The organism is Neisseria maigaei, from assembly GCF_958267405.1.
Classification (GTDB): domain Bacteria; phylum Pseudomonadota; class Gammaproteobacteria; order Burkholderiales; family Neisseriaceae; genus Neisseria; species Neisseria bergeri.
This window is the reverse complement of record NZ_CATQFT010000040.1, coordinates 53,081-108,898: the sequence shown is the minus strand read 5'-3', so window position 1 is coordinate 108,898 and position 55,818 is coordinate 53,081. Positions and strand designations below refer to the sequence as shown.

Here is a 55,818-nt window from a genome sequence, read left to right as displayed (position 1 = left end):
GGCAGTCAAGAAACCCGCGGACAAGGCGAGGAACCGAAACGCGCACGTTATTTTGAAGTTTCGGCAACATCTGCCTATTTGAGCCGGCACAACAACGGACTTGGCGGCAATTTCCAAGACATCGGCCAATTGCCCGGCTATCTGAAAATACACGGAGAAATGCTTGAAAACCAATCACTCTTCCGGCTGTCCAACCGTGAACGCAATCCCGACAAACCGTTTTTAGACATCCATTTTGACGAAAATGGCAAAATCACGCGTATTGTCGTTTACGAAAAAAACATCTACTTCAATCCAAACTTGGGGCGAAGATAAAAAAAATGCCGTCTGAAACGTTTTCAGACGGCATTTTTCAGTGCGGCAAATCAGGCGCGTTTGCGGAATTCGCCGGTGCGGGTGTCGATTTCGATTTTGTCGCCGTTTTCGATGTAGGACATCACTTGGATTTCGGTGCCGCCGACCAGGCGCGCGGTTTTCATCACTTTGCCGGAAGTATCGCCTTTGACGGCAGGCTCGGTGTACTCGACTTCGCGCACGATGATGGTGGGCAGTTCGACAGAAATGGGGTTGCCTTCATAGAAGGTAACTTCGCATTGGTCTTCCATACCGTCAACGATGAATTTCAACGCATCGCCGATGTTGTCGGCTTCGATTTCGTATTGGTTGAATTCTTCGTCCATAAAGACGTACATAGGGTCGGCAAAATAGCTGTACGTACAGTTTTTGCGGGACAGGATGACCACGTCGAATTTGTCGTCGGCTTTGTAAATGGTTTCGGAAGCCGCGCCGGTCAACAGGTTTTTCAGTTTCATGCTGACTTTGGCGGAAGAGCGGCCGCCTTTGATGTATTCGGTTTTTTGAACGACCATAGGATCGTTGCCGACCATAAATACATTGCCGGCGCGCAGTTCTTGTGCTGTTTTCATGTATTGTCCAATCAAATCGGTTGTAAATAAACGCGCTATTTTAGCGTATTTTTTTAAGCTTTGAAATAAAGGCGGCGAGTTTTTCGGATGCGGAAGGCTGCCCGAAAAGATAACGGCTCCAATCCTCCGCGCCTTGCCGCCAGTCATTTTGATGTTGTTGCAGGATTTGCCAACATTCGAGGCGTTGCGTGGCGGATAAAGCCCCTCCGCCGTTGAGGTCGTCCGAAAGACGGCGGTGTACCGATGCAGTTTCGGGCGTGTAGAAACTGTGTGCCTTATCCCAAAAGGCGTGGAGTTTGTCGAGATGGACATGCTCGTCTTGCGGGTAGATGTGCCAAAAGAAGGGTTTTCCGGCAAGCTGGGCGCGGACGAAACTGTCTTCACCGCGGATGACGGCGCAGTCGGCGAGATACAGCAGTTGGTCGAAATCCTGTTGCGGCACGAACGGGATTTTGACGAGGCGGACGGATGCCGTCTGAAAGACACCGCCGTCATTTTGCAGGGCGTTTTGCGGAATGATGCCGCTTTGTTTGAGGCTATCAATAATTTGCGTACCCGCCAGCAACAGGGTCAACGCGCTGCCTGCCTGTTGCCACATGTCCAACCACTTTGCCCAAACTTCGCTCCGATAGCCGAAAAGCAGCCATTCGGGCGCGTTTTTTTCGGGAAGCATCAGCCGCTCTCGCAAGGCTTCGGTATCGAAACGGACGGCATCTCGGCAATCACGTTCGCGTATCAGTCCGCCGCTTTTCTCGCTGAAACCCATAAACCAAAAATATTTTTGAACGCCCTCCTGCGGCGAAGGCATCAGGTGCAGCCTTTCGTTGCTTTCCTCCGCGCTCAAATATTCCCAATTCAGCCAAAGCGGTTTGTGCCGGCGAATAACGTTCAAGACATTTTCAGGCAGGTCACAGGCAAAAGTTTCGATAACGATATCGGGAACAAGGGCAGTATCGATGTCCGCTGCATCGGGATGCCAAGTGCGGACATGAATATCCTGATGAACACAGGGAACATCGGGCAAATCAGGGCAAAGCGCACGCAAGGCGGACACATCGTCCGTCCACAAATGCACCTGCCAACCAAGTTCACGGTGCAAAACACGGGCAAGCCGCCACGAAACGCCGATGTCGCCGAAATTGTCGATGACCTTGCAAAAAATCCAACAGACAAAAGGAGGAGTATTCATAGAAATAACGGAAACGGGCTAAAACGCGCCAAAATAGTGGAACAAATACACAACCAGCAAAACAATCGGAACAAACAGAAACATAGTTTGACGTTTCAAATCAAACTCTTGTTTCAAATGATGTTTGATGGTGTCGAAAAGGATGAATTTGAACAAAAACGTCGCTTCGCAGGCAAGGATGATGCCGTTAATCAGATGCTGGGGTTTGTCTTCGGGCGGATTGGCAGCGAAAACGGCAAGCGTCGCCAAGGGTATCAGGCAGACGGCAAGCCAGCGGACAAGCAGGTTTCGGGACATTGCAAGGCTTTCAAAAAAAGCAAAACGCCATTATCGCCCCAAGCGCACGCCTTGTCTAACGGATGCGCCGACGATGCCGTCTGAAACCTTGCCGCCGGAAAACGCCGCACCGCCGAACCTTTAAATATACCCGGGACGGGCGTTCCCCGAGAAATCGGACGCTGCCGCCGATGCCTGCAGACAAGGCGGCATCGGGCGCGGGCATATTGAAAACCCGGCGCGTCGGTTTGAAATTTTATAGTGGATTAACAAAAATCAGGACAAGGCGACGAAGCCGCAGACAGTACAGATAGTACGGCAAGGCGAGGCAACGCTGTACTGGTTTAAATTTAATCCACTATATAAAGGCATACGGTAAACACGCCCCCTTGCCGTCGGCGTGCTTTCTCAAAGCAAAATATAAGGGCGGCGCGCTTTCCGCTATAATCCGTATTTTTCCAAACCTGAAACGTTATGCCGACCCCGAAAGCCTTTGCCCTGCTCGGCCCGACCGCCGGAGGCAAAACCGCGCTCGCCCTCAAAATCGCCGAAACCCTGCCGGTCGAAATCATCAGCCTCGATTCTGCACTGGTCTATACCGGTATGGACATCGGCACGGCGAAACCGTCTCATGCCGAGCGTTCCTTTGTACCGCACCACCTTATCGACATCATCCCGCCTACCGAATCATACAGCGCCGCCCGCTTTGTCGAAGACTGCACGCGCTTGGTCGGGGAAATTTCCTCACGCGGCAGGTCTGCCCTTATTGTCGGCGGCACGATGATGTATTTCCACGCCCTGACCCAAGGTTTGAATGATTTGCCCGAGGCCGATGCCTGCCTGCGTGCCGACTTGGACGAACAAAAACAGATGTACGGCTTGGATTTCCTCTACCGCACCCTGCAAAAAGTCGACCCTGAAACCGCATGCCGTCTGAAACCGAACGACAGCCAGCGTATCGGACGCGCTTTGGAAGTTTATTATTTAACCGGCAAACCGATGTGTGCACATCTCGGCAGCCCGACCTCCCATACGCTCCCTTTTGATTTGCATACCGCCGCACTGATTCCCGAAAACCGCGCCCGCCTGCATGAAAACATCGCCCTGCGTTTCCACCTGATGCTTGAACAGGGCTTTATCGGCGAAGTAGAAAACCTGCGCCGCCTCTATCCCGGTCTGTCTCCGGACTCCCCCGCCATCCGCTGCGTCGGCTACCGTCAGGCGTGGGAATATCTGGACGGAAAAACCGATTTCCCGGCATTTGTCGAGAAAGGCATTGCCGCCACGCGCCAACTTGCCAAACGCCAACTAACTTGGTTGCGCAAAACACCTTTAGACTGCGTTGCCGACCCGTTTTCAGACGGCACTTCAGGCACGCGCCTGATTGAGGCGGCAAAACGGTTTTTCGGTGCATAAACTATATGCTGACCACGCCGCCGCTCGCCCCAAAAACCCTTGCAGCCCTGCACAGTCTGGGCATACGCACGCTTGCCGACCTGCGTCAGACCGGTGCGGTTCAAACCTTCTTGTTATTGAAGGTATCAGGTTTGACCCTTACAAAAAGCACGCTGTGGCAGCTTCAGTCGCTGCTGGACGGCACGCCGCCGCAAGAAATGTCCCAAGCGCATAAAGCCCGCCTGCTTGCCGAGTTGAAAAACCATCCGCCCGTCGCCGCCTTTCCGCCGCAGGAAGAAATGGAACACTTCATGCGCGAAGCACTGCGCCAAGCAAAACAATCCGCCGCCAACGGCGAAATACCCGTCGGGGCAGTCATCGTTTCAGACGGCAAAATCATCGCATCGGCACACAACACCTGCATTGCCGACTGCAATGTCAGCCGCCATGCCGAAATCAACGCCTTGGCACAGGCAGGCAGCGAAATGCAAAACTACCGCCTTGACGGATGCGACATATATATCACCCTCGAACCCTGCGCCATGTGCGCGTCCGCACTGATACAGGCACGAATCAGGCGCGTGATTTACGGTGCGGCAGAACCCAAAACCGGCGCGGCAGGCAGCGTCGTCAACCTGTTTGCCGACAAACGCCTCAATACACACACCGCCATACGGGGCAGAATCCTGCAAGAAGAATGCCGCGCCGTATTAAGCCGTTTTTTCCAAAACAAAAGAAAAGGTTAAACCTATGACCGTACTGACCGTCATCCTCGCCCTCGCCCTGATAGCCGTCGGTACGGCAGGCATCGTTTACCCCGCCCTGCCCGGCTTGGTATTGATGTTTGCCGGAACCTGGCTGCTCGCCTACTCCGGCGGCTATCAAATCTACGGCGCTGGCGTTTTGTGGACGGTCGGACTCATCAGCCTGACCGGCATACTGACGGACTATGTGGCAAGCATATGGGGGACAAAATATACCGGAGCGGGCAAGCTCGCCGTTCGCGGCGCATTGGTCGGCAGCATCATCGGCATATTTTTCTCCCTTCCCGGACTAATACTCGGCCCCTTTATCGGCGCGGCGGCAGGCGAACTGATCGATCGGCGCAATATGCTTCAGGCAGGTAAAGCGGGCTTGGGTACACTGTTGGGACTTGTCGTCGGTACGGCCTTCAAAATCGGCTGCGCCGTATCCATCTTGTTTATCCTGTTGGTGAAATACATCGCCTACCTGTTTTAACCCCTTCAGACGGCATACCGGCAAATTGCTATAATGCCGTCTGAACCCTTTTCACAAAGCACCATCATGGCAAACCAAAGACCCATCTACGGCTTCCACGCCGTCAATGCCCGTTTGTGGCAAAACCCCAAATCGATTACCGAACTCTACATCCAAGAGGGCAAATCCGACGCACGCACGCGCGAAGTGTTGGAAAAGGCGGCAAACGAAAACATCCGCGTATATTTTGCCGATGCCGACCGCCTCAATGCCATCAGCAAAGGCGCGCGCCATCAGGGTGTGGTCGGATTTATCGATGCCTCCAAAAACCACGTCCACCTCGAAGACGTATTGGAAAACCTCAGCGAACCGCCGCTGTTGCTGATACTCGACGGCATCACCGATCCGCACAACCTCGGTGCGTGCCTGCGTACCGCCGACGCGATGGGCGTACACGCCGTCATCGCGCCGAAAGACAAAAGCGCGGGACTGAACGCCACCGTCAGCAAAGTCGCCTGCGGCGCGGCGGAAACCGTCCCCTACATCACCGTAACCAACCTCGCCCGTACCCTGCGCGAATTGAAAGAATACGGCATCTGGATTATCGGTACCGATATGGGCGGCGAGTCCGACCTTTACCATTGCAATCTGCCCGACAGCGCGGCATGGGTAATGGGCAACGAAGGCGACGGTATGCGCCGCCTCACGCGCGAACATTGCGACATGCTGGTATCCATACCCATGTTTGGCATGGTCGAAAGCATGAACGTCTCCGTGTCTGCCGGAATGGTATTAAGCGAAACCCGCCGACAACGCGTATTGAAAAACGAAAAAGCGTAAGCCTCAAAAACAATGCCGTCTGAAACAGGGATTCCGTTTCAGACGGCATTCGTTTTCAAAATCAGTGTTCCAAGTGGTCGGTATCAAACTTAACCGCCACCTCGGTTTTATCTTCCGGCAAGACCAAATTCAGCAAGACTGCCGTAATGCCGCCGGCGGAAATAGAGTTTTGGAACAAGACGGGCAGGTTTTTAAACACTTCCGGCTCAAACGCGACACCCAAGCCCAAACCGACCGACGTTGCCGCAATCACCGCCTCGCGCCTGCGGATGCCGTGGCTGACCAAAATCCGCACGCCCGCAATCGCAATCAAGCCGAACATCAAAACCATCGCGCCGCCCAACACCGGACTCGGAATCGTTGTAAACGCGCGACCGACAACGGGGAACAGACCCAACAGCACCAAAATCACGGCAATATATTTGCCCACATGACGCGAAGCCACGCCGGTCATCTGAATCACGCCGTTGTTTTGCGCAAACGTCGTCAGCGGCAGCGAACCCAAAGCCGTCGCAATCACCGATACCAAACCGTCAGCCAACACACCGCCGCGCAAGCGTTTGGTGTATTCCTCGCCTTCAATCGGCTGGTCGGACACCATTGCCGTCGCCGTCAAATCGCCGACCGCCTCAAACACGCTCAACAGGAAAATCGCGCCCGCCACAATAAATGCGTGCCAGTCAAAAGCAAAACCATATTTAAACGGTACGGGCAGCGTAACCAGCGGCAGGTTTTGCAGCGCGGAAAAATCCACCTTGCCCAAAAACAGCGCGACGATATAGCCGGCAATCAGCCCGACCGCGATGCCGCTCATCCGCAGCAGCGGATTTTTCATGCAGTTAAATATCAACACAATCAGCAGCACCAGCGAAGCCAGCCCCAAGTTTTCCATCGAGCCGAACGTGCCGTCCGCCTTCGCGCCGAAGCCGCCGCCGAAATCTGTAATGCCGACGTGTACCAAACTCAGACCAATCAGCATCACGACCACGCCGCTGACCGTCGGCGTAATCACTTTTTTCAAATACGGCAGAAGCCACGCCGAGAAACACACCAAAAACGCCCCGACAAACGATACGCCCAAGAGCGTCGAAATCATCGCATCCTTAGTCAAACCGCCCTCTTTCATCCCTGCGCCAAGCGCAATCATGACGGTAACGAACGAGAAATTCACCGACTGGATGGACAGCATCCCCGAGCCGACCGACCCGAAGCGGTTGACCTGCAAATAAGTGCCGACACCCGACGCAACCATCGCCATCGACACGAGATACGCCGTCATCTCCACCGGCAGTTCCAGCGCGCCGCCCACAATCAGCGCGGGCGTAATCATCGGCACAAAAATCGCCAAAAGATGGGTAACCGCGCTCAACAGCGCATTGCCGAACGGCGGCCTATCCTCCAAACCGTACACCAAATCAGGCGCATCCGCACCTTTTCCCAACTGACCGCTCATTGTATTTCCTTATTTTAAAGGTTGAAAAATCCAAGCGCAGATTGTAGCGAATCTGCCGCACGGCTTCAATTTGCATTTCAGACGGCATCCGCCTGCCCCACACGCTTACCACATTTTATAGTGGATTAAATTTAAATCAGGACAAGGCGACGAAGCCGCAGACAGTACAAATAGTACGGCAAGGCGAGGCAACGCCGTACTGGTTTAAATTTAATCCACTATAAATCCGACGGCACCGGCATAAACCGTCGGACATAATAAAATGATTTCCAACAGGAAAAATCAATTTCCCCCATACCTTTCGGCGCAAACGCCCCACATACGCAACCCGCCGGATTTCACACCTGCGGTAAAGTAGGCTACAATCGGAAGCATTACCGCCCCCTACACCACAACTGATAAAAGGTTCTGTATGTTACAAGGTAGCCTGGTTGCCCTGATTACCCCGATGAATCAAGACGGCAGCATCCATTACGAACAACTCCGCGACTTAATCGACTGGCACATTGAAAACGGCACGGACGGCATCGTCGCCGTCGGCACGACAGGCGAATCCGCCACCCTCTCCGTCGAAGAACACACCGCCGTCATCGAAGCCGTCGTCAAACACGTTGCCAAACGCATCCCCGTCATCGCCGGCACAGGGGCGAACAACACCGTCGAAGCCATCGCCCTTTCCCAAGCCGCCGAAAAAGCCGGGGCGGATTACACCCTCTCCGTCGTCCCCTACTACAACAAACCTTCGCAAGAAGGCATGTACCGCCATTTCAAAGCCGTTGCCGAAGCCGCCGCGATTCCGATGATACTCTACAACGTGCCCGGCAGAACCGTCGTCAGCATGAACAACGAAACCATCCTGCGCCTTGCCGAAATCCCCAACATCGTCGGCGTGAAAGAAGCCAGCGGCAACATCGGCAGCAACATCGAACTCATCAACCGCGCGCCCGAAGACTTCGTCGTCCTTTCCGGCGACGACCATACCGCCCTGCCGTTCATGCTGTGCGGCGGACACGGCGTTATTACCGTAGCCGCCAACGCTGCACCCAAGCTCTTTGCCGATATGTGCCGCGCCGCGCTGCAAGGCGACATTGCCCTCGCACGCGAGCTTAACGACCGGCTGATTCCGATTTACGACACCATGTTCTGCGAACCCAGTCCTGCCGCACCGAAATGGGCGGTATCCGCCTTGGGCAGATGCGAACCACACGTCCGCCTACCGCTCGTTCCTCTGACGGAAGAAGGACAGGCAAAAGTCCGCGCCGCCCTGAAAGCCTCAGGACAACTTTAAATATAGCCATGCCGTCTGAAGCGTTCAGACGGCATAACGCAACAAACACTTTAATATCCATCACACAGGATGACACGATGACCCATATCAAACCCGTCATTGCCGCACTCGCACTCATCGGGCTTGCTGCCTGCACCGGCAGCACGACCGAGCAGCCCAAGCTCGACTACCAAAGCCGGTCGCACCGCCTGATCAAACTCGAAGTCCCGCCCGATTTGAACAATCCCGACCAAGGCAACCTCTACCGCCTGCCTGCCGGTTCGGGAGCCGTCCGCGCCAGCGATTTGGAAAAACGCCGCACACCCGCCGTCCAACAGCCTGCCGATGCCGAAGTATTGAAAAGCGTCAAAGGTGTCCGCCTCGAGCGCGACGGCAGCCAACGCTGGCTTGTCGTTGACGGCAAATCCCCCGCCGAAATCTGGCCGCTCCTAAAAGCCTTTTGGCAGGAAAACGGCTTCGACATCAAATCCGAAGAACCCGCCATCGGACAAATGGAAACCGAGTGGGCGGAAAACCGTGCCAAAATCCCCCAAGACAGCTTGCGCCGCCTATTCGACACAGTCGGTTTGGGCGGCATCTACTCCACCGGCGAGCGCGACAAATTCATCGTCCGTATCGAACAGGGCAAAAACGGCGTTTCCGACATCTTCTTCGCCCACAAAGCGATGAAAGAAGTGTATGGCGACAAAAACAAAGACACGACCATGTGGCAGCCTTCCGCTTCCGACCCCAACCTCGAAGCGGCATTCCTGACGCGCTTTATGCAATATTTGGGCGTTGACGGGCAGCAGGCGGAAAACGCATTGGCAAAAAAACCGACCCTTCCCGCCGCCAACGAAATGGCGCGTATCGAAGGCAAAAGCCTGATTGTCTTAGGCGACTACGGCAGAAACTGGCGGCGCACCGCGCTCGCCCTCGACCGCATCGGGCTGACCGTTATCGGTCAAAATGTCGAACGCCACGCCTTCCTGGTTCAAAAAGCCCCGAACGAAAGCAATGCAGTTACCGAACAAAAACCCGGCCTATTCAAACGCCTGCTGGGCAAAGGAAAAGCGGAGAAACCTGCCGAACAGCCGGAACTGATTGTCTATGCAGAACCCGTTGCCGACGGCTCTCGCATCGTCCTGCTCAACAAAGACGGCAGCGCATATGCCGGCAAAGACGCATCCGCACTGTTGGGCAAACTCCATTCCGAACTGCGTTAAACCGTTCAAAACAAAAGCAGCTTCCAAACAGAAGCTGCTTTTTTGTGCGGAACTTTTTACAATAAACAGGGCAAAATATCCTCAACCGCCTGAACCAACGCATCCGCCAAAGGCGGATCGAACGCGGAATGCCCCGCCTGAACCACCCTCAACTCCGCTTCGGGAAAGGCTTTCGACAACTCCCACGCACTCTGCATCGGCGTACACAAATCATACCGCCCCTGTACGATAATGGTCGGGATATGCCGTATTTTGCCAATATTGTTCAAAATCGCCTTATCGCCCTGCAACCAGCCGCCGTTGACAAAATAATGGTTTTCCAAACGCGCGATTGCCAGTGAGGCATAAGCATCTTCATCCACTTCCTCCGGTTCGAAACGAATCAGATAGCTTTCCCAATCCGCCCAAGCCTTCGCGGCAGACAGGCACACTTCTTCATCTTGATGAAACAGCAACCCGTGATACGCCTCAATCAGCCGGTTCCGCCGATTTTCAGCAATCGGCGCGACAAATTTTTGCCATTGTTCCGGATAAATCCGGCTCACACCGCCCGCCTCGTTCAGCCACACCGTTTCAGACAGCCTGCACAAAAATATCCCGCGCAACACCAATCCCTTTACCCGTTCCGGATGGGTTTGGGCATAAGCCAGCGACAACGTGCTGCCCCAAGAACCGCCGAACACCAGCCATTTTTCAATACCCAGCATCTCACGGACTTTTTCAATATCTGCCACCAAATCCCAAGTCGTATTGTCTTCCGCACAAGCATACGGGCGCGAACGTCCGCAACCGCGCTGGTCGATGATGACGATGCGGAACACATCGGGATTGAAAAAACCCCGACATTCAGGCGAAGCCCCCGCCCCCGGCCCCCCGTGTAAAAAAATGACCGGCACACCGTCGGGATTGCCCGATTCCTCCCAATAAATTTGATGAATTTCAGACACCTGCAAGTATCCGCTATGAAAAGGCTGTTTTATCTCATACATCATCTTCTCCCATATTGCTTCTGACAATCCGAACATTCCCACACGCAACATCACGCACGAAACACAAGCCGCCCCGAAGGGCAAATGCCGAAAAATCGCGATATAGTGGATTAACAAAAATCAGGACAAGGCGGCGAGCCGCAGACAGTACAGATAGTACGGAACCGATTCACTTGGTGCTTCAGCACCTTAGAGAATCGTTCTCTTTGAGCTAAGGCGAGACAACGCCGTACTGGTTTTTGTTAATCCGCTATATTCCGCCATCTCTAAGATTTACAGCGATACACGGGTGATTTAAGGAATGCCCGAACCATCATTCCCGCAACTTTTCGTCATTCCCGCGAAAGCGGGAATCTAGAACCTCAAACTTTCAGATAATATTTGAATATTGCTGTTGTTCTAAGGTCTGGATTCCCGCCTGCGCGGGAATGACGAATCCATCCGCACGGAAACCTGCACCGCGTCATTCCTACGAACCTACATCCCGTCATTCCCACGAAAGTGGGAATCCAGAACGTAAAATCTGAAGAAACCGTTTATCCGATAAGTTTCCGCACCGACAGACCTAGATTCCCGCCTGCGCGGGAATGACGGCAGTGCTTCCTTGGCTTAGTTTTATTTTAACCAACTACATAGCGGATTAACAAAAATTAGAACAAGGCGACGAAGCCGCAGACAGTACAAATAGTACGGAACCGATTCACTTGGTGCTTCAGCACCTTAGAGAATCGTTCTCTTTGAGCTAAGGCGAGACAACGCCGTACTGGTTTTTGTTAATCCACTATAAAAACCATCAATCGGAAAATATTGCATAAACAGGCGGAAATATATCATTTAAAAGAAAACCCATACAATGTCTGACAGAAACAAGCCTCTTTGCCATTGTTTCCTAACAGTTAAACCCCCGCACTTCAAGGCGGCGGACCGGCCTTGCTTCAAAATGGCGCAAGCCCCTGCACTCAAATCCAACGCGCAAGATTAAACCATAATGGCGGCTTTCTTATTGTTTCTTATTGAAACATCGCCCCAAACCCGATACAATCCGCCTTTGAACCATCAGTGAAAATCGTTCTTTTTTAATCAGTTAAACCGAATACGGAGCCGAAAATGAATCCAGCCCCCAAAAAAACCCTTCTCTTCTCTTCTCTTCTCTTCTCTTCTCTTCTCTTCTCTTCCGCAGCGCAGGCGGCAGGTGAAGACAATGGCCGCGGCCCGTATGTGCAGGCAGATTTGAACTACGCCTACGAACACATTACCCACGATTATCCCGGCGACAACGCCAAAGTCTTCGACGACTACCGCGATGTCAAAACCCAGTCCACACACCCCCGCCTTTCCGTCGGCTACGATTTCGGCAACTGGCGCATCGCCCTCGATTACGCCCGTTACAATACTTGGAGACATGGCAAGCATATTCACGCAGAAAATACTAAAAAAGTCAAAAACGGCACTGAAGTTAAAACAATTGCCGACCACACCGACAAAGGCACATTCAAAGCCGAATCCAACTACGGCATCTCCGCCATCTACGATTTCGATACCGGCACCCGCTTCAAACCCTATGCCGGCATACGCGCCGGCTTGGGCAAAGTAAGACACAGTATTGCTGTGGAAGATAAAGCTGAAATAATTATTGCCAATATTTCAGCGACCGGAGGGTTGAAAGATGTCCACGCGCCCGTACACCAAAGCCACAGCATCCGCCGCTTGGGCTTCGGCGCGGTGGCAGGCGTAGGCATCGACATCACGCCCAACCTGACCTTGGATACCGGATACCGCTACCACTACTGGGGACACTTGGAAAACACCCGCTTCAAAACCCACGAAGCCTCATTGGGCGTGCGCTACCGCTTCTGATTCCCGACACCGATGCCGTCTGAACCTTCAGACGGCATTTTTGATGCACTCGCCGTTTACAGGCTCGGGGCGGGCGCAGTGAAATACCCGAACCGTCATTCCCGATAACACCGTAATCTTGAAACCCGTCCGACAACACCGTAATCTTGAAACTCGTCATTCCCGCGCAGGCGGGAATCCAGACCTGTCCGCACAGAAACTTATCGGATAAAAACAGTTGCCCAAACCCCGAGATTCTAGATTCCCACTTTCGTGGGAATGACGGTTCAGTTGCGTAGGGCTGGATTGTCGAAAGGGGCGGATTCGATGGATTCAATGAAAACGGTAGAAATGTTGGATTGATGGAAATGGCGGGCTGAAGCACACCCTACGGCCCGCTGATTCCCGATACCGATGCCGTCTGAACCTTCAGACGGCATTTTTGATGCACTCGCCGTTTACAGGCGCGGGGCGGGCGCAGGGAAATATCCGAACCGTCATTCCCGACAACACCGTAATCTCAAAACCCGTCATTCCCGCGCAGGCGGGAATCTAGAACGTAGAATCTAAGAAACCGTTTTATCCGATTAAGTTTCCGTGCCGACAAGTCTGGATTCCCGCCTGCGCGGGAATGACGGCATATAAGTTTCTATGTTGGTTTGAGTACGCCGCAGGGTTGGCTGCAAGGTAAACTGTAGTGTGGGCTTCAGCCCATCGTTCCCACCAACTCCGCCAATTTCAAAGATTCCACCGTTTCCAATAATTCCGTCAATGTTACCCATCCCGCAAATCCCCCTTTCCCACCGAAAACCAAAACCGCCGAATCCCCAAAAAACATTCTTGAAACCCGTCATTCCCGCGCAGGCAGGAATCTAGACCCCCTGACGCGGCGGGAATCTATCGGAAATGACTGAAACCCCGAGATTCTAGATTCCCACTTTCGTGGGAATGACGGTTCAGTTGCGTTCCGACAACACCGCAATCTTGAAACCCGTCATTCCCGACAACACCGTAATCTCGAAATCCCTCCGACAATACCGCAATCTTGAAACTCGTCATTCCCGCGCAGGCGGGAATCCAGACCTGTCCGCACAGAAACTTATCGGATAAAAACAGTTGCTCAAACCCCGCGTTCTAGATTCCCACTTTCGTGGGAATGACGGTTCAGTTGCATAGCAACTGTATTTTTCACCCCGTCGGGCAAAAATACAGTTGCTACGGTCCCGCCCTACAATACGCCTTGCGAATCTGTCCCGCGCCCGCCCTTGTATGTCTCAAATGGGTTAAACTACGCCCTTCCCGACTTCCCGTTTCGGGCAGGGGTGCAGGTCCGATTTATCTTTCAATAAAACAAGGAAACTTTATGCAGCACGAAGAAGGCAACCGCCAACGCCCTCAAGGCGAACTGCTCCTGCGTACCGTCGCTATGCCGCGCGATACCAATCCCAACCAAGACATTTTCGGCGGCTGGATTATGTCGCAAATGGATTTGGGCGGCGGCATATTGGCGGCGGAAATCGCGCGGGGACGCATCGTTACCGTCGCCGTTCAGGAAATGAACTTCATCCGCCCGGTCAAGGTCGGCAACGTCGTCTGCTGCTACGGGCATTGCGTCCGCGTGGGCAATACTTCCCTCCAGCTTAAAGTGGAAGTCTGGGTCAAAACTTTGATGAACGATTGCGTTACCGAAGACCGCCACCTCGTAACCGAGGCGGTGTTCACTTATGTTGCCATCGATGCGGAAGGCAATCCGCGCCCGATTCCGAAAGAAGGCAACCCTAAATTGTCGGGCTTATTGCCTACTCCGTAAAAATGCCCGTAAAAATGCCGTCTGAAACTGTCTTCAGACGGCATTCTGCATCATTTGAACCAAGACCTGATGCGGGAAAACAGCGACATACTCTGTTTTTCAAAGTCTTCCCGCACTTCCGGCACGGCTTTTTTTATCACCTTCATTCCTGCAAAAGTCTGCGCCACGGGCATAATTTCAATCGTGTTCACATTCATATGCGTCGGCCGGCGGTACAGCCACAATGCGGTTTCCGCAATATCTTCGGGGCGGATAAATTCCACACCCTCATACACGCCCGCCGCCCTCTCGTCATCGCCTTTGAAGCGCACGTTGGAAAACTCCGTATTGCCGCACAAACCCGGCTCGATATTGGTAACGCGGATATTTTTATCTGCCAATTCGGCACGGAGATTCAGGCTGAACTGACGTACAAACGCTTTAGTCGCGCCATAAACATTACTGCCCGGATAGGCATAGCTGCCTGCAATCGAACCCAAATTCATCACATAGCCGCCGCCGCGCTCCACCATTTGCGGCAAAATCTTGCGCGTCAGGAACGCCAAACCCAAAACATTGGTTTGAATCATTGTTTCCCAATCTTCAAAATCCGCCTTGTCCGCCGTGTCCAAACCCAAAGCCAGCCCGGCATTGTTGATGAGGCAGTCGATATCGGAAAATTCATCGGGGATGCCGTTTAAGGCGTTTTCCACCGACTCGCGGCGCGACACGTCCATTTCCAAAGGGTAAAACAAAGCACCCAATTCATCCGCCAAAGCCTGAAGCCTGTCCGCTCGGCGCGCCGCACCGATAACGCGGTATCCCGCCCCGACAAACGCACGGCACATCGCTTCGCCGAAGCCTGCCGAAGCACCGGTAATTAAAACAGCCATCGTTTTTCCTTTCTTTCTCGTTTCCCAGACCTGTTTCAGGTATCATAACGCCCTTCAGACGGCATCGCGCCGGCTGAAAACGGCAACAACCATACCACCACGACAGGACACATTCAATATGTTTCAACACACAGGACGACACATAAAACGTCGCCCTATGTGCCGTCCTGATTCGGAAGGGGTTGCACCCTTCCCAAATAAAATCTGATTCTACCGCCCTAAAGGGCGGGGTTTCAACCGAAAAGGAAACACGATGAATATTCAAACCCGCCTTGCCGCAACCGCCCTCGCCCTATTCCTTTCCGCCTGCGGAAACGGCGGCGCGCCCGCACAGCCCAAAGGCGAAATTTCCGAAAACCGCACCGCCGCGTTCAAATCTATGATGCCCGACTTCTCGCGTATGGGCAAAATGGTTAAAGGCGAAGAACCTTACGATGTCGAAAAATTCAAACAGGCGGCGGCGGCGTTTGCCGAAAGCAGCAAAAAACCGTTCACGCTTTTTGAGTCCGATCCGCAAGGCAACGGGCGCGCCCTGCCCGCCGTTTGGTCGGATGGTGCAAAATTTGAAGCCGAAAAAACAAAATTCGCCGCCGCCGTCGAAAAACTCAACGCCGCCGCCCAAACCGGCAAACTGGATGAAATCAAAGCCGCCTACGGCGAAACCGGTGCAAGCTGCAAATCCTGCCACGACAGTTTCCGCGCGCCCGAATAACATCCGAAACAAAACAATGCCGTCTGAAGCCTTCAGACGGCATTTTCTCTGCCATTTCAGCACACGCAAAGCAATCGGAAATTATCGTCAATTCAAAAAATACGCCATATCCTGATTTTTGCCTTACTTACTCCGCCATCTTCTATTTTGATTTGCTATGCGATTAATCTTTATCGTCAAATGTCAAAATCGGGATGCCGGATTGGGTAAACAGGGCATAAACGGGCTTGAGCCAATAATCTTCCGGAAGGGAAGCCGGTTTCAATGCGTAAACGTGCACATTGGGAAAATCCTTCATCGTCAACGCCGCGCCGCTGAAAAAGGTATAAATTTCATACCTCGTATGCGGGTTTTTCTTAATTTCGCGCAAAATATAGTCTTCGATGACATAGGGCGAATTTAATGTGGTTACGCCGGAAAGCCCGTAGGTTTGGCGGGGATGCGGCGCGACATATTGTATGTTGAAATCTTTTGCCGCCTTTTCCGAAATTTCCTTCATCTCCTTGTCGGGCGAACCCAAAAGTATCCGCACCGTGCCGCCCGTTTCATCCCCCGCCTTCAGTTCGGACGCATCGAACAGCGGCAGGTAAGTCATCTTGCGGCGGTCGTCGTCCATAATGTTTTTCAAGCCCCTGAATATCGTGTAATGCTCGTCGGAAGCATTGCGGGTTTTGGCAATGCTCCAATCCCCGATCATCATCCGGGCAAAATTACGCTTGATCGTCCCGTTTACAGAAAACTCATCGCCCAAATAGCTGCTGCTTTGAATTAAATTGCCTGTCCCGTCGTCAAAGGTTTTGATTTCCGCATCCGGGTAAGTGCTCAAAAAGGCGGCAATGCTGACTTTTTCCAAACTCGCCAAATAAATCCGCTTGACCTTCGGCAGCAGCATCGACTTCACCTTCAGCTCCGCCATCGTAGGAATGAAATCAAACGATTTGTTCAAACCGTAGGGCAGGTAGAAAAAATACGCCCGCTCCGCCTTATCCTTTATCTGATTGAAATAATAATCGTATTTTTCATTCCTGTTCTCAGACATCAGCACCACATAAAACCGCTCCCCCGGATGCTGCGCCATAATCCTTTCTGCCACCTTCATCTGCAATATGGTATAGCAGAAAATCAGATTGACCGGTTCCCCCTCTTCATTGAAGAGTTTGTCCTTCAGCAGGGAAACCGCATTCCTTTCCCCCTGATTTACCCGGTCAAATGTATAAAATATCCCGAAACAAAAAACAATCAGGCACAACACGGTCAAACAGACCTTTTTCAGCCCCATATCCCTAAAACTCCATTCCGACAAATTGAACATACGCCCCGAGTGTCCCGGGTGGAAAAATGCGGAATTTTAGCAGATATTCAGAAAGTTACCGAATATTAAAATCAATTTCACCGAAAATGTGCCGCCGCACATCAGGCACAACGCCGCCGGTACCGCCGCCAAAAGCGGGAAAGTCATTTCCCCCTTTTTTTCCCGCCGCCGCGTGCAAACACGCCAAGATCGAACAAAGCGCGAACAAAGCCGCCAAAATATGCCATAATAGCCGCGCACATTCCCCGCGCAATGTGTTTCAAAAGAAAAAACCAACCTACAAGAGAATAATCCTATGACTCAAAAATCCACCATTGTGTATACCCATACCGACGAAGCCCCCGCGCTGGCGACCCAATCCCTGCTGCCGATTGTGCAGGCGTTTTCCCGCCATGCCGGCATCGAAGTCAAAACTGCCGACATTTCCCTGTCCGGCCGCATTTTGGCGGCATTCCCCGAATATCTGACCGAAGCACAGCGCGTACCCGACGCGCTTGCCGAGTTGGGCGAACTGGTGAAACAGCCCGACGCCAACGTAATCAAACTGCCGAACATCAGCGCATCCGTACCGCAACTGACCGCCGCGATTAAAGAATTGCAAGCAAAAGGCTTTGCCGTCCCCGATTATCCCGCCGACCCGCAAACCAATGAAGAAAAAGCCGTGCGCGAACGTTACGACCGTATCAAAGGCAGCGCGGTAAACCCCGTTTTGCGCGAAGGCAACTCCGACCGCCGCGCGCCTAAAGCGGTGAAAAACTTTGCGAAAAAAAATCCGCACAGTATGGGCGCGTGGGCGAAAGACTCCAAAACCCACGTCGCCACGATGCAAAGCGGCGACTTTTTCCATAACGAACAATCCGTTACCGTACCTGAAGCGACTTCCGTATCCATCGTGTTCACCGACAAACAAGGCAATAAAAAAGAGCTGCGCGCGCCCGTCTCCCTGAAAGCCGGCGAAATCATCGACGCGACCGTGATGAGCAAAAAAGCCCTGCTCGCCTTCCTTGCCGAACAAGTGAAAGACGCAAAGGCAAAAGGCGTATTGTTCTCGCTGCATATGAAAGCCACCATGATGAAAGTGTCCGACCCGATTATCTTCGGACACGCCGTCAAAGTGTTCTTCGCACCCGTCTTTGAAAAATTCGGCGGCAAACTGACTGCCGCCGGTGTCAACGTCAACAACGGCTTCGGCAACCTGCTTGCCAATCTGGACAAACTGGATGCGGACACCCGCGCTGCCGTCGAAGCCGAAATCGCCGCCGTTTACGCCGCCAACCCCGATTTGGCGATGGTCGATTCCGACAAAGGCATCACCAACCTGCACGTCCCCAGCGATGTCATCGTCGATGCTTCTATGCCTGCGATGATCCGCAATTCCGGCCGTATGTGGGACAAAGACGGCAAAGCGCAAGACACCAAAGCCGTGATTCCCGACAGCAGCTATGCCGGCGTTTACCAAGCAACCATCGACTTCTGCCGCGAACACGGCGCATTCGATCCGACAACAATGGGTACTGTGCCCAACGTCGGACTGATGGCGCAAGCGGCGGAAGAATACGGCTCACACAACAAAACCTTTGAAATCGAAGCCGACGGTCAGGTTCAAGTCATTGATGCGGCAGGCAATGTCCTGATGCAACACGACGTTGAAGCAGGCGACATCTGGCGTATGTGCCAAACCAAAGATGCGCCCGTCAAAGACTGGGTACAACTTGCCATCAACCGCGCCCGCCTGAGCAACACGCCAGCCGTATTCTGGCTCGACGAAAACCGTCCGCACGACAAGAGCCTGCTTGCCAAAGTTAAAGCCTACCTTGCCGAACTGGATACCAACGGCCTCGACATCCGCGTCCTCGCGCCCGAAGAAGCCGCCAAGTTCAGCTTAGGTCGTCTGAAAAACGGCGAAGACACCATCTCCGTAACCGGCAACGTCTTGCGCGACTACCTGACCGACTTATTCCCGATTCTGGAACTCGGTACCAGCGCGAAAATGCTGTCTATCGTTCCATTAATGAATGGCGGCGGTATGTTTGAAACCGGCGCAGGCGGTTCTGCACCGAAACACGTCCAACAGTTCCTCGAAGAAAACCACTTGCGTTGGGACTCTTTGGGCGAATTCCTCGCGCTCGCTGTATCGTTTGAACATCTGGCGCAAAAAACCGGCAACGCCAAAGCCCAAGTCCTCGCCGACACGCTGGATGCCGCTACCGAGAAACTGCTGTTGAACGACAAATCGCCTAAACGCAAAGCAGGCGAACTCGACAACCGCGGCAGCCATTTCTACCTCACCCTCTACTGGGCGCAAGAATTGGCAGCGCAAAACAAAGATGCCGAACTGAAAGCCGCATTTGCGCCATTGGCAGCCGCTTTGACTGCCGACGAAGCCAAAATCGTTGAAGAACTCTCTGCCGTACAAGGCAAAGCGGTCGACATCGGCGGCTACTACGCAGCCAATCCTGAAAAAGCTGCACAAGCAATGCGTCCAAGCGCAACCTTTAATCAGGCACTAAACACCTTATAACCATAAAGGCAAAAATGCCGTCTGAACATTTATCGTTCAGACGGCATTAGTTATCTCTATCTGCCTGATTATGATTAAACGCCGCACCCATTGAATATAAATCATATAATCTTTAGTTTTTACCCTACGGAAAGACAATAATATGAAAACTGTTCCAACCATCCTGATTAGCATCCTTTTGGCAACCGCCCTTCCCGCATCCGCACACGGTATGCATAAGAGCAAACCCCTGACTATGGACGAGCTGCCGCCGATTTGCCAACAATATTTCAAACGCGCCGAAACCTGTTACAACAAAGCCGGAAACAAAGCAGATTTCGCACGCAACAACACCAAATTCCTATTCCAAGCCCTGCCTGCCGCCGATTTGGGACAGCGTAAGCAAATGTGCCAAATCGCCATGGATTCGTTTGCAGAAAAAACCCGCAATCTGAATTGCGAATAAAGCCGCATCAGCAATAGCGATGCCGTCTGAAACAATGATTTCAGACGGCATCTTCACCTCAAAACGTACCGGCTTATAAAGCCCGTCTCTCAGCCTCGCATCCCTAATCTATTAGCAGCAAGCGGAGGGAGGCTGTAGCCATTATAGTCATTCCTCAATGCTCTAAAAATCACCATGTACATTACCATTAAAAAAATCGAACAAAAAAGAATCAGCATGAATGCGTCTGATCTGATTTAACGAACTTTGATAGTATAACATGATGATTTTTTATGGTAATTGACGAGGCTTAAACAAAAAACCGCCATAACTTCCGGCGGTTAATGTTTTCTGGCGGAAACGGTGGGATTCGAACCCACGGAGGATTTGCACCCTCAGCGGATTTCGAGTCCGCTGCATTCAGCCTCTCTGCCACGTTTCCGATAATGCAGTAAAACCAAATAAAAACACAATATTTGCTACTATTGGATTCTTATTTGGTTCTACTCTCAAGAAATGGCGGAAGCGGTGAGATTCGAACTCACGGAGGGCTATCAACCCTCGACGGTTTTCAAGACCGTTGCATTAAACCGCTCTGCCACGCTTCCGTCTTCTTGAAGAGTAGGAATAATAATGAAGTTTATACATTTTGCCAAGCACTTTTTTTGGAAAATACTTAATTTATTGTTTTCACTTTATTTGTTCCGAACGCATAAAAACCCATTCGCTTTCATTGGAAGCCGCGTCATTGAATGCGTAGCCTTCGTAATTAAAATTTTTCAGCATTTCAGGATCGGTAATATTGTGTTCTGCCGCATAGCGCACCATTAATCCGCGTGCGCGCTTGGCATAGAAACTGATAATTTTATATTTGCCGTTTTTTTCGTCTTTAAATATCGGGGTAATCAGCCGCGCCCGAAGTTTTTTCGTGTTGACGGACTTGAAATATTCCTGTGAGGCAAGGTTGACAAGCGTATTGCTGCCTGCTTGGGCAAGCGTATCATTTAAAAGGTTGGTAATGATGTCGCCCCAAAACTCATACAAATTCTTGCCGCGCAAATTGGCGAAGGGCGTTCCCATTTCCAGGCGGTAGGGCTGCATTAGGTCTAATGGGCGCAGAAGACCGTACAAACCAGAAAGCAGACGGACATGGTTTTGCAGATATTGTATTTGATCGGTATTCAATGTGTTTGCATCCATACCTTCGTAAACATCGCCGTTGAACATAAAGACCGCCTGTTTGGCGTTTTCCGGCGTAAACGGCGTGTGCCATTCTGCATTGCGCTGCGCGTTTAAGAGGGCAATTTTGTCGGAAACGTGCATCAGTTCGGCAATCTGTTGCGGCGCAAGCTCGCGCAGCTGCCGCATTAGAATTTCGGACTCTGCCAGCAGGTCGGGTTGGGTAAACTCGCTGACAGGGGCAGGGTCTTTTTCGTTAAGGTTTTTCGCAGGAGAAAGGACAAAAAACATAATCTGCTCGGTATTGTGTCAAACACGGGGATTTTAAGTTTAAACGTGTTTGCGGGCAAGCCGATTAAAAGTGAAGTATAGTGGATTAAATTTAAACCAGTACGGCGTTGCCTCGCCTTGCCGTACTATCTGTACTGTCTTCGGCTTCGTCGCCTTGTCCTGATTTAAATTTAATCCACTATAAATACCGTTATAGCAAATTCAACCGTAAAATATTGAAAAATGCCGTCTGAACAAAAGTTCAGACGGCATTTTTTATTCTTTACCGATATAGGGAAACTATGTCTTCCGCAGCTTTGACACAAGTTACGACATCGGCAACCAAAGCAATACGCACATAACCTTCCCCGGGATTGCCCTGTTCGGTATCCCGTGCCAAAAAGCGTCCGGGCAATACTTGGATAGCGGCTTTTTTCCATAAATTGCGTGCAAATGCCAAATCGTCGCCATCGGGGACTTTCAACCAGATGTAAAACGAGGCATCCGGTAATTTAACGTCAAATACCTGTTGCAAAATGGGAATAACGCGCTCAAATTTTTCCTGATACATACGGCGGTTGTCGATAACGTGCTGTTCGTCATCCCAAGCGGCAATGCTTGCGCGCTGCACGGGAATGCTCATTGCGCTGCCGTGATAGGTTCTGTAAAGCAGAAAGTTTTTAAGCAGTTCGGCATCACCGGCGACAAAACCGGAACGCAGGCCAGGAACATTGGACCGCTTGGACAAACTGGTAAACATAAGCAGTTTTTGCCTGCTTCGACCCAACTGTGCAGCGGCTTGCAGGCAGCCCAAAGGTTTGTTGCCGTCGAAATAGATTTCGGAATAGCATTCATCCGAGGCAATAATGAAACCATATTTATCCTGTAAATCAAAAACTTCTTTCCAGCCATCCAAATCCAGCACGCTGCCGCTGGGGTTGTTGGGCGAGCAGACGAACACCAGTTTGGTACGTTTCCAAACCTCTTCGGAAATACTGCGCCAATCGGGGTTGAAAGACGGTGCGGGGCAATTGGCAAAATGGATTTCACCGCCGCCCAAAAGTGTCGCACCTTCGTAAATCTGATAAAAGGGATTCGGGCTGACAATTGCGGGTTTGATGCCGTCTGAAACAGGGTTCAACACGGTTTGGACAAAAGAAAACAACGCCTCCCTACTGCCTAAAACCGGCAGAATTTCATTATCCGGATTGACCGTCAAGCCGTCATAACGGCGTTTTAACCAGTTCGCACACGCCTGACGTAATTCAGGCAAACCGGCCGTCAACGGATATTTTTCCAACTCGTGCAATGAGGCGGTCAGCGCATCCGTAATGACTTTCGGTGTCGGGTGTTTCGGTTCGCCGATATGAAGGGGGACGGCTTCCATGCCTTCAGGCGCGGAAATGCCCTGCATCGCTTCACGCAGTCGGGCAAAGGGATAGGGTTTGAGTTGGTTGAGTAAGGTATTCATGATTTTCTCCGGTTACCGGCATATTGGGAAGATATGCCGTCTGAACCTGACGGTACCCATCAGACGGCATTTTGTATTCAATGCAAACCCGTACTGCCGAAACCGCCTTCTCCCCGGCTGCTTCCGACAAATTCTTCGACACGTTTGAAACGCGCCTGCACGATTGGTACGACAACCATCTGCGCGATACGCTCAAACGGCTTAACGGCAAACGGTTCGCTGCTTCTGTTCCATAACGACACCTTCAACTCCCCCTGATAATCGGAGTCGATCAAGCCGACCAAATTGCCCAAAACAATGCCGTGTTTATGCCCCAAGCCGGAACGGGGCAGCAAAACGGCGGCATATGCAGGATTGGCCAAATAAATTGCCAAACCTGTCGGCACAAGAAACGTTTCACCCGGCTGCAAAACGACTTCCTCATCCAAACAGGCGCGCAAATCCAAACCTGCAGAACCCTCCGTTGCATAGGCAGGGATAAAATCCGCCATCCTCTCGTCCAACACTTTCATTTCTACTTCAATATTCATCGTCTTGCTCCTGCATACGGCCAGTTTCAAAGATGGGAGATTATACACAAGCCGTGTTTACGCTGAAACACGGCAAATCGGTTTTGTTTTGAAATCCGTTGCCAATGTATAATACCCGCCTTTCCGGTTATGAAGACGAACATTATGCACACACCTTCCCCGCATAACGAATTTATACGCGGCATCAAAGAAAGTTCGCCTATGCTGATTGGGCTGCTGCCTTGGGCATTAATACTCGGTATGCAGGGCGGGCAAAAAGGTATGACTTGGCTGGAAATGCTGCTGATGACCGGTATGAATTTTGCCGGAGGCTCCGAATTTGCAACGGTCAACCTGTGGGCGGAACCTCTGCCGATACTGCTTATCGCCACCATAACCTTTATGATTAATTCGCGGCATATCCTGATGGGGGCGGCGCTTGCCCCGCACCTGAAAGGAATACCGCTGAAAAAAGCCGTGCCCGCACTGTTTTTTATGTGTGATGAAAGCTGGGCGATGGCATTCTCCGAAATCCAAAAACGGAAAGCAGCCGGTTTGCCCGCATTCAATATGCCTTTTTATATGGGCGTATGCTTTATCCTCTACATTACTTGGATAGGGTTTGCCACTTTCGGCGCGGCAGTAGGACCTATGTTCGGCAATGTGTCCGCTTGGGGATTCGGTATGGCGTTTCCTGCCGTATTTCTGGTTTTATTGAGAGGGATGTGGAAAGGTTTTGCCTCATCAAGACCTTGGTTTGTCAGCCTGATTGTTGCATCCGCCGTTTACCTGACCGTTGACAGCGCGTGGTATGTTCCTGCCGGCGCACTGTCCGGTCTGTTATCGGCTTATCTCTGGGGAGAACAAAAATGAAAAGTTTATTGTCGCTCCAATCATTCCTGTTGTTTGCCTCTATGCTTGCCGTAACCTACTCTACACGTCTGATAGGATTTTTCGCACTGCGTAACCGAACCCTAAGCCGCCGCGCCCAAACCATTATGGAAGCCGCACCGGGCTGCGTCCTGATTTCCGTCATTGCCCCCTATTTTGTATCAGACAAACCGCACGAACTTATTGCCATCGCATTAACCGCCTTTGCGGCCTGCCGCTTTTCTATGCTCCTTACCGTATTGATAGGAGTCGGCTCGTCAGGCATCTTGGGATGGCTGATGGCATAATTCATTTCAAAATACCCATAAAAATGCCGTCTGAAAATTGATTTTCAGACGGCATCGGCAAAACAGCCCTATTTTTTACGGTTAGAGAAAGCCTCACAACCGGCATCCGCAGACAAGGTTTCCAAATAAGCCCGGGCAGAAGCGGCATCGCGGCATTTGTATCCGTCGCCCACGCTGTTCACCCATACCGACAAGGTATAACCCGTCCCTGCCTTCGGAACACCGACCAACCTGTATGCCCTTGATTTTGCCGCATCGACAAACTCCCCCGAAACACTATATTTTTCGGCAATTTTCGGATTCATCTTATAGGCCGGTGCAAACTTTTTCAGTTCCGTATCAAGTTTCTGATTACTTTCCCCGGGATTTTTCAAAATAATCTGTTTGAAAGCATTGTTGATACTGACCATTTCCGTATAAAGCTGGGACTGATAGCCTTTTTCAATATAACTTTGATAAGAAGGTATGGCAATGACGCTGATGATGCCGAGTATCGCGACAACTATCATCACCTCAACTAATGTAAACCCTTTTTGTTCCATTTTATTGCTCATCATTATTGCTTACATAAGATTGAAGGACGACCACGGTATTGGCATTCTTACCCCAAGCCTTGGCAGTAACCCTATAAATATTCTGACCGTTCTTCACACCCAAATATTCGATAATATAACGCGGCATTTTGCTGACGCTTCCCGTACCTTTCCCATATACCATCCCTTTATTGTCAATGCACAGGTTGGTAGAATTTGCAGGGCAAAAACGCTTCACCGCCTCAACGGTGGGCTTGCCTTGCACCACGATATTGTCAAAAGCCTCTTCATTATCATTATTTGTCCGCACATTCACTGCGGTACACAGGCCGTTTTCACAATTTTCGCTAAATGTAACCTTACTGTCCGTAGTATATTCCAAATCTAAAACCTGAAATTCGCCGTCCCGCAAAGCCGCCTCGGCTAAAGACAAAGCCAATTTCCTGTCTGACTCGTTGGCACTGATCCGCTGCTCGGTATTGTAAGACTGCGCGGCAGTTACAACCAAAAAGGCCACTACTATCATAACCATCAGCACGATAAACAGTGCGAACCCCCTCTGTCCCTCAGAAGTCGGGATTCCCGTCAAAGCGTTCTGTTTGCGCATATATTTCCCCCGCGTATTGTCGCATCGATACGGTAAGCATAAATATTATTGTCTGAAGAAGCGGCAATCTTGGCATCGGTACCGCTATTCAATAAAACCTCCACCCCTGCGGGCGTAACAGCACCTTTGGAGCTGTCAAATTTATCCGTATATTTGAATTTTTCCTCTTTGCCGACATCTTCATCTTCAGGGCAGTCGGAAACATAGATATACCGCACATTCATATGGGTAATCTTTTTCACGAGCAACTGGGGATTACCCCACCCGCCGTTATCATTCAATTGGAAGCGGAACAAACCCTCCTCATCAGAAATCTTGCCGACCGCATAGGCATTGACCTCATGCCTTTGGCGCGCAATATTGCCATTTTGCCTGTTATCCGTATCCGGAATCTTCAATTCTTTTTTTACATTTTCTAATGTAGAGATTTGCTTGCCCGGTTTTGATATTGCGGCACAACTGCTGACGACGGTAGTCGCGGCGTTTGCATTAGCATCGTCGATACCGTATTGGAAAATCAATGCCTTACCGGATTGGGTAAAACCCGGATATCCGATATTTGCAGATTCCGCCACGGGGATAAGTTTATCTATACCGTTCCTTTTTAAGGAAAAAGGAGAATTTTGTTGCGTCGTATCGGAAATAACATCAGTTGCAGGATGCTCGGACATATTGAAACAACCGAAGCCGCCCGCCATTCTCGCATCGCGGACAATCAATGTTGCCGCATTCCGCAAATCCTGTTGCGCGGCAAGACGATCGTTTGCCGCATCATTTAATTTCCGGGACGTAAAGTAACTCGATCCGACCGCCATCAGGACAATCATACTGAGCAGACCTGCAACCAGAAATTCAACAATGGTAAAACCCTTCATACCATCATAACTGCCTTTTGGTACGTTTAGCATTTTACGTTTCATTCCCGACCTCCGACCCTTGCCTGATAGGTATATACGATATTGTCGCCGTTCGCTTCAAGATTCGTACGGGCAATATCCGAATCCCCTGCCGAATCATTTACCCACAATACTTTAATTAAAGTATCTCCGTTTGCCTTATTGTCGCAATTTGAAGAAAAAACACCGCTGTCGGACAATGTCGGCGCATTACCCGACGAATCTTTGCAGACGGCGTAATGGATACCAGCCGCATCCGGCAAGGCATTTTTCAATTCATAACCGAACCTATCCAACTGGGCTTTTGCCAAATCCTCCTTGGTTTTCAAATTATTAAGCGTGAAATCACCGTCGGAGGAAGAAGGGGTGTACGACCCTGTGTAAAGATTATAGTTTTTCTTATTGCTGTCCGAATCAATGGTCGGATTCATCAACATTCCTTCCATCAGGTTTTGCGTGATTTGGCTGACGATGGTTTGTGTCTCTGCCTCCCTGACGGAAGCGACTGTCCGCAACTGTACAGACAATAATGCCAAAATACCGATGGTCAGAACGAGCATAGCAACCAAGACTTCTATCAGTGCCATACCGGACTGGGGATCTTTCAGGCGGAAGCAATCATTATTCTTCATTTTTTATTTCCCAAACCGACTAAAACAGTCATTGATGTTGGCATACGGCACGCGTATCGTTTCTAGGACAAACCTCAACCCTGCCGCTGCTGTCAATCAAAACCACCGCCGAGCGGAATTTCTTTTCATCGGCGGAAACCGCCTTCGCATCTGTCAGCACGATTTGGATATAACCGCCGGAGTAAACAAATCTGGAAGTACGCGCGAGATTCTGATCGGGAGAATAGCCGAATGCCCCGTTTTGGTTGAAAGTCCAAACAACACGGTCGGCGGTCGGCTGAGACGAACCGAAAGCGATATGGTTGAAGGCATAATTAATCCGGCCGTCGTCGGCATCATTCAACACCACGCTGCGAAGGAAAATATCCGCCGCATCGCCGTCATATGCCTTATTGCCGTTTTTGTCGCCGAAAGCCAACACTCCCTGCCCCTTCTTGCCGAAGTCGCACTGGTTGTTGACCGTACCGTCTTTTTTAACTTGAACAGGACAGATATAGACAGGGATATTGAGCCGGACGGCTTCGCCCCTGGAGAAACGCAAAAGGTTGGCAACCTGCTCCGCGTGACTGGCAATGCGGCGGGATGCAATCCACCGGCTCATACTGGGGAGGGCTATCATCGCCATAATGGCTGCGATGACCATCACGATAAGCAGCTCTATTAGCGTGAAACCTTGTTGTTTTCGTGTACACATAAGCAATAGGACGTTAACTGGTAATGTATTTTCAATTATATGCCGTCTGAATGCAAAAATGCCTCAAGACCGCATTTTATTTTTTAGGGCAATCTCTAAGCATGATTTTAAACGATTTTGCCTGATTTCGCCTAATAAATTTTTATATAACCATTTAATCTTCTATCTTTGCCTCCTCGGGAACATAGGCAGCATTGTCGAATTTGGTAAACTGCCCCATCCATGTCAGGAAAACTTTTCCGACCGGACCGTTGCGGTGTTTGCCGATAATACATTCGGCAAGGCCTTTCATGGGTGAGTCTTGGTTGTAGTATTCCTCGCGGTACATGAACATAATCAGGTCGGCATCCTGCTCGATTGCGCCGGATTCGCGAAGGTCGGACATCATCGGGCGTTTGTCGGTACGCGATTCGACGGTACGGCTCAATTGCGACAGGGCGATGATGGGGACTTGCAATTCTTTCGCCAGAGCTTTGAGGGAGCGGGAAATTTCGCCAAGCTCCGAAGCACGGTTGTCCGAACGCCCCGAACCCGCCATCAGTTGCAGGTAGTCGATGACGATCAATCCCAATTTTCCGTTGAACTGACGTGCAAGACGACGGGCGCGGGCGCGCAGTTCGAGCGCAGTCAGGCCCGGGGTTTCGTCGATGTACATGGGCGCGTCGGAAAGTTTGACGACTGCCTCGTTCAAACGCCCCCAATGTTCGTCCGCCAGCCTGCCTGTTTTTAAAATACTCTGATCAAGCCGTCCGACCGAGCCGAGCATACGCATAACCAACTGCGCACCGCCCATTTCCATCGAGAAAACGGCAACGGGCAGCTTGCCTTCTACGGCAACGTGTTCGGCGATATTGATGGAAAAGGCGGTTTTACCCATAGACGGACGACCGGCGACGATAATCAGGTCTCCGGGCTGAAGGCCCGAGGTTTTTTTGTCGAGGTCGATAAACCCCGTCGGCACGCCGGTTACTTCATCGGGATTGTCGCGCGAATAAAGCATATCGATGCGCTGTACGACTTCTTTCAGCAAATCGGGCATCTCCAAAAAGCCCTGCTTGGATTTAGTCGTGCTTTCTGCAATTTGGAATACTTTGTTTTCCGCCTCATCCAAAAGCTGACCTGCATCCCTGCCTTGCGGATTGTAGGCACTGCGGGCGATTTCCGTTCCCACTTCGGCAAGTTGGCGCATAATGGAACGCTCGCGCACGATTTCGGCATAGCGCCGGATGTTGGCGGCAGACGGAGTATTTTGCGCCAGAGAAATCAGATATTCGAATCCCCCCGCCGCTTCCAGCTCTTCGTTCCGCTGCAAATCTTCCTGAACCGTGATGACATCGGCAGGACGGCTCTCATTGATCAATTTGGCAATGGATCGGAAAATCAGGCGGTGTTCATGCCGGTAAAAATCCTCTCCCGAAACCACATCGGCAATCCTGTCCCATGCCGGATTTTCCAGCATCAAACCGCCCAAAACAGACTGCTCCGCCTCCATTGAGTGCGGCGGAAGCGACAATGAGCCGATTCCTCCGTCTTCAGACGGCATGGCTGTGTAATCGTTCATGGTACATCCTATCTATTGTGCCGAAATTGCAATCTTCTATTATAGCGTAAAGCAGGTTCAATTGGTTTCCGCACCGCAAAACAGGTAGAATACACGGGCTGCCGAGCTATTTGCAGCAACACTGCCAAAACACAACATTTAAAACAATATTCAGGAGTACAAAATGGAACATAAGCTGCCGCAACTGCCTTATGAACTGGACGCATTGTCCCCGCATCTGAGCAAAGAGACTTTGGAATTCCACTACGGCAAACACCATCAAACCTACATCACCAACCTGAACAATCAAATCAAAGGCACTGAATTTGAAAACCTGCCTTTGGAAGAAATTGTGAAAAAATCTTCAGGCGGCGTGTTCAACAACGCGGCGCAAACTTGGAACCACACTTTCTACTGGCTGGGTTTCACGCCCAAAGGTCAAGGCAAACCTTCCGGCGAACTGGCCGCCGCCATCAACGCCAAATGGGGCAGCTTCGAGAAATTCCAAGAAGCATTCTCCGCTTGCGCTGCCGGTACTTTCGGCTCCGGTTGGGCATGGCTGGTGAAAACCCCTGCTGGCGAATTGGATTTGGTTTCCACTTCCAACGCGGTAACTCCGCTGACCACTGAAAACACTCCTCTGCTGACCTGCGACGTGTGGGAACACGCCTATTACATCGACTACCGCAACAGCCGTCCAAACTACCTGAAAGGTTTCTGGGAAATCGTCAACTGGGACGAAGTCGCCAAACGTTTTGCCGCCTAACCCGCAAACCGACAAAATGCCGTCTGAACACATTTCAGACGGCATTTTTTACGGGAAATCCGAATCAATGTCCGCAGGCGCAAGCGTCGCCGTGGTGTCCGCACCCCTGTGCCGCTTCGAGCCACGCGTCGTCATTGCCGTCAAACTCTTCCACTTCGTCAAACTCGCCGCGTTCCACCATGGCGCACAACTCTTCAAGGCTTTCCGCGCCTTCCACCCAAAAACAGGGAATGCCCGGCAGCGTATCGGGCGCAAGCAGTGCCGCTACGCCTTCATGCCACGCAATCCAATAGCCGTTTGCCGTTTGAACGAACTGCGCATCCCGATGAACCGACTCTCCTTCCGTTCCGACGAGCATACGCTCCGCAATACTTTCCTGAAAAGGTAAAATCTGCATAAGTGTTCCTTTATATGATGGTTTTCCGTCAAAACAAGGCATTATAGTGGATTAACAAAAACCAGTACGTCGTTGCCTCGCCTTAGCTCAAAGAGAACGATTCTCTAAGGTGCTGAAGCACCAAGTGAATCAGTTCCGTACTATTTGTACTGTCTGCGGCTTCGTCGCCTTGTCCTGATTTTTGTTAATCCACTATATTTTAAAACATCACGCCCGCTTGAGAAACTGCCAACCGCTTTATAACAAATTCGTCTTTGCACCAAACTTTCCATTCTTTCCGTTTTTCAGACGGCATCGTTAAAGTAATACCTTTATTTTCCACCCTTACCGACCATGTTACTGCTCAAAACACCCGGCATCCTTCCCGGCTTCAAACTCAGCCTCGGTCTGACCGTATTGTGTCTGTCGCTGCTTGTGGTTTTGCCGTTTGCGATGATGGCGGCGAAAGCGGCGGAAATCGGCTGGGGCGGCTTTTGGAACACGATTGCCGAGCCGAACGTGTTGGTGGCGGTGTGGCTGAGTTTGCGGATGTCGTTTTATGCGATGCTGACCAATGTCGTGTTCGGCACGCTGGTGGCGTGGGTATTGGTGCGTTATGAATTCCCGGGCAAGGGTCTGGCGAACGCGCTGGTCGATTTGCCGTTTGCGCTGCCGACGGCGGTTACGGGTATCGCGTTGGCGACCCTGTATGCGCCCAACGGTTGGATAGGCCGTTTTTTCGAGCCTTTGGGCATCAAAATCGCGTTTACGCCCGTCGGCATTTGGATTGCGCTGGTCGTCGTCAGCCTGCCCTTTATCGTCCGCGCCGTGCAGCCGGTGTTGGAGGAATTATCGGGCGAATATGAGGAAGCGGCGGCGACTTTGGGTGCAAACCGCTTCACGACGTTCCGCCGCGTGCTGCTGCCGGAAATCACGCCGGCACTCTTGACCGGCGCGGGCATGATGTTCGCGCGGGCAACGGGGGAATACGGCTCGGTGATTTTTATCGCGGGCAATATTCCGATGGTTTCCGAAATCCTGCCGCTGGTTATTATGGGCAAGCTGGAACAGTTCGACGTACAGGGCGCGTCGGCGGTGGCGTTGTTTATGCTGCTGGTTTCGTTTGTCATCCTGTTTGCGCTGAACGTGATGCAGTGGGCGTTGGGCAGGCGTTCGGGCGCGAAGGGTTGAGGTCGTCTGAAATACCTGTTACCGTCATTCCCGCGCAGGCGGGAATCCATTGGTGAATTTCGGCTGCCTTATTTATTTTCTGTTTTCCTGTTGCCCTGTGGTGGATTCCCGCCTGCGCGGGAATGACGGCAGCCGAACGTTTTTTGCTCCCCTTTTAATCTATAAAAGATAAAAGGCCGTCTGAAAACGAATCCGCCCCACAAAAAACAGTTTTTCAGACGACCTCCAAACATTTTAAAACCAACCAGAGAACACCACCGACATGAAACCCTATTCCGCCAATCCCAACCTGACTGAACCGCGTTGGCTGCGCGTATTGCTGACTGCTACCGCCTTGGGCTTTCTGTTGCTGATGTTGGTTGTGCCTTTGGTTGCCGTATTCTACGAGGCCTTAAAAGGCGGTTGGGATTTGTACCTGAAATCCTTAAGCGATTCCGAAGCGTGGTCTGCCATCAAATTGACGCTGATTACCGCGCTGATTGTCGTCCCCGTCAATGCCGTCTTGGGCGTGGCGATGGCGTGGCTGCTGACCCGTTTTGATTTTCGCGGCAAGCAGTTGCTGACCACCCTGCTCGATTTGCCGTTTTCCGTATCACCCGTGGTGGCCGGTTTGATGTTCGTCTTATTGTTCGGCGCGCACACGGCATTGGGCGGCTGGCTGGAAGCGCAAGGCATACAGATTATCTTCGCCATCCCCGGCATTATTTTGGCGACGCTGTTCGTTACCTTCCCCTTTGTCGCGCGCGAAATCATCCCGCTGATGCAGGCGCAGGGCGACAGCGAAGAACAAGCCGCGCTGATTCTCGGCGCAAGCGGCTGGCAGATGTTTTGGCGCGTTACCCTGCCCAACATCAAATGGGCGTTACTCTACGGCATCATCCTCACCAACGCCCGCGCGATGGGCGAATTCGGCGCGGTCAGCGTGGTATCGGGACACATACGCGGCGAAACCAACACCGTCCCGCTTTTGGTCGAAATCTTCTACAACGAATACAACTTCACCGGCGCATTCGCCCTCTCCGGTGTATTGGCACTTTTAGCCTTGGCCACCTTGCTGGTGCAGAACATCATCACAAAATTACAAGATAAAAAACTCGCCGCCGCCGAAAGGAAAGCAGTATGAGCATCACCATTCAAAACTTAAACAAACAATTCGGCAATTTTCACGCGCTGAAAAACATCAACCTCAACGTCCCCACCGGCAAACTCGTTTCCCTGCTCGGCCCGTCCGGCTGCGGCAAAACCACGCTTTTACGCATTATCGCCGGACTGGAAAACGCCAACGGCGGCAAGATTCTGTTTGACGGGCAAGATGTAACCGCCAAGCACGTCCGCGACCGCAAAGTCGGCTTCGTGTTCCAACACTACGCCCTCTTCCGCCATATGAACGTGTTTGACAACGTTGCCTTCGGTTTGACCGTATTGCCCAAGCCCGAACGCCCGTCCAAAGGACAAATCCGCGCCAAAGTCGAAGAATTGCTGAAACTCGTGCAGCTCTCCCACCTCGCCAAATCCTATCCGCACCAGCTCTCCGGCGGCCAACGCCAACGCATCGCCCTTGCCCGCGCGCTTGCGGTCGAACCGAAACTCCTGCTTTTGGACGAACCCTTCGGCGCGTTGGATGCCAAAGTACGCAAAGAATTACGCACCTGGCTGCGCGACATTCATCATAACCTCGGCGTAACCAGCATTTTGGTTACGCACGACCAAGAAGAAGCCCTCGAAGTTTCCGACGAAATCGTCGTGATGAACCACGGTAAAATCGAGCAAACCGGCAGTGCCGAAGCCATTTACCGCAAACCCGAAAACGCCTTCGTTACCGAATTTCTCGGCGAGACCGACGCTTTCGAAGGCAGAATCGAAAAAGGCATCTGGCACTACAACGGCTTCGCGTGGAAATTGGACGCGCACTACAAATGGCAGGAACAAACCGCCACCGGCTACATCCGCCCGCACGAATGGCAGCTTGCCGCCGAACACGAAACACCGATGATTTGTGCCGAAATCGAAAAAATCCACGCCGTCGGCGCACTGACGCACGTTTTGGTGAGACACGGCAAACAGGACGTGCACATCACGCTGGCAGGCAGCGATGCCGCGCGTTACCCAATCGCCGAAGGCAAAGAATTAAACTTAATTCCGAAACAGGTTTATGTCTTCTCTCAAAACGAGCTGATTGAATATTCGATTTAACCCTGAAAGCACAATGCCGTCTGAAAGGCTTTCAGACGGCATTGCGTGTCAAGTGTCAGGCAAGAAACAGCTTGTACGCGGCATTTTGCGTTTCCTCGTGATAGCTGTATCCCAGACTTTCCAAGAAACCGTCAAATGCGGCGGCATCGTGCGGCGGCACATCGATACCGACCAAAATCCGCCCGTAATCCGCACCGTGGTTGCGGTAATGGAAGAGCGTAATATTCCACCCTCCCTGCATATGGTTCAAAAAGCGCGCCAACGCCCCCGGACGCTCCGGAAACTCAAAACTGACCAAACGCTCGTTCCCTACCTTGTCCGTCCGCCCTCCGACCATATAGCGGATATGGATTTTGGCAATCTCATTGTTGGTCAAATCGACATTGGGCAATCCCGCTTCGTCCAACCGGCTGCCGATAACCGCCAAATCCTGCGGGCCTGCCGCTTGAAGTCCGACAAAGATATGCGCTTTTTCATCGTCACCGTAGCGGTAGTTGAACTCGGTAATATTCCTATTTCCCAATATATTGACAAACTTAAGGAAGCTGCCACGTTCTTCGGGGATGGTAACGGCAAAAATACCTTCGTTGCCCTCGCCCAATTCGCTGCGTTCCGAAACGTGGCGCAAACGGTGAAAATTCATATTCGCGCCGCTGGTAACGGCAATCAGGGTTTGGTTTTCCGCGCCTTCTCGGGCAATATAGGCTTTCAGACCCGCCAACGCCAACGCGCCGGCCGGCTCGGTAATGCTGCGCGTGTCATCGAAAATATCCTTGACCGCGCCGCAAACCGCATCGGTATCGACTGTAATGATTTCATCCAAAAGTTCTTTGCAGAGGCGGAAGGTTTCGCTTCCGACAACTTTGACCGCCGTGCCGTCTGAAAACAGCCCGACATCTTTCAAATGGACGATTTCGCCCGCTTCGACCGACTGCTTCATACAGCAGGAATCGTTGGTCTGAACTCCGATAACTTTGATTTCGGGGCGGACCTGCTTGATAAATGCCGCCACGCCCGCCGCCAAACCGCCGCCGCCTATCGGTACGAATACGGCGCGGATTGGATCGGGATGCTGGCTGACAATTTCCATCCCCACCGTACCCTGTCCCGCAATCACATCAGGATCGTCAAACGGTGCGATATAGGTTAACCCTTCTTTTTCCGCCAACTCCATCGCATAATCGTAGGCATCGTTGTATGAAACGCCCCGCAAAACCACCTCGCCGCCACGGCTCTTAACCGCATCTACTTTGATTTTCGGCGTAGTCTCCGGCATAACGATAACGGCACGGCAGCCCAAACGCTGTGCGGACAATGCCACGCCTTGAGCATGATTGCCCGCGCTTGCCGCAATCACGCCGCAAGCGAGCGCATCTTTCGGCAACTTGGACATTTTGTTGTACGCGCCGCGTATTTTGAACGAAAAAACCGGCTGCAAATCTTCGCGTTTCAAAAGGATATTGTTTTTCAAACGTACAGAAAGGCTGCGTGCCGGTTCCAAAGGCGTTTCGACCGCGACATCATAGACAGATGCCGTCAGGATGCGGATGAGGTAATCGGAATAAGGAAGGGGCGTGTTCATAATTCAATATGGGATAATCGGTTTATTAAAATCGCAAAACCCAAAACCATACGCCCAAGACGGCGCGAAAGCAAGAAAAATCCGCCCGATCAGACACCCTAAGCGTATAATCGGCAGGCTGAAACACTCACACAATTAGAATATTTCATGACAGCACATAAAATCCTGCCCGTCCTGCTTTCCATCATCTTAGGCGTTTCTCACGCAATGGCTGCATCGCCCGCGCCCAACAGACCGACGGTACACGCCGCCCCCACACTCCAAACACCCGAAACCCTCACATTCCAAACACCCGAAACCCTCACAGCGGCACACATCGTTATCGACCTTCAAAGCAAACAGACTTTATCCGCCAAAAACATCAATACCCCTGTCGAACCGGCGGCACTAACCCAACTGATGACCGCATATCTGGTTTTCAAAAACATGAAATCGGGAAATATCCGATCTGAAGAAAACTTAAAAATACCCGAATCCGCTTGGGCTTCAGAAGGAAGCAGAATGTTTGTACGTCCCGGCGATACGGTCGGCACCGACAAACTCTTAAAGGGCATGATTGTCCTATCCGCAAACGATGCCGCCCTAACCCTTGCCGGCCGGCTGGGCAACGGTTCGATAGAAAACTTTGTCAAACAAATGAATGAAGAAGCCCGACGCTTGGGCATGAAGAACACTGTATTCAAAAACCCGACAGGCTTGAGTAGAGAAGGACAGGTTTCCACCGCCAAAGACCTCTCCCTGCTGTCTGAAGCATTGATGCGCAACTTTCCGGAATATTACCCGCTGTTTTCCATCAAATCTTTCAAATTCAAAAATATAGAACAAAACAACCGCAATATCCTTTTATATAGGGACAACAATGTAAACGGTCTGAAAGCCGGACACACAGAAAGCGGCGGCTACAACCTTGCCGTGTCATACTCCGGCAACGGCAGGCACATCCTTGTCATCACATTGGGTTCGGAATCGGCGGAAACACGCGCATCAGACAACAGCAAGCTGCTGAACTGGGCATTGCAGGCTTTCGATACGCCCAAAATATATCCGAAAGGAAAAACCGTTGCCCAAATCCAAATTTCCGGAGGCAGCAAAAAAACCGTCCGCGCAGGCTTCCTCAAAGAAACCTACATCACTCTGCCACATAAGGAAGCGAAAACAGCCGAACAAATTTTGGAAACCATACAGCCGATTCCCGCCCCGGTAAAAAAAGGGCAGATTTTAGGAAAAATCAAAATCAGACAAAACGGATACACCATTGCCGAAAAAGAAATCGTCGCACTGGAAAATGTAGAAAAAAGAAGCCGGTGGCAAAAGCTTTGGGCACGCCTGACGGGACAGTAAGCTTCTATATTTCCATGTCCAAAATAGGAGAATTACAATGCCGTCTGAAACAATCTTCAGACGATATTCAAAAGACCGTTAAATCAAGTTGTACGACCAATCAAATATCGCAACTCATCTACCTCTATTTGATTTGCGCTTAACGGCAACAGTTGGCTGAATAACTTTTGCAAAACAGGTGTAATACTATGATTACACCTGTTTGTTTTAAGCTTGCTCCTCTTTTTCTAACTTTAAGTCCCCCACTTTTTCCACAACACAGTATGCCAAACCGCCCAGTGCTTCAAAATGCCGTTCACCGCATTCGATTTTCAGCCGTTCGTTTTCACGCAGCTTACCCGCATCTACCCCCGCCTGAATGCTTTTGCCGGTATTTTTGGTTTCTGCAACGAAATACACTTTGTCCTGAACCTGTTTCACCACCGCCCAATCGGGATTGTAATTGCCCAGTGGGGTAGGAATTTTGAACCAGCCGGGCAGTTTGAAATAAAACACTACACCACCTTCATGGTCAGCATCATAATGCTCGCAATCGGCGGCAAAGGTTTTTTCCGTACCGGAATCCAAAGGGATGTAGTTTTCGCAAATGGTTTTTTGCGGATTACTTACTGTGAACGTAAAACCGTTTTCGTAAAACTCGATGCCTTCACGCTCCATGCCTTCCAATAACTTTTGGTCGTACACTTTGCCGGTTTGTTCATACTCGATTCCTGCTGCCATCAATGCGTACAGGCTGCGGTTTACCGCTTCGGCGGCAAGGTCGATGAAGCGTTGCGGATTACCAGCTACATCTTTCAGACGGCCTGACTGTGTGATGATTTCGTACACCGTGCGCCGCGTCAGCCCTGTCTTTTTTTGGATCTCGCCGAGTATGTCCGGAATCTCCCATTGAACGTCCATTTCACGGCTGCGGCCGGCAATTTCGACTGTTTCGATACCGTAGGTTTGGGATTGTTTCAAATGTGCTTTTTTGATGCGGATTTTCGGCTTTTGGATTTCCGGCAAGTTTGCCACTGCCGCCGAAGCCTGTTTGATCAATTCTTCCGTATCGAAGCGCACGCGGTAGCGCGTTTTGTATTTCAACCTGTCCCAAATTGCCTGAAATTCGGGATCGAGCGGAAAATCTTTGCGGAATAGCTGTTTTTTCTTTTTATTGTGGTCTTTGATGTTTTTGGCGGAAAATTTGATACCGCATTCGTCTTCGTATTCCTTTTGCAGGTTGGCGGCAAACAATTCGTAGCTTTCGTTCGGAATCACGGTCAGCACATTCACTTCTTCATCGCGCACGCGCCGCCCTTCCTGATTGACGGCGATACGCAGCCCGCGCCCGATTTCCTGCCGCTTTTTCAGCGGCGAGCGGGTTTCGTTGAGCGTGCAGATTTGGAATACATTGGGGTTGTCCCAGCCTTCTTTCAGCGCGGAATGGGAAAAGATAAAGCGCAGCGGGCTGTCAAAGGAAAGCAGGGTTTCCTTGTCGCGCATAATGAGGCGGTAGGTATCGTTGTCCGCCTGCGTCGTGCCGTCGGTGTTTTTCAGACGGCCTTTCCTGTCTTGCGAGAAATAGCCGTCGTGTACGCCTGCCGTATCGGTACTGCCTACAAGCTCTCGATAGATTTCTTCAAACCAAAGGGCAAACTTGCCTGCTGTTCCGTCTGTCGCACGGTAATTCTCTACGCGGTCGATGAAGAACAGCGACAGCACCTTAATCCCCAGCGGATTTAGCCGTTTCTCCTTCGCCAAATGCTCCCTTACCGTTTCGCGGATTTGGTTTTTCATGATTTCATCGCGTACAGCATCGTCGTCTCCGCCGCGCGTAATGGTTTTACCGCCGGAGAACGCCAATTCCTGATTCTCGAAATCCATGCCGTCAATGATGAAACCGTGGCGGTAGGCTTCGTTGCCGCCCGATTTTTCAAACAAATCGTCTCCCGATTTGACGGATACCTTTTTCTTCTTGGTTTCCTTTTTATCCTGATAATGAATGTTCAAATCGGCTTTCAGACGGCCTTTGGCCGCCTGTTTCACTTCCAGCAGCTCCGCAAATGCGCCGTTCACATCGTTTTCCGCCAATACCGGCAAAACTTCGATTTGCTTGACCAGCTTCAAATTGTATGCCTGTACGGGATTCAGGCTGTACACCTTGTGGTAAGGGTTTTTATGCGTTGCCGAATAGCGCAGGGTAAAAAGCGGATTGAGCGATGCCAAGGCATTCAGACGGCCTTCCGTTTCCATATTTTGCGGCTCGTCGATGATGACGATGGGACACGTTTCCTGAATAAACTTAATCGGTGCTTCCCCGCTTTCGTTTACCTTGTTGATAACGTTTCCGTCTTTTTCAAACGACTGGATGTTGATCACCAAAATCTCGATGTGGTCGTTTACCGCAAAAGCGCGCAAATCCGACAGCCGCGTGCTTGAATATTCCGAATAGCGCATCACGGGCCTGCCGAACACCCCGTCAAAATGCGCCTTCGTAATTTCCAGGCTTTTCAACACGCCTTCGCGTATCGGTACGCTCGGTACGACAATGACAAACTTCTTCCAGCCGTAGAGCTTGTTCAATTCGTAAACCGTGCGCAGATAGACATAGGTTTTGCCCGTACCCGTTTCCATTTCCAGGGAAAAATTCAGCCCGAGCGCGCCGATTTTCGTTTCAGACTGTCCGTTTTGCTTTTGCACTGCATTCAGATTCAGGCCTAGCGTTTCCCAATCCAAATCCCAGCCGTTGCCGACAAACCGCCCCGTCCCCTGACTGGTCAAGTCGAATGCCCGGGCATGGTTCGGCTGCCCTGCAAAAAGGTTCGCAACGGCATTTACCGCCTCAAGCTGATAGGGCAGTTCTTCAAATTTCAGTTCCATTTTTATTTCCTTCTATCCTCTGTCGCGCGGAAAATCTACCTCTTTACCGTCATTCCCGCTTTCGGCTGACTACACGCAATCGAACATCACGCCCGCGTCCTTCATCTGCAATACGGTATTGCTTTTGAGCGCGTCGTCGCCCTCGAACAGCCTGTCCAATGCCGCCACCTTGACGGGATGCTTTTCCAGCACGGCATCAATCAAACCTTGATCCACACGTTCCAGCAGGAAAGCGTACAGCCCGCCCGTATCCTCGTCTTCCACGAAATACACGTCGTCTGAAAACGAAACCTTGCAAGTCAGCTTCAAGCCCATACGCAGCATCAATTCGTAGAGCAGGTTTTCAGACAGCGTTTCAGACAGCACGGAATCGATATTCAACAACAATTCGCCTTGCAGGCTTTCGGCATCGGTGTCGGCTGGCTGCCGCCATTGTTTGAAACCGCTTTCGGCAAGTTTGAAAACTTTAAAACCCGTATCTATTTCCGATCCGTCTTGAAGGCCGTCTGAAATCTGCCTGCCCGCGCGGCGGATGCGTTCTTTGGCAATTTCGGCAATCGTGTTGAAACCCGCCTTGCGCGCTTCGGACTTTTCGTCGGTTTCTTCGGGGAGCTGGACACAGATGAAACGGCGGCTGCCGCCGTCTTCGGCGTTAAGCTGCATCACGGCATGAGCGGTAGTGCCGCTGCCAGAGAAGAAGTCGAGGATTAGGTCGTCTGAACTGCTTCCGATATTTAAAAGATTTTTTATTAACAAAGTTGGTTTGGGAAAATCAAATAATCGCTGTTTAAATAGATTTTCCACTTCTAAACTACCGCGTTGGTTTGTACCAAATTCAATTCCCCAAAAATCATTTGGTATCTGTCCTTCTGTTTTATCTAAATATAATTTCCCATAAGGTTGTTCATCTCCACCAGTTGTCCAGTAGATTTCTTGGTTTAAATTCAATCTGTCAAACTCTTCTTTTTTTATCATCCATGGTCCATTCAGGATATTTCCTGATTTGGTTTTTACTTCATAGAAATGCCGTCCACGAGTTTTATCCAAAAGAACCTTCCTTCTAAAAACACCGTTATCATCAGAGTATCGATATTCTTTTAGGGCTTTTTCTGTTAATGCCAATTTTCCTAATTTCAAATCCGAAATATTTTTCGTATAGCAAAGCACATATTCTTTGACTTTTGCAGCATTTCCAATGTTAGGTTGGTTGTCTGTACGCCTCCAAGAAATTTGGATAACAAAATTCTCCGCCCCAAACACTTCATCACACAGCAGTTTCAACTGTGCCTGTTCGTTGTCGTCAATGCTGATGAAAATCACGCCGTCTTCGCGCAGCAGGGTTTTCGCCAGATGCAGGCGCGGCAGCATCATGGAGAGCCAGTTGCTGTGGTAATGGCCGCTGTCTTTGCCGTTTTTGCGCCACACGCCTTGGAATACGCCGTCGCGCTTCAGGTAGCCCGCGTCGTCGGTATCGCCCACGCGGCGGGCATATTCTTCGCGGCTTTCGGAGAATTTGTCGGGATAAATAAAGGAATCGCTGCCGGTATTGTAGGGCGGGTCGATGTAAATCATCTTCACGCTGCCGGCGTAGGATTTTTGCAGGATTTTCAGTGCTTCTAGGTTTTCAGCTTCGATAAACACGTTTTGCGTGCCGTCGAAATCTGCGGATTCTTCTTTGCAGGGAACGAGGGTGCGGGAAGTGGGGCTTTGCAGGTTGAGATATGCGGCGGTTTTGCCCGCCCAATCGAGCTGATAACGTTCGCCCGCGCCGGCAAGGTTTTCTGCGCCGAGGACGAGTTTGAGCTTCTCAAAGTCGATTTGGTCTTCGCAAAAGACTTCGGGAAAGATTTGTTTGAGTTTTAATATGTTGTTTTGTTTGAAATTATTTTCTAAATCGTGTATAATTTCGGTTCGGTTCGGTTCGGTTCGGTTCGGTTCGGTTCGGTTCGGTTCGGTTCGGTTCGGTTCGGTTCGGTTCGGTTCGGTTCGGTTGCCATAACTATGTCCATCAAGATCGGGTTACGAAATATCCTTTTATCGGGATGTTTCAAAAGTTGAAAGAAAAGTGATTTTCAGGGTAAAAGTTGACCGACTATCTCTGATAGCCGGTTCGAGCCGGACAGCTACTGGAATGTGAACGACATATCTTCTTCATTTTCATCCGGTACGAAATGCCGTTTTTAAGCTAACCATCCGTTGTCGCGCAATACACCTAGATAGATTTCTACCCAAACGAAAATAAGCGGTTTTCCCTTATAAACGGATGAAATCAACCAAATATTGAAACACAGCCAAAAACAATAAGGCGGTACGCATCATATACGTACCGCCTGCTTTTCAATCAATTAGCGTTTTTTACCGGTAACGGTGGCAACAGCCAGATTTTCGTTACGTTTCAGGGAAACGCTTTCTACACCTTCAGGCAGTTTGATGTCGGACAGATGCAGAATGTCGCCGGCAACCACTTCGGCACAATCCAAATCCAAGAAAGCAGGGATATTGGCAGGCAACGCAACCACTTCAACAGTCGTGTTCAGCAGAGATACGCGACCGCCTTGCAGTTTGACCGCTTGGGAATTTTCAGCGTTAACGATGTGAAGGGGAACACGGATACGTACAAGTTGATCGGCTTTCACAGCTTGGAAGTCGATGTGTTGAACTTCGCGGCGGAACGGATGCATTTGGAAATCGCGGACGATAACGTCTTTAGTTTCACCGTTCAGAGACAATTTAATCAACGCGGTATGGAAAGATTCCTTTTCCAGTGCGTAGAATACGGTTTTGTGATCTACGGCAATCGCAACGGGCTCTTGACCTTCACCGTACAGAATGCCGGGGATTTGGCCTTCGCGACGCAGGCGGCGGCTCGCACCAGTGCCTTGTGCTTCACGAACAGAAGCTTGAATTTCATAAGTCATGTTAAATACTCCAATTTAAATAAAACTACCGTCATCGGCCGCGACCAGCTTAAGACGGCATCGGGGTTACGGCAGCAACATGCTGCCTGTCATCACTTCTTCATTGAAAAGATATGAGACGGATTCTTCATTACTGATGCGGCGGACGGTTTCGGCCAACAGACCGGCAATCGTTACCTGACGGATACGGTCGCAGTTTTTAGCTGCTTCAGACAAAGGAATGGTATCGGTTACGACCACCTGGTCGATTTCGGATGAGGAGATACGGCTGACCGCTTCTCCGGAAAATACTGCATGGCTGGCGTATGCCAAGACACGTTCTGCACCGCGCTCTTTCAGGGCGACGGCGGCTTTGCACAGCGTATTTGCAGTGTCGATCATATCATCCACAATCAGACAGGTTCTGCCTTGAATGTCGCCGATGATGTTCATGACTTCCGCCACATTGGCTTTCGGGCGGCGTTTGTCGATGATTGCCAGGTCGGCATTCAGGGATTTTGCGACGGCGCGGGCGCGGACGACACCGCCGATGTCCGGGCTGACGACGGTCAGGTTTTCAATTCGCTGCTGCTTGATGTCGTTCAACAGAATCGGGGTGGCATAAATATTATCCACAGGAATATCGAAGAAACCTTGAATCTGGTCTGCGTGCAAATCAACGGTCAAAACACGGTCAATGCCCGCCGAATAGAGCATATTTGCCACCAGTTTGGCAGAAATCGGAACGCGGACGGAACGCGGACGGCGGTCTTGGCGCGCATAGCCGAAATACGGAATGGCTGCGGTAATACGGCCTGCCGAAGCGCGTTTGAGCGCATCCGCCATTGTCAGGATTTCCATCAGGTTGTCATTGGTCGGCGCGCAAGTAGGCTGAAGGATGAAAACATCGCGGCCGCGTACGTTTTCCAACAGTTCGACGGCAACTTCGCCATCTGAAAACTTGGAAACGGAAGCATTGCCCAAAGAAATGTCCAAATGCTTGACAACACGTTGTGCCAATTCGGGATTGGCATTGCCTGTAAATACCATCAAACTGTCGTACGCAGCCATATTCTCACCTGATTTTATGTTTAACTTCCGCTCAGAAAACACAATGCTTCCCTCCGCTTGTACCAAGCCCGACATTATACCTGCAACATCCGACACAAACAAAGGCATTTCAATATTTTTATTTCTATGAAATAAAAAGCGTGTAAGCAGGCTTACACGCTTTTGTCTGGCTGGGGAGGAAGGATTCGAACCTTCGCATGCTGGAATCAAAATCCAGTGTCTTAACCGCTTGACGACTCCCCAAAAAGGGCTGGCTGGGGAGGAAGGATTCGAACCTTCGCATGCTGGAATCAAAATCCAGTGTCTTAACCGCTTGACGACTCCCCAACTCGTTTGACTTGGCTAGGGAGGAAGGATTCGAACCTTCGCATGCTGGAATCAAAATCCAGTGTCTTAACCGCTTGACGACTCCCCAACAATGTTTATACGGACAACAAAGGATGTTTTGAAAGACCCTCTGCCAAATATGCCTCGTACAAACCTGAAACTTGTCGGTATATATTGTATGCGCTATCCCTATCTTGAAATGCTGCAAATATACAGGCTCCTGAGCCGGTCATCATTGCAGAACCGTATTTCGACAACTCGGAATAGGCTTTCCAAACTTCGGGGTATTCTTTAAATACCACTGCCTGCATATCATTTCTGAACGGTTGCAGGTTTTGGAAAGTCGGCATTATGCTTGAGGCAGAATTTCGTGTCAAGCATTCGTGCGTGAAAATTTTTGCGGTGGAAACGTGGGCGGGCGGTTTGACGATAACATACCACTGTTTCGGAATATCCATTTCGTCCAACCTGTCGCCTATACCCCGCGCAAACGCATTTTTGCCGAAAATAAAAAACGGCACGTCCGCACCCAGTGTTGTACCCAGTTCAATCAGCTGCGGCGTTGTGAGCCCGCACTGCCACCAACGGTTCAACACCAGCAAAACGGTTGCCGCATCCGAGCTTCCTCCGCCCAAACCCGCCCCGGTCGGGATTTTTTTGTCCAGCCATATTTCCACGCCGTCGGGGTTGCGCGCATATTTTTGCAGCAGCGATGCGGCGCGGTAGCTTAAATCCGCTTCCTGCGGCATTCCGCCGACCGGGTTGTGCAGGATGATTTTGCCGTCGTCCCTCGGTTTCAAATATACGGTATCCTGCAAATCTATCAGGCAGAATATGCTTTCGATATTGTGATAGCCGTCTTCCCTCCTGCCGGTAATCCTCAAATCGAGATTCAGTTTGGCAGGGGCGGGAAACGCCTGCCGTCCGTCCGTAATATTCATCTGTCCGCCTTATCTCGTGCGCGCCGCACAACGTTCCGGGGTTTCGGTTTCAGACGGCATTCCAATTTCTGTGAAAACCAGCCTGATGTTCAAATTTCCGTTATTCAGTTGCAACGTTCGGACTTGCCCCCCTCTGTCGGCGGTTCTGCCGACAGTCCAACCGTATTGTTCCAATATGCCGTCTGAAAGGATGCGGTAAGGTGCATGGGCAACCCGTCTTCCTTCTGCCCAGATATGCAGATATTGGATTGGCAGGTTGAAACCAATAAGCTGCCGGCTCAATTCTTCCGTACTTTCCGCCTGATAAACATTTCCTTTAGCATCCACTGCCAACGCACCGTCTTTGTCTTGACACAACTGCCCGAGCGTACTGCCCAAAGGGATGTTGATATTGATGGTTTCCACAGGCGGTTGGTATGTCCAATCGAAATTTGCATACGAACCTTTCCCTTCCGCTTTGACTGCCAACCGCCCTTCCGCCGTGAAACTGCGGGTGTGTTCGGACGGCTGCCACAGGTTTTCGTTATTTTGAGGTAATTGCGCGCAAGCGGTCAAAAGCAGGATGACCGATGCGGATACGGTGTGTTTCATCAGAATTTCCTTAACGGGTGCTATCCTGTCGGCCGGCGGGTTCGATGTGCCGTGCAAAACGCGTGCGAACTGCATGCCGTTTGCCCGAATGCCGCAGCTTCCCGGCAAACCTTATGCCGTCTGAAAGGATGGGTCTGCATTATTTCCGGGGTTTGCGGGAAGGTTGGGGCAATGCGATTCCGTAGCGTTTGAGCGTTTCGCGCCATATTTTCTTGTCTCCCGTAAGGTGTGCCGCCTGAGTCCACACGTCAACCGCCTGATCGCGTTCACCCAATGCCCACAACACTTCGCCCAAATGGGCGGCAACTTCGGGCCCGGGGTCGTTTGCAAACGCATACCACAGATACGGCAGCGCGCTTTCCGCGTCGCCTTTCAGGTAATACGCCCAGCCTATGCTGTCGTTGACGGCGGTATCGTCCGGGTTGATTTGGTATGCCGTCTGAAGCAGGGCGAAACCTTCGTCCAAACGCTTGGGATCGGTCAGCAGGCTGTAGCCCAGATTATTCATAATTTGTGCATTATCGGGCGTAAGTTTGAGCGCGGTTTCAAGGTCGGCAATCATTTTTTCCCGTTTGCCTGACTGCTCGTAAAAAATGGAACGCTGTGCCAATGCTTCCGCCAAAGGTTCCGCACTTCCCGCCGCCGAAAGTTTGGCGACGATCTTGTTCAGCCCGATCAGGGCTTCCCGTTTGTCGGGCAGCTTCGACAGGGCGAGCATCTGTATTTTGGACAAATTGTCTGCCGTAAAATACCGCCCCTGCTGTTCGGGCAGCTTCCTGACCTTCCCGATCTGCCGCAAAGCCGCCCTACCTCCGTCCAATTCGGCAGCCGCCGCAGCCGCCAGCACGCCTTTGTCGAACAGATATTCCGGCGCGGACACCTTTTTCAGCCACTGCCTGACTTTGGTGTAATCCCTGCGGTCGGCATACATCATCGCCGCCGTTAGTGCCGCCCTGCTCCGCTGTTCCTCCGTCCCCCTGCCGTATGCCTTTTCGACATAGCCGTCGATAACGGAAATATCTTCTTTCCGGTTTGCCGCCAATATTGCCGCCTGAATATACAGATCTGCATTCGGGTTGTGTTCCAACAGCACGTTCAAACGCGCATAGGCATCATCCGGCCTGTGCAGGGAAACCAGATTCATGATTTCCATTTCCTGCCAGACGGCCGAAAGGTTTCGGGTGTCTGTCTGCTCGAAAAAGCCGTCGAGTATTTCGGGATATTTGCGTGCAGTCAGACGCAAGGTTACCAGGGTCGGCGGTAGTATTTCCGTATCAAGTTTTGCCAAGCGTTGCAATGCCGCGATTGCTTTATCTTTTTCCCGCACTTGCACGTTAAAAACCACATCGGCAACCGCCGCTTCGGGCAGATGTTCATATTTCAACGCCGCGCGGCGGACGGCCTCCGATGCTTTTTGCGCCAATCCGCCCTGCTGTACGGCGGCTTGCGCCAGCAGCAAAAATATCCTGCGGTTTTGCCCGTCATCTGCCTGCGCCAAGACCTCTTCCAGCCCGTCCAAACGTTGATTTTCTTCCCCTTTCAGCACGCTCCGCAACCAGGCCATCCGTTTTTGCGCCTCACCCGGTATAGGCTCAATCTGCCGCCATTTCTGATAAATCATCTCAGCCTGTTCAAACGCATTCAGCGACACGGCCATTTCCAAGGCACGTTCGGCAACTTCGGGGGATTTTGTACGCTCCAACATCAGCATATAGGCGGCAAGTGCCGTTCCCGCCTGCCCCTTTTGCAAGGCGGTTTCCCCTCCCAGCAACGTAAATATCTGATTAACCCGTTCGCCCACTGCCGCAAGCCGTGCGCGTTCGTTTTTGATTTCTTCCTCGCTGTAACGCTGATGTTTCCTTAAAACCTTTCCGACTTCCTTCGGCTGTTTCATATCCCCCGCACCGCCTCCGGCGGCAGACACCTGTCCGGCAATCAAGGCTGCCGTCAACACAGTTAACATTTTGAAACGGTTAGGTAGCATAATCATCCTTTATCCGACATCCGTCCGAACTTTCAGACGGCATATAATCAGGCGTAACTTTATCACAAGCAGAATCGTTTGTAGATTTGCGAAACCCCGTTCAAAAAATAAGGCTGTGTTTTAATATAGTGTTGATAAGCGTACTTGGATTCAATATATTCAATAGGATAGGTTTATTCCTAACCGGAAATAATTGTCTTTTCCCTTGCAAATAATTGAAATCAACAGATTACTAAAACACAGCCAAATTATAATACCAATGTTAGACCAAATGATGATAGTGCACTTGTATATACCAATTGTAAAAGGGAACTATGAAGCTATTGCTGCCAGAGAATATTTACCAAATGGAAAGGCTGGGAGATTGTATAAATATCGAGGAACAGTTGTTGAAGGCAAAACTCAATGGGGAGTTTCTGCCTTGATTAATTGGGATATTTTTGGATATAGAACACCAAAATACCGTCTTGAAAGGAAATAAGCAATGGATACAAATAACTATGACAGAATCATGCCATTTAAACCTGAAAACAGAGAAAGTGAGCTAAAAATCGCCGTAAGATTCCAACGAAAATTGATACCATCAAAAATTGTATATTTTTATACAGGCTTTATGGGATTATTGGTTTTTTTACAGAAATACCAAATTCTTCATATCTCTAACTTCAATGAATTAATGGATTGGCTCATGCTGTTATTTGTATTCCTCGGTGTATATAGTGTGATTTCTACAGTTTTTTTAACTATTTGCCCCTATTGCCACAGATTTCAAAAACAGTTTAATGGAAAAGTAATCAGCGTCGATAATCAAGAAATAGCTTGCAATCAAGGAATAGTTCCATTTATTAATTATTGTAATCGATGCCATGCCCCACTTTCACCAAAAGCAGTAACAGATTATTATGAAAATAAAGCGTGAACGTACATGGTAGATGGTGCTTACACCCACGCGTTCCTTGCTTTGCTTTTTACTTATTTTTAGGCAGCCTTAAAACAACTTACACTTACCTTTTTTGTTTGGCTGTGTTTTAGTAATCTGTTGATTTCAATTATTTGCAAGGGAAAAGACAATTATTTTCCGGTTAGGAATAAACCTATCCTATTGAATATATTGAAGCCAAGTACGCTTATCAACACTATATTAAAACACAGCCAAAAATAAATGCCGTCTGAAATACTGCTTCAGACGGCATTACCGACGCTTGCGATTCAAGGGAGTTTTATTTCCACATTGTCAATCAGACGCGTCGCCCCCAAACGGGCCGCAGCCAAGACCACCAGTTTCTTATCTCCCGCCCGCGCCACTTCGAGCGTATCGGCACGGCGGATTTCGACATAATCGACCGTCCAGCCGTGTTCCGTCAGGGATTGGACGGCGCGTGTTTCCAAACCCGCATAATCCAAACCGCCCTGCTTCAGCGATTCGGCAACCGCCTGCAGCTCGCGGTACAGGCGCGGTGCTTCGGCACGTTCCGCCGCACTCAAATACTGGTTGCGGCTCGACAGTGCCAACCCGTCTTCCGCGCGCCCTGTATCGACAGGCACTATTTCAACATCAAAATTCAAATCCTCGACAAAACCTTTAATCACAGCGAGCTGCTGGTAATCCTTCTTACCAAAACAGGCGATGTCCGGGGAAACGATATGGAACAGTTTGGACACCACCGTTGCCACCCCACGGAAATGTCCCGGACGGAACTTGCCGCACAACTCATTTTGCAGGTTGGGCGGTTCGACGTTATACCGTTGCTCCACGTTCGGATAGAGTTCTTCCTCATCGGGCGCGAAAACAACGGCAACGCCTTCGGCGGCAAGTTTGTCCGCATCCTGCTGCAAAGTACGCGGATATTTGTCGAAATCCTCGCCCTGACCGAATTGCAGGCGGTTGACGAATATGCTGACAACAACGTTGTCGGCGCGTTTTTTGGCTTCGCGAACGAGGGCAAGATGCCCTTCATGCAGATTGCCCATGGTCGGCACAAATGCCACCTTTCCCGCATTTTTACGCCACGCGCGCAGTTCTCGAATGGTATGTATGATTTGCATAACGGTAATCCTTATCCTTCGGGCTTCCTGCCCGACAAAACGCGCAGATTATACGCGCCGCGCACGGCAAAACAAAATGCCGTCTGAAACGGCATTCAGACGGCATCGGCAGCAGACCTTGTTCAGTCTGCAAAAAGCTGCCGACGTTAAAAGACAGCCTGAATATTTTTCAGACTGTCTTTTTGAAGAGATGGAAGTTATTTGTTTCTCAATATCTCAATAAGGGCGGCTTTGGACTGGTAGAAGTCCAAATCAAATAATGAAATGCCTAAATGTTTGCAATATTCTTCGATCATCTCCACAGTCAGCCTGTTTTTTTTGAGTCTTTCGGTATATTTTTCTGTCTGTTCAAACGGCAGCGGCGTGCCATATTCCATAAACTCGACACGACTGGTTTCTTTATGCAGCATAACATTTCTGGTTTCGCAGTCATGACGGGAAACCTGTTTGCTGCCCTCATATAGGGTAAATGAGACCGCACCGAATTCATCTTTGCCAAAATATGGGCGTAAGTACATAGTCAATAATCTGATTTTCCACAGCAAGGCTTCATACGGCACACTTGAAAAGTCTGTGCCGTTCCGATTATTGTCTATTAGCAATGACCAATCAGACTGCGTTTCCAACAATAAATATTTGGATGATCCGGTAATCTCAAGCGGATTCAAGAAATCCAATTTCTGACTGAGGGTATATTCCTCATCCAAATACGATAGTTTCGGTTTTAAATTCTGATAAAAGTCGCTTAAATCCATTAATCTTTTCAAATAGAGATCCAGTGCTTTTTCAAATGGCGCGCCAATAAAATAAAACTGTTTCAGGCTTGGATGGCCGTCTTTTGCAAGAAAAAAATCTTTGTTTACATTCATAATTTAAACCTATGTTCCGCAGCAGGGAAGGTTTTGGCTTTGACTTCGGCAACATACGCCCGAACCGCAGCCTGAATGCTGCTTTGCCCGTGCATAAAGTTTTTGACGAATTTCGCCGTTTTGCCCGGGAAAATACCGAGCATATCGTGCATCACCAAAACCTGCCCGTCGCAATCCACACCCGCACCGATACCGATGGTCGGACAGGAAACGGATTCAGTTACCTTTTTTGCCAGTTCCGCCGGCACGCATTCCATCAGCACGACAGCAGCTCCGGCTTCATCGTGCGCCTTGGCATCGTCAAGCAACGCCTGCGCCTTGCCGCCGCGACCCTGAACTTTATATCCGCCGAAGGCAAACACGGATTGCGGTGTCAGACCGATGTGGGCGCAGACCGGAATGCCGCGCATTTGCAGAAATTCAGTCGTTTCCGCCATCCACACGCCGCCTTCGAGCTTGACCATATGCGCTCCTGCCGCCATCAGTTCGGCGGCGGCGGCAAACGCCTGCTCCTTACTCTGCTGATATGCACCAAACGGCAAATCACTGACAATCATCGCATTTTTTGCACCACGTGCCACACATTCGGTGTGATAGCACATATCGCGCAGGCTGACCGGCAGCGTCGACTGCCGCCCTTGAACCGCCATACCCAAAGAGTCGCCGACCAGCAGCATTTCCACGCCGGCATCGTCCATCAGCGCGGCAAAACTGGATTCGTAAGCGGTCAGCATGGCGATTTTTTCGCCCGCCGCCTTCATTTTTTGCAGTGTGTTCACAGTAATCATCAGATATTGTTACCCCGCCCTTTTCAGACGGCCTTTTCAGTTTGAAACGGGCTATTATAGTGAAATGCCCGCAGCCCTGCCACCGACCGTGCCGCAAATGCAAAACAGCCCGACTGTTTTACACAATCGGGCTGTCAAATCTGGTGCCGGCACCAAGAGTCGAACTCGGGACCCCCTGATTACAAGTCAGGTGCTCTACCAACTGAGCTATACCGGCTTACTGAAATGTTTTGCAACACCATCAGTAGAAATGGTGCCGGCACCAAGAGTCGAACTCGGGACCCCCTGATTACAAGTCAGGTGCTCTACCAACTGAGCTATACCGGCAAAGAAGGCGAATTATGCAGGCAACTTCACACTTTGGCAAGGAATTTGTTCGACCCCCTCATAAAAATACACTAAGTATCTTATTTAAAACAAAATTAATTTGAAACAGGACAAGCATCGGCATTCTGATAAAATATCTGCCTTTCAAACTGACTGCTCACACCGATGGCAAGACATCCCTACCGCCGCCTGCGTCCTGCAAAATCCGGCTTTCCCGAAGTCGGCATTTCCGAAGAAGGCAATATCCGTTCGCTTCACTTGGGCAGCGACACCGTTCAAAGCTCGATGAACCTCGACCACCCGTCCGAGCTGGTGCTCTCTTACAGCCGCGCGATGATGGGCTGGCTGCTGTTTGCGGAACGCCTGCCGCAGCATATCACCCAAATCGGCTTGGGCGGCGGCTCGTTTGCACGCTGGATAGATACCTACCTGCCCGATACGCGTCAAACTGCCGTAGATATCAACCCGCAGGTTATCGCCATTGCCCGCAACCTGTTTGAGTTGCCTTTCGAGGGCGAGAAATTTGAAATTATTGAAGCAGATGGTGCAGAGTACATCAAAGTCTTCCGCCACAACACCGATGTGATTTTGGTGGACGGGTTCGACGGCGAACAAATCATCGATGCGCTGGTTGAAGAACCGTTTTTCCGAGACTGCCGCAACGCGCTTTCTTCAGACGGCATATTCGTGACCAACTGGTGGAGCGGCGACAAACGCTACCAACGCTTCATCGAACGCCTGTTAAACGTCTTTGAAGGGCGCGTCTTGGAACTTCCTGCCGAAAGTCACGGCAATGTCGCGGTAATGGCATTCCAAAGCAGTCCCAAAGAGCAAAACATAGACAAACTCAAAAAACGTGCCGACAAACTGAGCAACGCATACGGATTGGACTTCCACCGCATGCTCGCCGACCTGAAAGCCTCCAACCCCAACAACGGCAAGCATTTCTACCTTTAAGCAACTATCTTCACGGCTGCATCGGAATATGCGGAAAATCAAGAGGAAACCATTATGCTGAAACCCGAAACCATACACATACCCGGCCCGGCCGGCATTTTAGAAACCATCCATATCCCGTCCGAACAAGTACCGGCACGCGGTGTTGCCGTCATCAATCATCCCAACCCCCTCCAAGGCGGGACAAACACCAACAAAGTCATCCAAACCGCCGCCAAAGCATTGAGCAAACTCGGATTTCACTGCTATCTTCCCAACCTTCGCGGCGTAGGCAGCAGCGAAGGCACACACGATTACGGACGCGGCGAAACGCAAGACTGCCTCGCCGTCATCGACTATGCCCGCGCCCAACATCCCGAAGCCCCAGAATTTGCCTTATCCGGCTTTTCCTTCGGCGGCTATGTCGCCACATTTGCCGCACAAGAGCGCATACCCGACCTGTTACTGCTCATCGGCGCGGCAGTCTGCCACTATACCGACCGTCCGGAACCGTCAGCCGTTCCCAACGTTGCAAAAACACTGATGATACACGGCGCGGAAGATGAAGTCGTCGAAATCGGGAAAGCACTGAAATGGGCGGAACCGCAAGATTTGCCCGTCATTACCATCGCCGGTTCCACGCATTTCTTTCACGGCAAACTCATCGTCCTGCGCGACACCATCCTCCGCTTCGCGCCCGTATGCCTGAACGGATAAAACCCCTTTCAGACGGCATCGATAATATAAAACCCGTATCGGCGGCATCTGCCGATACGGGTTTGCATTCCCTCTCATTATAGGCAAAACCCGCTGCAAAACACCCTTTCCCGACCCGACAAAGGATCTGCAAACGCAATCTTTTTTGCCAATAACTTCAAAGGTTTCCGATAATCCTCGCTTCCCGCTTCAGACGGCACGGGATAGAGCGCGTCATTCAACAGCGGCATACCCAAGCCCATCATGTGTACGCGCAACTGGTGTTTCTTGCCGGTATGCGGCGTAAGGCGGTAGAGGCTGAATGCGCCGCGGTTTTCGATAAGTTCGATGGTCGTGTGGGCATTGGGTTCGCCTTCTGTTTCCCGCGTGAGAAAGAATTTTTCGCCGCGTTCCATTCGTGACGAAATATCCAGCGGATAGTCCAAATCCGTCCGAGTCGGCGCTACCGCTTCATAGGTTTTTCGGACGGTTTTTTCTTGGAACATGGTTTGATAATCACGACGCGTAGCAGGGTTGAGCGAAAGCAGCATAACGCCTGCCGTATCTTTGTCCAAGCGATGAATCGGCGTAATGTCTTCAACATTCAAATGCTGCAATTCAGAGCGCAGGCGCAGGCGTGTGAGCAGCGTTTCCCTCAAAAAACGCCCGCTGGGGATGACGGGCAGAAAATGCGGCTTGTCCACCACAATCAAATGTTCATCAATATGCAAAATCTTTTCTTCAAACGGAATACGCGGCTCGCTCTCGCGACTGGTTTCCCGATAATAAAACATCGTCTTACCGGGCTCGAACAAAGAATATTCATCCAACGCCGCACCATCCGAACCAACCACAAAACCACTGTTCAACCGCCTACGCCAATCGTCCGCGCCCACAAAAGGAAAGCGGATGCACAGAAAATGCAGCAGCGGCAGCCCGTAAAACTGCTTTTCATGCGGCAGCACCAAATAACTGGGTTTGACACCGTTCAACAGAGGAAGAGGATTATTGCGTTTTTTCATGTGGCGGATTGTAACCGTTTTTCACAAACTTTTCAGACGGCATATCAAAACATAATTGATAAAAACAAATATATCGTTTTTTTTGATTTAAAAATTTATTTAGACAGAATTATCGGATATTCATTACTATTCTTAAATAAGAATTAATATCAATAAGAGGAAATATGAAACGTATCTTTTTGTCCGCCTTGCCCGCCATCCTGCCTTTATCCACTTATGCCGACCTGCCCTTGACGATTGAAGACATAATGACCGACAAGGGAAAATGGAAACTGGAAACTTCCCTTACCTACCTGAATAGCGAAAACAGCCGCGCCGCACTTGCCGCACCGGTTTACATTCAAACCGGCGCAACCTCGTTTATCCCCATTCCGACCGAAATCCAAGAAAACGGCAGCAATACCGATATGCTCGCCGGCACGCTCGGTTTGCGCTACGGACTGACCGGCAATACCGACATTTACGGCAGCGGCAGCTATCTGTGGCACGAAGAACGCAAACTCGACGGCAACGGCAAAACCCGCAACAAACGGATGTCCGACGTATCCCTCGGCATCAGCCACACCTTCCTTAAAGACGACAAAAACCCCGCCCTAATCAGCTTTCTTGAAAGCACGGTTTACGAAAAATCGTGCAACAAAGCCTCGTCGGGAAAATCGTGGCTCATCGGCGCCACCACCTACAAAGCCATAGATCCGATTGTCCTTTCCCTCACCGCCGCCTACCGCATCAACGGCAGCAAAACCCTTTCAGACGGCATCCGCTACAAATCGGGCAACTACCTGCTGCTCAACCCCAACATCTCATTTGCCGCCAACGACAGAATCAGCCTGACCGGAGGCATCCAATGGCTGGGCAAACAGCCCGACCGCATAGACGGCAAAAAAGAATCCGCAAGAAACACATCCACCTACGCCCATTTCGGCGCAGGTTTCGGTTTCACCAAAACCACGGCTTTAAACGCATCCGCACGTTTCAACGTTTCAGGGCAAAGCAGTTCCGAACTGAAATTGGGCGTACCGCATACATTTTAAGCAGGTTTTGATTTTCCAACGTTGTAATCCAAAGGAGTTGTTATGAAAAAACAAATCACCGCAGCCGTAATGATGCTGTCTATGATTGCCCCCGCAATGGCAAACGGCTTGGACAATCAGACATTTGAAAACCAAGTGTTCCACACGCAGGCAGATGCGCCGATGCAGTTGGCGGAGCTTTCTCAAAAGGAGATGAAGGAGACTGA

At 50.8% G+C, this 55,818-nt stretch carries 56 protein-coding genes, 7 tRNA genes and 3 pseudogenes (2 of these 66 only partly in view); 28 read left to right on the top strand and 38 right to left on the bottom strand.

Annotated elements, in window-relative coordinates; translation table 11 throughout:
- Window positions 1-315: the 3' portion of an NMB0938 family lipoprotein gene (locus Q3O06_RS07915; protein WP_301818345.1), read on the top strand. Its footprint begins 522 nt before the window's first position; only the last 315 of its 837 coding nucleotides appear in the window; the start codon falls outside the window, past its left edge; it ends in the stop codon at window positions 313-315.
- Between the two features lie 50 nt (window positions 316-365).
- Here Q3O06_RS07915 and efp read toward each other — a convergent pair whose 3' ends face one another.
- The 3 genes from efp to Q3O06_RS07900 are packed head-to-tail and all read right to left on the bottom strand — an operon-like array spanning window position 366 to window position 2,412.
- Window positions 366-926, bottom strand: a complete 561-nt coding sequence (efp, locus tag Q3O06_RS07910) for an elongation factor P (RefSeq protein WP_002213793.1) — start codon at window positions 924-926, stop codon at window positions 366-368.
- Between the two features lie 40 nt (window positions 927-966).
- Window positions 967-2,115, bottom strand: a complete 1,149-nt coding sequence (earP, locus tag Q3O06_RS07905) for an elongation factor P maturation arginine rhamnosyltransferase EarP (RefSeq protein WP_301818344.1) — start codon at window positions 2,113-2,115, stop codon at window positions 967-969.
- An 18-nt stretch (window positions 2,116-2,133) separates the two neighbouring features.
- The gene (locus tag Q3O06_RS07900; RefSeq protein ID WP_301673663.1) at window positions 2,134-2,412 is read right to left on the bottom strand and encodes a hypothetical protein; all 279 of its coding nucleotides are present in this window, start codon (window positions 2,410-2,412) and stop codon (window positions 2,134-2,136) included.
- A 453-nt stretch (window positions 2,413-2,865) separates the two neighbouring features.
- On the opposite strand from Q3O06_RS07900, the gene miaA reads away from it, so the two are divergent.
- From miaA to rlmB, 4 genes are all read left to right on the top strand, one after another.
- The gene (gene miaA, locus Q3O06_RS07895; RefSeq protein WP_301818343.1) at window positions 2,866-3,807 is read left to right on the top strand and encodes a tRNA (adenosine(37)-N6)-dimethylallyltransferase MiaA; all 942 of its coding nucleotides are present in this window, start codon (window positions 2,866-2,868) and stop codon (window positions 3,805-3,807) included.
- A gap of 5 nt (window positions 3,808-3,812) precedes the next feature.
- The gene (gene tadA, locus Q3O06_RS07890; RefSeq protein ID WP_301818342.1) at window positions 3,813-4,532 is read left to right on the top strand and encodes a tRNA adenosine(34) deaminase TadA; all 720 of its coding nucleotides are present in this window, start codon (window positions 3,813-3,815) and stop codon (window positions 4,530-4,532) included.
- Between the two features lie 4 nt (window positions 4,533-4,536).
- Window positions 4,537-5,025, top strand: a complete 489-nt coding sequence (locus Q3O06_RS07885; protein WP_301818341.1) for a DUF456 domain-containing protein — start codon at window positions 4,537-4,539, stop codon at window positions 5,023-5,025.
- A gap of 66 nt (window positions 5,026-5,091) precedes the next feature.
- Window positions 5,092-5,844, top strand: a complete 753-nt coding sequence (gene rlmB, locus Q3O06_RS07880) for a 23S rRNA (guanosine(2251)-2'-O)-methyltransferase RlmB (RefSeq protein ID WP_301818363.1) — start codon at window positions 5,092-5,094, stop codon at window positions 5,842-5,844.
- Window positions 5,845-5,905: 61 nt separating this feature from the next.
- Here rlmB and Q3O06_RS07875 read toward each other — a convergent pair whose 3' ends face one another.
- Window positions 5,906-7,297, bottom strand: coding sequence for a nucleobase:cation symporter-2 family protein (locus Q3O06_RS07875; protein WP_301818340.1), 1,392 nt, complete (start codon window positions 7,295-7,297; stop codon window positions 5,906-5,908).
- 110 nt (window positions 7,298-7,407) lie between these two features.
- Between Q3O06_RS07875 and Q3O06_RS07870 the strand changes: the two are divergent.
- The 3 genes and pseudogenes from Q3O06_RS07870 to Q3O06_RS07860 all read left to right on the top strand — a co-directional run.
- Window positions 7,408-7,518: pseudogene (locus Q3O06_RS07870) on the top strand (IS5/IS1182 family transposase); the annotation flags it as partial.
- 191 nt (window positions 7,519-7,709) lie between these two features.
- Window positions 7,710-8,585, top strand: coding sequence for a 4-hydroxy-tetrahydrodipicolinate synthase (gene dapA / locus Q3O06_RS07865; protein ID WP_301818339.1), 876 nt, complete (start codon window positions 7,710-7,712; stop codon window positions 8,583-8,585).
- A gap of 8 nt (window positions 8,586-8,593) precedes the next feature.
- Window positions 8,594-9,790 (top strand): NlpB/DapX family lipoprotein, encoded by a 1,197-nt coding sequence (locus Q3O06_RS07860; protein WP_301818338.1) that lies wholly within the window; start codon window positions 8,594-8,596, stop codon window positions 9,788-9,790.
- 56 nt (window positions 9,791-9,846) lie between these two features.
- Here the strand turns inward: Q3O06_RS07860 and pip are convergent, their stop codons facing one another.
- Window positions 9,847-10,779, bottom strand: coding sequence for a prolyl aminopeptidase (gene pip, locus Q3O06_RS07855; protein WP_301818362.1), 933 nt, complete (start codon window positions 10,777-10,779; stop codon window positions 9,847-9,849).
- 1,107 nt (window positions 10,780-11,886) lie between these two features.
- Here pip and Q3O06_RS07850 point away from each other — a divergent pair.
- A complete protein-coding gene (locus Q3O06_RS07850; protein ID WP_301818337.1) occupies window positions 11,887-12,636 on the top strand; it encodes an opacity family porin in 750 nt (249 codons plus the stop codon).
- 266 nt (window positions 12,637-12,902) lie between these two features.
- Here Q3O06_RS07850 and Q3O06_RS07845 read toward each other — a convergent pair whose 3' ends face one another.
- Entirely contained in the window at window positions 12,903-13,055 is a 153-nt protein-coding gene (locus Q3O06_RS07845; protein ID WP_301818336.1) for a hypothetical protein, read from the bottom strand.
- A gap of 508 nt (window positions 13,056-13,563) precedes the next feature.
- On the opposite strand from Q3O06_RS07845, the pseudogene Q3O06_RS07840 reads away from it, so the two are divergent.
- Both Q3O06_RS07840 and yciA read left to right on the top strand, forming a co-directional pair.
- Window positions 13,564-13,753 (top strand): annotated as a pseudogene (locus Q3O06_RS07840) (hypothetical protein).
- A 225-nt stretch (window positions 13,754-13,978) separates the two neighbouring features.
- Window positions 13,979-14,425 (top strand): acyl-CoA thioester hydrolase YciA, encoded by a 447-nt coding sequence (gene yciA, locus Q3O06_RS07835; RefSeq protein WP_002230436.1) that lies wholly within the window; start codon window positions 13,979-13,981, stop codon window positions 14,423-14,425.
- 50 nt (window positions 14,426-14,475) lie between these two features.
- On the opposite strand, the gene Q3O06_RS07830 is transcribed toward yciA, so the two are convergent.
- Window positions 14,476-15,297 carry an SDR family oxidoreductase gene (locus tag Q3O06_RS07830; RefSeq protein ID WP_301818335.1) on the bottom strand — a complete coding sequence of 274 codons (822 nt, stop codon included), beginning with the start codon at window positions 15,295-15,297 and terminating at the stop codon, window positions 14,476-14,478.
- 253 nt (window positions 15,298-15,550) lie between these two features.
- Between Q3O06_RS07830 and Q3O06_RS07825 the strand changes: the two genes are divergently transcribed.
- A complete protein-coding gene (locus Q3O06_RS07825; protein WP_002213814.1) occupies window positions 15,551-16,009 on the top strand; it encodes a c-type cytochrome in 459 nt (152 codons plus the stop codon).
- 163 nt (window positions 16,010-16,172) lie between these two features.
- On the opposite strand, the gene lst is transcribed toward Q3O06_RS07825, so the two are convergent.
- On the bottom strand, window positions 16,173-17,288 hold the full coding sequence (gene lst / locus Q3O06_RS07820) for an N-acetyllactosaminide alpha-2,3-sialyltransferase (RefSeq protein WP_301818334.1): 1,116 nt from the start codon (window positions 17,286-17,288) through the stop codon (window positions 16,173-16,175).
- 328 nt (window positions 17,289-17,616) lie between these two features.
- Between lst and Q3O06_RS07815 the strand changes: the two genes are divergently transcribed.
- Window positions 17,617-19,842: an NADP-dependent isocitrate dehydrogenase gene (locus Q3O06_RS07815; protein WP_301818333.1), complete on the top strand. Its 2,226-nt coding sequence runs from the start codon at window positions 17,617-17,619 to the stop codon at window positions 19,840-19,842.
- Window positions 19,843-19,984: 142 nt separating this feature from the next.
- The gene (locus tag Q3O06_RS07810) at window positions 19,985-20,287 is read left to right on the top strand and encodes a hypothetical protein (protein ID WP_025457165.1); all 303 of its coding nucleotides are present in this window, start codon (window positions 19,985-19,987) and stop codon (window positions 20,285-20,287) included.
- A gap of 331 nt (window positions 20,288-20,618) precedes the next feature.
- On the opposite strand, the gene Q3O06_RS07805 is transcribed toward Q3O06_RS07810, so the two are convergent.
- The 6 genes and pseudogenes from Q3O06_RS07805 to dut form a co-directional block, all read right to left on the bottom strand.
- Window positions 20,619-20,708: transfer RNA gene (locus Q3O06_RS07805), tRNA-Ser, on the bottom strand.
- Window positions 20,709-20,783: 75 nt separating this feature from the next.
- A tRNA-Ser gene (locus tag Q3O06_RS07800) sits at window positions 20,784-20,874 on the bottom strand.
- Between the two features lie 82 nt (window positions 20,875-20,956).
- Window positions 20,957-21,736 (bottom strand): peroxide stress protein YaaA, encoded by a 780-nt coding sequence (gene yaaA, locus Q3O06_RS07795; RefSeq protein ID WP_301818332.1) that lies wholly within the window; start codon window positions 21,734-21,736, stop codon window positions 20,957-20,959.
- A 48-nt stretch (window positions 21,737-21,784) separates the two neighbouring features.
- Window positions 21,785-21,919: pseudogene (locus Q3O06_RS07790) on the bottom strand (IS5/IS1182 family transposase); the annotation flags it as partial.
- A 79-nt stretch (window positions 21,920-21,998) separates the two neighbouring features.
- Complete coding sequence (dapC, locus tag Q3O06_RS07785) at window positions 21,999-23,186, bottom strand: succinyldiaminopimelate transaminase (protein WP_301818331.1); 1,188 nt, start codon at window positions 23,184-23,186, stop codon at window positions 21,999-22,001.
- 77 nt (window positions 23,187-23,263) lie between these two features.
- Window positions 23,264-23,716 (bottom strand): dUTP diphosphatase, encoded by a 453-nt coding sequence (gene dut / locus Q3O06_RS07780; RefSeq protein ID WP_301818330.1) that lies wholly within the window; start codon window positions 23,714-23,716, stop codon window positions 23,264-23,266.
- A gap of 141 nt (window positions 23,717-23,857) precedes the next feature.
- On the opposite strand from dut, the gene Q3O06_RS07775 reads away from it, so the two are divergent.
- Both Q3O06_RS07775 and Q3O06_RS07770 read left to right on the top strand, forming a co-directional pair.
- Window positions 23,858-24,568 (top strand): AzlC family ABC transporter permease, encoded by a 711-nt coding sequence (locus tag Q3O06_RS07775; protein WP_301818361.1) that lies wholly within the window; start codon window positions 23,858-23,860, stop codon window positions 24,566-24,568.
- Window positions 24,565-24,873: an AzlD family protein gene (locus Q3O06_RS07770; RefSeq protein WP_301818329.1), complete on the top strand. Its 309-nt coding sequence runs from the start codon at window positions 24,565-24,567 to the stop codon at window positions 24,871-24,873. The genes Q3O06_RS07775 and Q3O06_RS07770 overlap by 4 nt, the downstream gene beginning before the upstream one ends.
- 68 nt (window positions 24,874-24,941) lie before the next feature.
- On the opposite strand, the gene Q3O06_RS07765 is transcribed toward Q3O06_RS07770, so the two are convergent.
- The 6 genes from Q3O06_RS07765 to dnaB form a co-directional block, all read right to left on the bottom strand.
- A complete protein-coding gene (locus Q3O06_RS07765) occupies window positions 24,942-25,415 on the bottom strand; it encodes a PilX family type IV pilin (RefSeq protein WP_301669875.1) in 474 nt (157 codons plus the stop codon).
- Between the two features lies 1 nt (window position 25,416).
- Window positions 25,417-26,013, bottom strand: a complete 597-nt coding sequence (locus Q3O06_RS07760; RefSeq protein WP_301818328.1) for a pilus assembly PilX family protein — start codon at window positions 26,011-26,013, stop codon at window positions 25,417-25,419.
- Window positions 25,992-26,933, bottom strand: coding sequence for a PilW family protein (locus Q3O06_RS07755; protein WP_301818327.1), 942 nt, complete (start codon window positions 26,931-26,933; stop codon window positions 25,992-25,994). Before Q3O06_RS07755 ends, Q3O06_RS07760 begins: the two co-directional genes overlap by 22 nt.
- Window positions 26,930-27,541, bottom strand: a complete 612-nt coding sequence (pilV, locus tag Q3O06_RS07750; RefSeq protein WP_301818326.1) for a type IV pilus modification protein PilV — start codon at window positions 27,539-27,541, stop codon at window positions 26,930-26,932. The genes Q3O06_RS07755 and pilV overlap by 4 nt, the downstream gene beginning before the upstream one ends.
- 28 nt (window positions 27,542-27,569) lie before the next feature.
- On the bottom strand, window positions 27,570-28,235 hold the full coding sequence (locus tag Q3O06_RS07745) for a GspH/FimT family pseudopilin (protein WP_301818325.1): 666 nt from the start codon (window positions 28,233-28,235) through the stop codon (window positions 27,570-27,572).
- Window positions 28,236-28,389: 154 nt separating this feature from the next.
- Complete coding sequence (gene dnaB / locus Q3O06_RS07740) at window positions 28,390-29,796, bottom strand: replicative DNA helicase (RefSeq protein ID WP_301818324.1); 1,407 nt, start codon at window positions 29,794-29,796, stop codon at window positions 28,390-28,392.
- A 163-nt stretch (window positions 29,797-29,959) separates the two neighbouring features.
- On the opposite strand from dnaB, the gene Q3O06_RS07735 reads away from it, so the two are divergent.
- Window positions 29,960-30,541 (top strand): superoxide dismutase, encoded by a 582-nt coding sequence (locus Q3O06_RS07735; RefSeq protein ID WP_301818323.1) that lies wholly within the window; start codon window positions 29,960-29,962, stop codon window positions 30,539-30,541.
- 64 nt (window positions 30,542-30,605) lie between these two features.
- On the opposite strand, the gene Q3O06_RS07730 is transcribed toward Q3O06_RS07735, so the two are convergent.
- Window positions 30,606-30,938 carry a general secretion pathway protein GspG gene (locus Q3O06_RS07730; RefSeq protein WP_301818322.1) on the bottom strand — a complete coding sequence of 111 codons (333 nt, stop codon included), beginning with the start codon at window positions 30,936-30,938 and terminating at the stop codon, window positions 30,606-30,608.
- A gap of 333 nt (window positions 30,939-31,271) precedes the next feature.
- Here Q3O06_RS07730 and cysT point away from each other — a divergent pair, with 333 nt between their 5' ends.
- The 3 genes from cysT to Q3O06_RS07715 all read left to right on the top strand — a co-directional run bounded on the left by cysT (window position 31,272) and on the right by Q3O06_RS07715 (window position 34,301).
- Window positions 31,272-32,108, top strand: coding sequence for a sulfate ABC transporter permease subunit CysT (gene cysT, locus Q3O06_RS07725; RefSeq protein ID WP_301818321.1), 837 nt, complete (start codon window positions 31,272-31,274; stop codon window positions 32,106-32,108).
- Window positions 32,109-32,370: 262 nt separating this feature from the next.
- The gene (gene cysW, locus Q3O06_RS07720) at window positions 32,371-33,231 is read left to right on the top strand and encodes a sulfate ABC transporter permease subunit CysW (protein ID WP_301818320.1); all 861 of its coding nucleotides are present in this window, start codon (window positions 32,371-32,373) and stop codon (window positions 33,229-33,231) included.
- Entirely contained in the window at window positions 33,228-34,301 is a 1,074-nt protein-coding gene (locus Q3O06_RS07715; RefSeq protein WP_301818319.1) for a sulfate/molybdate ABC transporter ATP-binding protein, read from the top strand. Before cysW ends, Q3O06_RS07715 begins: the two co-directional genes overlap by 4 nt.
- A gap of 55 nt (window positions 34,302-34,356) precedes the next feature.
- Here Q3O06_RS07715 and ilvA read toward each other — a convergent pair whose 3' ends face one another.
- On the bottom strand, window positions 34,357-35,883 hold the full coding sequence (gene ilvA, locus Q3O06_RS07710; protein ID WP_301818318.1) for a threonine ammonia-lyase, biosynthetic: 1,527 nt from the start codon (window positions 35,881-35,883) through the stop codon (window positions 34,357-34,359).
- 147 nt (window positions 35,884-36,030) lie between these two features.
- Between ilvA and Q3O06_RS07705 the strand changes: the two genes are divergently transcribed.
- Window positions 36,031-37,224: a D-alanyl-D-alanine carboxypeptidase family protein gene (locus Q3O06_RS07705; RefSeq protein ID WP_301818317.1), complete on the top strand. Its 1,194-nt coding sequence runs from the start codon at window positions 36,031-36,033 to the stop codon at window positions 37,222-37,224.
- 207 nt (window positions 37,225-37,431) lie between these two features.
- Here the strand turns inward: Q3O06_RS07705 and Q3O06_RS07700 are convergent, their stop codons facing one another.
- Window positions 37,432-40,083, bottom strand: coding sequence for a restriction endonuclease (locus tag Q3O06_RS07700; RefSeq protein WP_301818316.1), 2,652 nt, complete (start codon window positions 40,081-40,083; stop codon window positions 37,432-37,434).
- Between the two features lie 69 nt (window positions 40,084-40,152).
- Window positions 40,153-41,724, bottom strand: a complete 1,572-nt coding sequence (locus Q3O06_RS07695) for a site-specific DNA-methyltransferase (protein WP_301818315.1) — start codon at window positions 41,722-41,724, stop codon at window positions 40,153-40,155.
- A 66-nt stretch (window positions 41,725-41,790) separates the two neighbouring features.
- Between Q3O06_RS07695 and Q3O06_RS07690 the strand changes: the two genes are divergently transcribed.
- On the top strand, window positions 41,791-41,946 hold the full coding sequence (locus Q3O06_RS07690; RefSeq protein ID WP_301818314.1) for a hypothetical protein: 156 nt from the start codon (window positions 41,791-41,793) through the stop codon (window positions 41,944-41,946).
- A 482-nt stretch (window positions 41,947-42,428) separates the two neighbouring features.
- Here the strand turns inward: Q3O06_RS07690 and Q3O06_RS07685 are convergent, their stop codons facing one another.
- The 8 genes from Q3O06_RS07685 to Q3O06_RS07650 form a co-directional block, all read right to left on the bottom strand.
- Entirely contained in the window at window positions 42,429-43,001 is a 573-nt protein-coding gene (locus Q3O06_RS07685; protein WP_003678083.1) for a 50S ribosomal protein L25/general stress protein Ctc, read from the bottom strand.
- Window positions 43,002-43,067: 66 nt separating this feature from the next.
- Window positions 43,068-44,051 carry a ribose-phosphate pyrophosphokinase gene (locus Q3O06_RS07680; protein ID WP_301673634.1) on the bottom strand — a complete coding sequence of 328 codons (984 nt, stop codon included), beginning with the start codon at window positions 44,049-44,051 and terminating at the stop codon, window positions 43,068-43,070.
- Between the two features lie 167 nt (window positions 44,052-44,218).
- A tRNA-Gln gene (locus Q3O06_RS07675) sits at window positions 44,219-44,294 on the bottom strand.
- Window positions 44,295-44,302: 8 nt separating this feature from the next.
- Window positions 44,303-44,378, bottom strand: a tRNA-Gln gene (locus Q3O06_RS07670).
- Window positions 44,379-44,390: 12 nt separating this feature from the next.
- Window positions 44,391-44,466: transfer RNA gene (locus Q3O06_RS07665), tRNA-Gln, on the bottom strand.
- A gap of 7 nt (window positions 44,467-44,473) precedes the next feature.
- Window positions 44,474-45,319, bottom strand: a complete 846-nt coding sequence (ispE, locus tag Q3O06_RS07660; protein ID WP_301818313.1) for a 4-(cytidine 5'-diphospho)-2-C-methyl-D-erythritol kinase — start codon at window positions 45,317-45,319, stop codon at window positions 44,474-44,476.
- 9 nt (window positions 45,320-45,328) lie between these two features.
- Complete coding sequence (locus tag Q3O06_RS07655) at window positions 45,329-45,910, bottom strand: outer membrane lipoprotein LolB (protein WP_301818312.1); 582 nt, start codon at window positions 45,908-45,910, stop codon at window positions 45,329-45,331.
- Between the two features lie 139 nt (window positions 45,911-46,049).
- Complete coding sequence (locus tag Q3O06_RS07650; protein ID WP_301818360.1) at window positions 46,050-47,894, bottom strand: tetratricopeptide repeat protein; 1,845 nt, start codon at window positions 47,892-47,894, stop codon at window positions 46,050-46,052.
- Window positions 47,895-48,087: 193 nt separating this feature from the next.
- Here Q3O06_RS07650 and Q3O06_RS07645 point away from each other — a divergent pair, with 193 nt between their 5' ends.
- Together Q3O06_RS07645 and Q3O06_RS07640 are read left to right on the top strand one after the other, a co-directional pair.
- Window positions 48,088-48,375: a hypothetical protein gene (locus Q3O06_RS07645; protein ID WP_159068890.1), complete on the top strand. Its 288-nt coding sequence runs from the start codon at window positions 48,088-48,090 to the stop codon at window positions 48,373-48,375.
- Window positions 48,376-48,378: 3 nt separating this feature from the next.
- Complete coding sequence (locus Q3O06_RS07640) at window positions 48,379-48,813, top strand: hypothetical protein (RefSeq protein ID WP_301818311.1); 435 nt, start codon at window positions 48,379-48,381, stop codon at window positions 48,811-48,813.
- A gap of 290 nt (window positions 48,814-49,103) precedes the next feature.
- Here the strand turns inward: Q3O06_RS07640 and panC are convergent, their stop codons facing one another.
- The 5 genes from panC to Q3O06_RS07615 form a co-directional block, all read right to left on the bottom strand.
- Window positions 49,104-49,940: a pantoate--beta-alanine ligase gene (gene panC, locus Q3O06_RS07635; protein WP_301818310.1), complete on the bottom strand. Its 837-nt coding sequence runs from the start codon at window positions 49,938-49,940 to the stop codon at window positions 49,104-49,106.
- A gap of 197 nt (window positions 49,941-50,137) precedes the next feature.
- The gene (locus Q3O06_RS07630; protein WP_107862794.1) at window positions 50,138-50,809 is read right to left on the bottom strand and encodes a hypothetical protein; all 672 of its coding nucleotides are present in this window, start codon (window positions 50,807-50,809) and stop codon (window positions 50,138-50,140) included.
- Complete coding sequence (panB, locus tag Q3O06_RS07625) at window positions 50,806-51,597, bottom strand: 3-methyl-2-oxobutanoate hydroxymethyltransferase (protein ID WP_301818309.1); 792 nt, start codon at window positions 51,595-51,597, stop codon at window positions 50,806-50,808. Before panB ends, Q3O06_RS07630 begins: the two co-directional genes overlap by 4 nt.
- 141 nt (window positions 51,598-51,738) lie before the next feature.
- Window positions 51,739-51,814, bottom strand: a tRNA-Thr gene (locus tag Q3O06_RS07620).
- A 34-nt stretch (window positions 51,815-51,848) separates the two neighbouring features.
- A tRNA-Thr gene (locus Q3O06_RS07615) sits at window positions 51,849-51,924 on the bottom strand.
- Between the two features lie 165 nt (window positions 51,925-52,089).
- Here Q3O06_RS07615 and Q3O06_RS07610 point away from each other — a divergent pair.
- Complete coding sequence (locus Q3O06_RS07610; protein WP_301818308.1) at window positions 52,090-52,881, top strand: polyamine aminopropyltransferase; 792 nt, start codon at window positions 52,090-52,092, stop codon at window positions 52,879-52,881.
- A gap of 54 nt (window positions 52,882-52,935) precedes the next feature.
- On the top strand, window positions 52,936-53,577 hold the full coding sequence (locus Q3O06_RS07605; protein ID WP_301818307.1) for an alpha/beta hydrolase: 642 nt from the start codon (window positions 52,936-52,938) through the stop codon (window positions 53,575-53,577).
- Window positions 53,578-53,654: 77 nt separating this feature from the next.
- Here Q3O06_RS07605 and Q3O06_RS07600 read toward each other — a convergent pair whose 3' ends face one another.
- Complete coding sequence (locus Q3O06_RS07600) at window positions 53,655-54,578, bottom strand: RluA family pseudouridine synthase (protein WP_301818306.1); 924 nt, start codon at window positions 54,576-54,578, stop codon at window positions 53,655-53,657.
- A gap of 164 nt (window positions 54,579-54,742) precedes the next feature.
- Between Q3O06_RS07600 and Q3O06_RS07595 the strand changes: the two genes are divergently transcribed.
- Window positions 54,743-55,612, top strand: a complete 870-nt coding sequence (locus Q3O06_RS07595) for a meta-pathway of phenol degradation family protein (RefSeq protein WP_301818305.1) — start codon at window positions 54,743-54,745, stop codon at window positions 55,610-55,612.
- 42 nt (window positions 55,613-55,654) lie between these two features.
- A protein-coding gene (locus Q3O06_RS07590; protein WP_002223883.1) for a hypothetical protein crosses the window boundary here: on the top strand, window positions 55,655-55,818 show its 5' end (the start). It continues 232 nt past the right edge of the window; the window shows 164 of its 396 coding nt (coding positions 1-164); its start codon is at window positions 55,655-55,657; its stop codon lies off the right edge, out of view.

Excerpts from the sequence above, each read along its gene's own strand:
- efp (WP_002213793.1), bottom strand. The coding sequence starts at position 926 with ATGAAAACAGCACAAGAACTGCGCGCCGGCAATGTATTTATGGTCGGC.
- earP (WP_301818344.1), bottom strand. The coding sequence starts at position 2,115 with ATGAATACTCCTCCTTTTGTCTGTTGGATTTTTTGCAAGGTCATCGAC.
- Q3O06_RS07900 (WP_301673663.1), bottom strand. The coding sequence starts at position 2,412 with ATGTCCCGAAACCTGCTTGTCCGCTGGCTTGCCGTCTGCCTGATACCC.
- miaA (WP_301818343.1), top strand. The coding sequence starts at position 2,866 with ATGCCGACCCCGAAAGCCTTTGCCCTGCTCGGCCCGACCGCCGGAGGC.
- tadA (WP_301818342.1), top strand. The coding sequence starts at position 3,813 with ATGCTGACCACGCCGCCGCTCGCCCCAAAAACCCTTGCAGCCCTGCAC.
- Q3O06_RS07885 (WP_301818341.1), top strand. The coding sequence starts at position 4,537 with ATGACCGTACTGACCGTCATCCTCGCCCTCGCCCTGATAGCCGTCGGT.
- rlmB (WP_301818363.1), top strand. The coding sequence starts at position 5,092 with ATGGCAAACCAAAGACCCATCTACGGCTTCCACGCCGTCAATGCCCGT.
- Q3O06_RS07875 (WP_301818340.1), bottom strand. The coding sequence starts at position 7,297 with ATGAGCGGTCAGTTGGGAAAAGGTGCGGATGCGCCTGATTTGGTGTAC.
- dapA (WP_301818339.1), top strand. The coding sequence starts at position 7,710 with ATGTTACAAGGTAGCCTGGTTGCCCTGATTACCCCGATGAATCAAGAC.
- Q3O06_RS07860 (WP_301818338.1), top strand. The coding sequence starts at position 8,594 with ATGCCGTCTGAAGCGTTCAGACGGCATAACGCAACAAACACTTTAATA.
- pip (WP_301818362.1), bottom strand. The coding sequence starts at position 10,779 with ATGTATGAGATAAAACAGCCTTTTCATAGCGGATACTTGCAGGTGTCT.
- Q3O06_RS07850 (WP_301818337.1), top strand. The coding sequence starts at position 11,887 with ATGAATCCAGCCCCCAAAAAAACCCTTCTCTTCTCTTCTCTTCTCTTC.
- Q3O06_RS07845 (WP_301818336.1), bottom strand. The coding sequence starts at position 13,055 with ATGCCGTCTGAAGGTTCAGACGGCATCGGTATCGGGAATCAGCGGGCC.
- yciA (WP_002230436.1), top strand. The coding sequence starts at position 13,979 with ATGCAGCACGAAGAAGGCAACCGCCAACGCCCTCAAGGCGAACTGCTC.
- Q3O06_RS07830 (WP_301818335.1), bottom strand. The coding sequence starts at position 15,297 with ATGGCTGTTTTAATTACCGGTGCTTCGGCAGGCTTCGGCGAAGCGATG.
- Q3O06_RS07825 (WP_002213814.1), top strand. The coding sequence starts at position 15,551 with ATGAATATTCAAACCCGCCTTGCCGCAACCGCCCTCGCCCTATTCCTT.
- lst (WP_301818334.1), bottom strand. The coding sequence starts at position 17,288 with ATGGGGCTGAAAAAGGTCTGTTTGACCGTGTTGTGCCTGATTGTTTTT.
- Q3O06_RS07815 (WP_301818333.1), top strand. The coding sequence starts at position 17,617 with ATGACTCAAAAATCCACCATTGTGTATACCCATACCGACGAAGCCCCC.
- Q3O06_RS07810 (WP_025457165.1), top strand. The coding sequence starts at position 19,985 with ATGAAAACTGTTCCAACCATCCTGATTAGCATCCTTTTGGCAACCGCC.
- yaaA (WP_301818332.1), bottom strand. The coding sequence starts at position 21,736 with ATGTTTTTTGTCCTTTCTCCTGCGAAAAACCTTAACGAAAAAGACCCT.
- dapC (WP_301818331.1), bottom strand. The coding sequence starts at position 23,186 with ATGAATACCTTACTCAACCAACTCAAACCCTATCCCTTTGCCCGACTG.
- dut (WP_301818330.1), bottom strand. The coding sequence starts at position 23,716 with ATGAATATTGAAGTAGAAATGAAAGTGTTGGACGAGAGGATGGCGGAT.
- Q3O06_RS07770 (WP_301818329.1), top strand. The coding sequence starts at position 24,565 with ATGAAAAGTTTATTGTCGCTCCAATCATTCCTGTTGTTTGCCTCTATG.
- Q3O06_RS07765 (WP_301669875.1), bottom strand. The coding sequence starts at position 25,415 with ATGGAACAAAAAGGGTTTACATTAGTTGAGGTGATGATAGTTGTCGCG.
- Q3O06_RS07760 (WP_301818328.1), bottom strand. The coding sequence starts at position 26,013 with ATGCGCAAACAGAACGCTTTGACGGGAATCCCGACTTCTGAGGGACAG.
- Q3O06_RS07755 (WP_301818327.1), bottom strand. The coding sequence starts at position 26,933 with ATGAAACGTAAAATGCTAAACGTACCAAAAGGCAGTTATGATGGTATG.
- pilV (WP_301818326.1), bottom strand. The coding sequence starts at position 27,541 with ATGAAGAATAATGATTGCTTCCGCCTGAAAGATCCCCAGTCCGGTATG.
- Q3O06_RS07745 (WP_301818325.1), bottom strand. The coding sequence starts at position 28,235 with ATGTGTACACGAAAACAACAAGGTTTCACGCTAATAGAGCTGCTTATC.
- dnaB (WP_301818324.1), bottom strand. The coding sequence starts at position 29,796 with ATGAACGATTACACAGCCATGCCGTCTGAAGACGGAGGAATCGGCTCA.
- Q3O06_RS07735 (WP_301818323.1), top strand. The coding sequence starts at position 29,960 with ATGGAACATAAGCTGCCGCAACTGCCTTATGAACTGGACGCATTGTCC.
- Q3O06_RS07730 (WP_301818322.1), bottom strand. The coding sequence starts at position 30,938 with ATGCAGATTTTACCTTTTCAGGAAAGTATTGCGGAGCGTATGCTCGTC.
- cysT (WP_301818321.1), top strand. The coding sequence starts at position 31,272 with ATGTTACTGCTCAAAACACCCGGCATCCTTCCCGGCTTCAAACTCAGC.
- cysW (WP_301818320.1), top strand. The coding sequence starts at position 32,371 with ATGAAACCCTATTCCGCCAATCCCAACCTGACTGAACCGCGTTGGCTG.
- Q3O06_RS07715 (WP_301818319.1), top strand. The coding sequence starts at position 33,228 with ATGAGCATCACCATTCAAAACTTAAACAAACAATTCGGCAATTTTCAC.
- ilvA (WP_301818318.1), bottom strand. The coding sequence starts at position 35,883 with ATGAACACGCCCCTTCCTTATTCCGATTACCTCATCCGCATCCTGACG.
- Q3O06_RS07705 (WP_301818317.1), top strand. The coding sequence starts at position 36,031 with ATGACAGCACATAAAATCCTGCCCGTCCTGCTTTCCATCATCTTAGGC.
- Q3O06_RS07700 (WP_301818316.1), bottom strand. The coding sequence starts at position 40,083 with ATGGAACTGAAATTTGAAGAACTGCCCTATCAGCTTGAGGCGGTAAAT.
- Q3O06_RS07685 (WP_003678083.1), bottom strand. The coding sequence starts at position 43,001 with ATGACTTATGAAATTCAAGCTTCTGTTCGTGAAGCACAAGGCACTGGT.
- Q3O06_RS07680 (WP_301673634.1), bottom strand. The coding sequence starts at position 44,051 with ATGGCTGCGTACGACAGTTTGATGGTATTTACAGGCAATGCCAATCCC.
- ispE (WP_301818313.1), bottom strand. The coding sequence starts at position 45,319 with ATGAATATTACGGACGGACGGCAGGCGTTTCCCGCCCCTGCCAAACTG.
- Q3O06_RS07655 (WP_301818312.1), bottom strand. The coding sequence starts at position 45,910 with ATGAAACACACCGTATCCGCATCGGTCATCCTGCTTTTGACCGCTTGC.
- Q3O06_RS07650 (WP_301818360.1), bottom strand. The coding sequence starts at position 47,894 with ATGCTACCTAACCGTTTCAAAATGTTAACTGTGTTGACGGCAGCCTTG.
- Q3O06_RS07640 (WP_301818311.1), top strand. The coding sequence starts at position 48,379 with ATGGATACAAATAACTATGACAGAATCATGCCATTTAAACCTGAAAAC.
- panC (WP_301818310.1), bottom strand. The coding sequence starts at position 49,940 with ATGCAAATCATACATACCATTCGAGAACTGCGCGCGTGGCGTAAAAAT.
- Q3O06_RS07630 (WP_107862794.1), bottom strand. The coding sequence starts at position 50,809 with ATGAATGTAAACAAAGATTTTTTTCTTGCAAAAGACGGCCATCCAAGC.
- panB (WP_301818309.1), bottom strand. The coding sequence starts at position 51,597 with ATGATTACTGTGAACACACTGCAAAAAATGAAGGCGGCGGGCGAAAAA.
- Q3O06_RS07610 (WP_301818308.1), top strand. The coding sequence starts at position 52,090 with ATGGCAAGACATCCCTACCGCCGCCTGCGTCCTGCAAAATCCGGCTTT.
- Q3O06_RS07605 (WP_301818307.1), top strand. The coding sequence starts at position 52,936 with ATGCTGAAACCCGAAACCATACACATACCCGGCCCGGCCGGCATTTTA.
- Q3O06_RS07600 (WP_301818306.1), bottom strand. The coding sequence starts at position 54,578 with ATGAAAAAACGCAATAATCCTCTTCCTCTGTTGAACGGTGTCAAACCC.
- Q3O06_RS07595 (WP_301818305.1), top strand. The coding sequence starts at position 54,743 with ATGAAACGTATCTTTTTGTCCGCCTTGCCCGCCATCCTGCCTTTATCC.